Here is a 57671-nt window from a genome sequence, read left to right on the forward strand (position 1 = left end):
ACTGTAGCTGCTTTTCTGTGCTCACTTTTCCTCTCTCCCTGCTGTGTCCAATAATAGGTATAACAATACGGCTTTCTATCTCCCTCCTGCGCTACCATCAGATAATCCATGCCCTCGCCTTCTCTTCCTGTCTTCGGGTTATTGTCCCTGTCGAGATACATGCGCACCATACCGTATGAAGGACAGTCCTTCTCAAAGACAATTTTGAACAGGTAATTGTCGTCTCTTATGTTTGCTATCCGGATGGAACTCACATGACTTGACGGAGAAGAATATACCTCATGGAGATTATTCAAGTCTTCCGCTGATACGCCAAGTAAATTCATCTCTTCACTGATTAGTTCCGATGATTCTGCTCGTCCAATACTCAAGAAGATTACAATGACTGTAATCAGAGCGCCTATTATATACTTGTACATTTTATCTTCACCTCCTGATTTTTTATTTTGTTACAGTCGGACCTTCATTATAGCTTTCCTCTACATCCTGCGGACTCAGTTCCTTCTCCCAGATCCTGATCTCATCAATTATTCCGTCAAATAGACCTATCTTCGGCACATGAGTTCCGATGCACAGATATGTGTCAGCCAGTCCCCAGTCAAAGGCATATGTTTTCTTTGAAAGGATACTCTTGCCGTCTACATAGAAATTTTCCGTCGCACCAGGCCTGCCTTTGAAGGGCATTACTGTATAAACGAGATGGTACCATTTGCCTTCTTTCAGTTTGTAGCCTGTATTACTGTGACGCCATATAAGCACACCATTCCAGAGGCGAAGCAATAATCCACCCTGCCATTTAGCAAGGACAACAGTGAGTCCCTGAAGAGCAGGTTCATACAGCTTTATCCATGCCTCAACACTCAGGACACTTGGCCCTCTTTCACCTGCCCAGTTAATACTTTCAGGGCAAAAACCAGATGCCTGTTTCTCACGCTTAAGCTCTATGCCTTTTTCGCCTGGTGTTTTCACCTGAAAGTAATTCTGCATCTTGAGGCGGCTTTTCCACTTCCCCTCACTGACAAAGATATCTCCATCTTCAGACGGAGAGTTAAATGTCCATTTCTCAAGCAGATTAGAGGGTTCCCCGACCGCATATGAAACATCGGCAACCAACAGTAAAAATAATCCTATTACCAGTCCACCACATCCTAAACGCATGATTCTACTCACCTCCTTTTCCTTATTTAAGTAACAGTTACCTATAATTTAGCATATGAACAATTTCTTGTCAAGTTTTTTGTCAAGCACATTTAGAAATGTTCTATTTTAAGAAAATTAGTTATTTCCCTATGCAGAATTTTGAAAATATTCTATCCAGCACTTCATTATTCACTGTTTCTCCTGTTATTTGGCCAAGAGAGTCCAGAGCATTCTTCAGGTCAAGAGAGACAAACTCTTCGGTTAATTTTGTTCTTGTCATAGTATGAATAATATGGGCTAAACTCTTTTGCGCATTTAACAGCGATTCTTTATGTCTCATATTAACACATATAGCGGACTGAGGATTCTTAAACTTAGATAATGCTATATCAAACATCGTGTTCTTGAGCTCATCAATTCCAATTTCCTTCTTTGCGGATATTTTTAAAATTATCCCTTTAGGAACAAGTTTACGAATATCAGATATTTTTGTTTTAGATGGTAGATCTATTTTATTAAGCAGTACAATAGTATGCCTCCCTTTAACAAGTTCAAACAGTTTCTTATCATTGGAATTAATCGTGGTGTTTGCGTCTAACATTAAGAGTATAAGGTCAGCTTCTAAGAGTTTTTTCTTGCTTCTGGCAATGCCTATTCTTTCTACAATATTGCTTACAGGCTGTAAGCCGGCAGTGTCTATTAATATGAAGGAAAGCCCTTGTATATGAATCTGTCCCTCTACTGTGTCCCTTGTAGTCCCTGGAATCTCTGTTACTATGGCTCTCTCTTCCTCCACAAGTATATTCAAAAGACTGGATTTCCCGACATTTGGTTTGCCAACAATAACAGTCTTTACACCATGCCTGAAAATCTCTCCCTGATCAGCAGTATCAATTAAAGATTCAATCTTTTTCTGCATCTTCTTAACTGAAGATAATATTGTACTTCTGCTTATTGAGCTAACTTCATCCTCAGGGAAATTAAGCAATGCTTCTATACGCGCCAGTAAATCAAGTAATTCCATACGTAATTTTTTTATTTTAACAGATAATTTGCCTGATAGCTGCTGCGCTGCTAATTTCAATCCTTTTGACGACATGCTTCTTATCAAGTCTATCACTGACTCAGCTTGTGACAGGTCTATTCTACCGTTTAAAAACGCTCTTTTAGTAAATTCACCCGGCTGCGCTGTACGTGCACCGTGTCCTAATGCAAGCTCTAGAATAGATATTAAAATTAAAACCCCGCTATGACAATTAATCTCCACAACATCTTCTTTTGTGTATGAATAAGGCGACTTCATTATGGAAACCAGTACTTCATCAAGAACAGTTTTTCCCTTAATAATATATCCAAAATGAAGCGTATGAGATTTTTGCTTTTCTAGATTTATGTTTTTCTTTGGCTTGAATATTTTTGAGGCAATCTTTATTGCATCCGGTCCGCTTAGCCTTATAATCCCTATTCCACCCTCGCCAAGCGGAGTTGATATTGCTGCTATTGTGTCTGTGGTTATAATTCGGGACGGCATTATTTATGTTTCTTGCGGATCCAGATTTGCTGACCAATACTGAGGATATTGTTGGTTAACCAATACAGGACTAATCCAGAAGAAAAATTATAAAAAATGAACAGCATAAACACGGGCATAAAAAGCATCATCTTTGCCTGTTTTGGGTCCGCAGACTGGGCAGTAAATTTTTGCTGAAGAATTGTTGTTATACTCATTAAAATAGGAAGAATATTTAAAGGATATACTCCCGGTTTATCTATTAATGCTCCTAAGTAGAATACTGTGTCAGGTAAAGATAGGTCTGTAATCCATCCGGGAATAAAACAGGTTCCTTTTAACTCTATGGCATTTCTTAAAGTTGTAAAAAGCGCGAAGAAAAGAGGCATTTGTAACATCATTGGCAAACACCCGCCAAGCGGATTGACCTTGTTTTTTTTGTATAGTGCCATCGTCTCTTTATTTATTTTTTGGGCATTGTCCTTATACTTATTCTTCAGCGCACTGATTTGCGGTTGAAGTTCCTGCATGGCTCTCATTGACTTATGGCTTTTTATTGTGAGCGGAAACAGAACTATACTCATCAGAATTGTTAATAAAATAATTGCCACTCCATAGTTCCCGGTAATTTTGTGTAAGAACTTTAGAATATGAACGATTCTGAAAAGATTTCCAAAAAAACCAAAGTCAGCAAGCGCTTCTAAATTAACTTCTTGTTTTGCCAGCCTATCCACATTCTTCGGACCTAAATAGCAGTTAATACTGTAAGAAAAACTTTGATTAGGCCTAATATCTGGAATAACTGTTTCCACACAGTTTTGTAATATATTTAATTTGCTTTTCTTAATAACAACTTTTGATGCGGGTTCTACTGGAATTAGAGCATTCAAGAAGTATTTTGTAGATAATGCAGTCCACCATATTTTGCCAATATACGACTGTGTTAAATCTTTGTCTTTCTCTCCGCGGCCAAACGGCTTTTTTATCACCTTATCATTTATATAAGATACAGATTGTAATTCGACTCCTCCTCCCCTACCAGAACTTTGTTCCTCCATTAGCCTGAGACCTGTGCCGGTACTAATTAAAAAACCAGTTTGTTCAATATTCTTATCTGTATTATTTATCAATTCTAGAGTGATACCAATAAGATAACTATCATTTCTAAATAGAATCTTTTTAATTATAGTCGAGCCATCTTTCATATGAGAAACAAATCCAACATAGCCTTCTGGCTCTTTTCCAGAAAGCAAAAGCCCATTACTATCACATTGAAAATTATTAATAACAGACACTTCTCCTTTTACCTGAAAATACGTCTGGAGAGGATAGGTTTGAGTATAATAATTTGCAAATGATACAAGTTCAATATCTTGCGGTACCTTTAGCTTGTCCTGCCTTTTTTCTGATATTAATCCATTAATATACTCTATCTCCTCTTTTTGATATAAAAGGCGCTCCTTCTGCTCTTCTGAGGCAGCTTTGGCAAGTTGCCCGGAGAGTTGTTCTATTCTTTGATTATTCAGCGCAATTGCATTTGGTTTTACTTCAGCTTCCTTATATTCCTTTATCTTATAACTTTTAATTGTCCCGGAAGAGCCTCCTAAAACAATTTTTACTAAATCTGTTTCAACAATGACTTCTTTCTCCTTGACTAAAGGCTTTTTTTCTTCCTCTTTATACACATATTCTTCCTGCTTTTCCTTTCCAACTCTAACTGGAACAGTTCTAACTGGGACAGCTCGAGAAGAGATATTCTCTTCAACAGGTTTCTTTGGCAATTTGGAACTATAATAATGGTTAAATATCAGAAATACTGAAAGAGACAATACAACCGCCATTAATGTTCTTCTGTCCATAAACACTCCTATACTAGTGGATCATGCCCGCCTGCATGAAAAGGATGACATTTAACCAAACGAAGAAAACCTAACACACATCCCTTAAAAAATCCATATTTTAATACGGCAAGTTTTGTATATTCTGAACATGTTGGGAAAAATCTGCATGTAGACTGCTTCATAGGTGAAATATAGTTTTGGTAAAATCGTATAATAAAAACAGCTACTTTATTTAATATGTTCATTGCTTTGTTCATTAAGCCTGCCATATTTTTGCCTTTTTATACAGATTAAAGGCATTTATTTCAACATCATTATATTTGTACGTACTAGAGGAGAGAAACACTTCGAAAACGAGATCAATCCCTTTAACTATGTTGTGTTTATTCAATCTGAAGAACTCCCTTACTAATCTTTTAGCCCTGTTTCTTTGTACAGCTCTGCCTTTGAAGGCTTTTGGCACTCGCACAACAATTCCCAACCTGGTTCTTGATGCATCATTTGTTCTTATATAAAGATTAGCAAATGCTCCACAATGCCTTTTACCATTTGTGAACACAAGCTTGATCTGATTATATTTCTTAAGCTTTTCGTCTCTTGAAAAAGAAAAAATTTTCACAGGCAGGAAGTATCCTACTTTATACAGTCAATCTTGCTCTACCTTTACGTCTTCTTCTTTTGAGAACCAATCTTCCATTTTTAGTAGAATTTCTCTTACGAAAACCTAGTGCCCTATTTCTACTTAAATTAGACGGCTGATACGTTCTTTTAGACATAATAATTTATACTTTCATAAATGCTTATCATTTTAAAAATGAATCCTGATTATACAGAACGCCCTCTAACCTGTCAAGCAGAACGCTGGTACCGTTCTTTCTCGCTATATATACAGCCGCAATACTGCTGACGGTAAAGGCCTGCATCCTTGGAAAGAGATATGCTTTCTTTATATCCCTCTCTAAAATCCTTATAGAAAAAACTAATGCCAAACTCAGCTGCAACTGATTCACCAATGCTTTTAATTAAGTCGTGGTTTTGGTAGGGGCTTATGAGCATTGTTGTAGAAAAGGCATCAAATTTTCCTGATTTTGCAGTTTTCGCTGTCTCAGCTAATCTGATCCTATAACATATTAAGCATCTATTGTTTTCCCTAAATATAACCTGCCTCAGGAATTCTTCAATAGCATAGTCATCTTTTATAATCAGCTTTATCCCTTTTTCTTCAGTGTAATCTTTGAGGCAATTCAATCTCTTAGCATACTCTGTAAATGGATGAATATTCGGATTGTAAGAAAATGCCGATACCTGCATTCCCTGTTCTGAAAGTATTTTATATGGATACGTCAAACAAGGCGCACAACAGGTATGCAAGAGTAGTTTCATAATATCTATTGTAACAAGAAATACATGCCTGTCAATGCTCACATTTTGCTTGACAAAGAATAGCAACATGCTCACACTTCTTAAAGATAAGAGGAGAGTATGGATATGTCTGAAATTTTTAAGATTTTTACGAGCTTTGGCGCAGGGCTTCTATCTTTCTTCTCACCCTGTATATTGCCTCTTATTCCTGTATATATCTGTTTTATTACTGGTCTCTCAAGTGAAGAATTGGGTGATTCAAATAACAAAGACTTCAAAAAAAGAAAACTAATTCTAACAGAAACCATTTTATTTGTTCTTGGTTTTTCATTGATTTTTGTTCTTATGGGTGCTTCAGCCAGCCTTTTGGGCACATATCTTTTTTCTAAACAGAAAATCATAAGAATTATTGGAGGTATAGTAGTTATTCTATTTGGACTGCATATCAGCGGACTGTTTAATATAAAGTTCTTGCAGTATGAAAAAAAACTGCATCTTAACAGCAAGCCTGTAAACAAGTTCGGCTCTTTTTTAGTAGGCGCAGCTTTTGGTATTGGCTGGACACCATGTGTTGGTCCTATATTAGGCAGTATTCTTATGCTTGCAGCTAATGATGCTACTTTAAGTAAAGGCATTCTGCTATTGAGCTTTTATTCTCTGGGATTGGGCTTGCCATTCCTTTTACTCAGTATAGGGATAGGAAAGACACTGATTCTATTATCCAGGATAAAGAGACATTTCAGACTAATTTCAAGCATAAGCGGTGTATTGCTTAGTGCTATTGGAATATGGATTATAGTTGGGGCACTCAGCAATAATTATTAATTTTAATTTTTAATAAGGAGGAAGAAAAATGCAAAAAAAGACAATTAGTATTTTAATCACAGCCTCATTAACAATTTTTTCGTTTTTAGTAATAAACACAAGTGCTCAAACTCTATTATGGATCCATGATTATGACCAGGCATTAAAAGACGCTAAAAAATATAGCAGGCCAATTCTAATCAATTTTACAGGTTCAGACTGGTGCGGTTGGTGTATTAGATTAAAAGAAGAAGTATTCAGCAAACCTGCATTTAAAAATTATGCCAGCAACAACCTGATATTACTTGAATTAGACTTTCCCAGAAGAAAACCTCAACCACCAAAGATTAAAAAGCAGAATAACGACTTAGCGAAAAAATATAAAATAAGAGGATATCCCACTATAATATTAATTGACCACAAGGGTAACGTAATTGCAAGAACAGGTTATAGAAGAGGAGGCCCTGATAAATACATTGAACACTTAAAAGAATTAATATCACAAAAACCTAATTAAGAACGATAATTTTTATATAACGTCGTTACTAGCATATTATATCTTTTAGTTTGATTATATTATCTATAATAAAATCCGGTTCTGCTCTAATTATATCCTCTTTTTTGCTTACTCCATAAGTAACAGCGCAGGTGAGTATACCTGCATTTTTACCGGCTAATATATCTATATCCATATCACCGACCATTATAGATTTTTCCTCATTTATATGAAATCCCTGCATTGTTTTACATAAGTGGAATGGAGAAGGTTTTATGTACTCAACTTCATCTCCTCCTATGATATTCTCAAAATAATCATATATTGCCAACGACTTTAAATTAGATACAACTTCTTCATGATTTTTATTGCTTACAACAGCCTTTTTCTTATCTTTAAAATATTCAAGAACTTCTTTTACATTCGGATATAGAATGGAGTTATCCATAGAATGTTTTTTGTAGTATTCTCCAAACACAGAAACAGCTTCTTTTAGAAAATTTTGTCTATCTCCCAGTAACCTTTTTACTAAATGTTCTCTCCCTTCTCCGACATAAGAAGTTATCTCTTGGACGCTTTTTTTCATAAGCCCAAAATTCTCTAAAGTAAAATTGCCGGCATTGGCTATATCTTTCATTGAATCAACCAGCGTGCCGTCCAAATCAAACATAATAAGCTCTATATTCTTTTTCATATTTTCAAGAAGTCTTTTACCTCATTTACATCAAAAGTATGTCTGCATTTTGGTAAAGCATTGATAAACGATCTTCCATAATATCTGGTTTTAATCCTCGGGTCCAAGATTCCCACTACGCCTCTATCTGATTTAGTTCTTATTAGTCTTCCACATCCTTGTTTAAACATCATTATTGCCTGCGGTACCTGATACTCCATAAAAGAATTCTCATTTCTTGATTCCATAAGTTCCATTTTTGCTTCTGTTATAGGATCATCTGGAACAGAAAAAGGTAATTTTGTAATGATTACACATTCCAAAGATTTTCCCGGAACATCTATACCCTGCCAAAAAGTAGTTGTTCCCAATAAAACAGAATTCTTATTTTCTTTGAAATTTGCAAGTAACTCGTAACGAGGTTTATCTCCCTGCCTCAATAAATTTATATCTTTGTAACTTAAGATTAAATCATTAAATATAACATTTAACATTTTGTAACTGGTAAATAATATAAATATTCTTCCTTTCATAATATCTATTATCTTTTTGATGTGTTCAAGAACCTGCCCCTGGAATACTTCAAATTTATGGTTTGGGTCTTCCATCTTTTTTGGAAGATATAAAAGAACATTTTTCTCATAATTAAAAGGGGACCCTAGCAACAGTTCATCACAGTCTTTTATCCCGAGACGCTTCTTTATAAATCCAAAATCATTATTTGTAGATAATGTAGCAGAGGTAAGTATAATTGGTTTTATTTTGCTGAATAATTGCTTGTCTAACTCCTCTGCAATTTCTATCGGAGCAGCAAAAAGCGAATATTTTACGGCTCTTTTCCCCTTTGATATTTCAATCCAATAAACATAATCGTCCTTTGTGTGATTTAAAATAAACGACATGGCTTTTGATATATCAACACACCTTTTTGCATACGATTTTATTAAAATCTCATCTTCTTCGTCTTTTATATAATTTAATAATTCAGATAAAGAGCCTGCAAGACGTTTTAATGGTTCTTCCATGTAATTAAAAACGATACCTTTTGTCCTTATCCTCTTTGAGTCATTTTCCGTGCCGAACATTTGGCTTATCTCATGAAAAAAATCACGAGACGCTTGCTCTGACTCGGTCAAGTATTCCTTGATACTTTTTATCGTTTGTCTATTTAGATTCTTGAATTTGCTCAATAGTCCTTTGTTTGTTTTTGGATTATATATTGAATCAAACAGATATTTAATTTTTGAATTGCTTAGGTCTATGCCAAGGTAACTTGTTGCTACCTTTTCCAGTGTTTGAGCCTCATCAAATACCACAGCATGAAAATTTGGCAAAACCTGACCACCTGAGGCAAGATTAGTAAAAAATAGGGAATGGTTTGTTACTAAAATATTGGATTTTCTCTCCGTGTTTTTCGCTCTTTTATAGAAACAATCATCTTTAAAAGAACACTTTTTTCCCAAACATAAATCCGATTCTCTGCATACATTATTCCATACCCCGCTTTTGGGAATAAAATCTAAATCCGATTTGATCCCCGATTTGGTTTTAGAAGACCAGTCAAGTATTTTCGTCATCTCATTGAACTGAGTATCCGAATCAAGCAAATCGTATGCATATTTACTGTTCAGACGTCTTAAACACAAATAATTTTCAGAACCAAGACATAACGCGTAACTAAATTTTATCCCCAGCGATTTTTTCAAAAAGGGCAGATCTTTTGAACATAACTGATTCTGGAGTGTCTTTGTATAAGTTGAGATTATAACTTTATTATTATTTCCAGCGGCATAAATTATAAAAGGTATCAGATACGCAAGGCTTTTCCCTATCCCGGTGCCTGCTTCTACTACCAGGTGTTTGTTGAGTTTAATAGCATCGTCAATCGCTTCTGACATTTGAAGCTGCTGAGGTCTTAATTCGTAACCCCGCAATCTTTGAGAAATAATACCGCCACAGTCTAATGCGTTAATAACTTCCCTTCTCTATCTGCTGTTATATACTCCATACAAAAATTATCCTTGCCGATTAACGCCTGAGTTGCATAAATTGTTGAGACCATATTTGGTTCTGTGGGATCAATAATTGCAGTATCAAGCCCGGCATTGATCATCAGGCTTAAGAAAGTCCTGTTAATATGGTTCCTTTTAGGCAGGCCAAAGGATACATTGCTAAGACCGCATATAGTATGCGCTCCTTTTAATTCCTTCATTATAATGCTCACTGCCTGAAGCACATAACTTACCTGCTCAGGATTTGTGCTTATTGGCCTTATTAATGTATCAAAATAAACTCTGTCCAGAGATATGCCTTCAGACATTAATTTATCTCGCAACTTCCTTGCTACATCAACCCTTTTTTCAAGATTATCAGGCATTCCTGAATCATCCATAGTAAGAGCCACTACCTTGGTATTATATTTCTTAACCAATGGCAAAATACTATCAATTCTATTCTTTTCTCCTGTTATAGAATTAACAATAGGAACTTCGTTCTTATTCCTTTTAAGCGCAGCTTCAATAGCCTTAGGATTGGCACTATCAATGCACAATGGTTTATCTGTAACTTCCTGCACAATGTCCACAAGCCATTCAATGTCCCCTACTTCTCCTGATACACTGGTTCCCGCATTAACATCTATATAATCAGCACCTGCCTTATCCTGCATTCTGGCCTGCTCTTGAATATATGCCTTATCTCTTTCGCTGACAGCCTTGTTAATATGCTTTCTGCTTGTATTAATTCTTTCTCCAATAATTTCCATTTACGTTGTCTCCTTTTTTGTAATTAAAAAATTATATCATCAATGCATGTGCCCAGCAATATTTTTTCTGGATACTTTTACGTACTTATACCAGAGATGGATACTATCTGGGCAAAGACCTCTTCAAAATCTTTTGTCTTACATTTATAGTCGACTATATCTGAAAACGCCTTATCAGATGAATTAAACGCTATAGAATACCCGCTGGATTTAGCCAAGGGTATGTCTCCGGCGCTGTCCCCTACACTTATTACCTCATGTGGTTTGACACAGAATCTTTTCATTATCTGTCTTGAAATTTTACCTTTCTCCCCATGATTTATGTTTATTTTAACTCTGCCGGTTAGAATGCCTTTTCGGGAAACAATCTGGTTAGATAAAACATAATCAAACCTTAATTCTTTTTTTGCCCTTTCGGCCATATATTGAAGCCCCGTAGAAATAGCAGCTATCTTAAACCCTCTCTGTTTAAGTCGTTTTATACAGGATGGGACATTACTAGCGTAAGGGAGTTCCTGAAAAATTTCTCTGACTTTTTCTTCTGACAGCCCCTTCCAATGAGCCGCGTCAAGTTCACAGAATTTTCGGTAACTTAACTTGCCGGCCAGAAACTGTTTCTGATACTGGAAGGCAAGCGTATCCCATAATTCAAGCCTTTCATGGATATATCTCCACGAACTTATATGCTTAGTTATCGTCCCGTCAATATCAAATATTATAAGTTTATATTTCACAGTCAGCCGTTTGCTTTAACCTGCCCGCCAGCTGGCCGCAGGCCGCTTGTATATCCTTGCCTTTGGACTCGCGCCGGGTCACCTTTATCCTGCCTTGCACAAGCCTGGACATAAATATATCTATGTCTTTTTTAGAGGGAGGCTGGAATCCGAGACCGGGTACAGGACTACAGGGTATTAAATTCACCTTTGCCTTCAACCTTCTGGCTATGACCTCAAGCCCGTCCGCATCTTTTAAGGAATCATTCTTACCTTTTATTAAAACATACTCTAAGGTAAGTATCCGGCCTGTTTTTTTTATGAAATGTTCGCTGGCCTTAATGAGTTCTTTCAGGGGATAACGTCTGTTAACCGGGACAAGCGTATCCCGGAGATTGTCAGTTGCCGCGTGAAGGGATATAGATAAATTAATCTGCAGGCCCAGGTCTGTTAGCCGCCTTATACCTGGAATTACACCGCAGGTTGAAACAGTTATTCTTCTGGCACCGATATCCATGCCTGGCTTAGAATTCATTATCATAATCGCCTTCAGGACATTATCGCAGTTATTCAGGGGCTCACCCATACCCATAAAGACATAATTCGTTATTTTGTGTTTGAGCTTGTCTTTTAAGAACAATATCTGATTGATTATCTCTGAAGGACTAAGGTCTCTTATAAAACCGCCGTGGCCGCTGGCGCAAAAGACACACCCGAATTTACACCCGACCTGAGTGGAAAGACAGACTGTTTTTCTATCTCGGGCGCATATAAGTACAGTCTCTATAAAATTACCATCGCCGAGATTAAACAGAAATTTTTCAGTCCCGTCAGAGGAACTGAGTTTTCCTGAAAGACTTAATGCGCTTATATAATAATCCTGCTCCAGTCTGGACATAAAGGCCTGCGGCAGATTGCTCATTTTCTGAAAGTCACAGACCCCTTTTTTATAGAGCCAAAAAAATATCTGTCCGGCCCGATAACCAGGTTCCCTGATTTCAACAACGGCCTTTTTCATCTCCTCTAAGGTAAAATCTTTTATATCCCTTTTATCCATAATCCCTAGAGAAGGCGGCTGTCCACTGCGTTTCTTATGGCTCTTATATGTTCAGGGGTTGTACCGCAACATCCTCCTATGATATTTGCTCCAGCATTTATGAGTTCAGAAACCTTTTTTGCCATATCCAAAGGAGTCTCTTTAAAACAAGTTTTCCCATGTATTAGTTCAGGAACCCCAGCATTAGCGTGAACAAGAATTGGTTTAGAAGAATACTTTCTCATCTCTCGAACAATATCCACCATAGGTCCAATGCCATTACCACAATTCGTCCCTATAATATCCGCACCTGCCTTTTCTAATCCAAGCGCAGCCTCTTTTATACTTACACCCATCATTGTTCTATATCCCTTTATACCTTTATCAAATGTCATTGTACCAATAGCAGGAACAGCTGTGTTTTCCTTTACAACCTTTATAGCAATAGAAACTTCTTCAAGAGAAGTCATGGTTTCTACGCATATTGCATCTGCTCCGCCTTGTATTTGAGCAAGAATCTGTTCCTTAAATACATCATGCATTTCATCTTCTGTTACAGTTCCCAGCGGTTGCATAAATTCTCCTGTTGGACCAAGGGAGGCCACAACAATTCCTCCGTATTGCAGGGCAGCTTTCTTAGCCAGGCTAACACCTGCTTTGTTGAATTCGGCAACCTTTGCTTCTAAACCAAATTTTGCAAGTTTGAATCTGGATCCGCCGAATGTGTTCGTTAATATCATATCACTTCCGGCTTTTAAGTAAGCTGCTGCAATTGCTTTGACTTCTCCTGGATGAGTTATATTCCATTCTTCAGGGCACTCTCCCACTTTCAATCCTTTATTCTGAAGCATGGTGCCCATAGCACCATCAGAAACTAAAATTTCGCCTTTTTTAATACGGTCAAGTAGTAAACTCATAGCTCAATTCCTTCTCTCGCTTTTATTTTCTTATCATACGGATGTTTAATCTTCACACACCGCGTTACCAAATCAGCAAGCTCAATAATCTCTTTAACTGCTCCTCTGCCTGTTAGAATAAGTTCTGTATTTTGAGGCTTATTTTTAATAAGTTTCACAACTTCTTCTTTATCGAGTAAACCTTTCTTAACCAACAGATTTATTTCATCAAGTATCACTATATCATAATGCTTTTGTTCTATCTCATTAGCAATCTCATCTATGATTTTCCCAAAAAATTCTTTTGCTTCTCTTTTTTTCTCTTGTCCCAACTTTCCGCAAAATGCATAATCATGACCAAAACACTTAATATCAACTCCCAGCTTTTTCAGGACAACTTGCTCTCCTGAACTATCATCTTTTTTCAGGAACTGTATCATATAAACATTTAATCCTCTCCCTCTGGCGCGCACTGCCTGACCAACAGCTGATGTTGTCTTTCCTTTACCATCTCCGGTATATATATGAACAAGTCCCGTTTTTAACATATTAACCCCATTATAGAATATATTATCTTTACAGCAAAGATAAAGTTATCTAAAGTTTTCTCTCTGCACTCTGCAGAATTGTAGGAGCATTTGACTAAATCAATAAAAATTTGGTATGTTTTGTAATAAGGAATCAAGAAAAAACGGATTCCATATATTAATTGTTGGACAAAATAAGGAGGGAAAGAATTATGAGAATTCTGGGAATGACGATCGTTTGTTGTATGGTTGTATTTTTCTCCTGCACTGATGTGGCAACAGGAGACAATGCCCGCGAGGAGAAGGAAGCGAAAAACAGTCAAATCGGTGTTTATAATGAATGGGGGCGATTGCGTGAAGCCTTTATCGGACAGGAAGATCAAACAGTTGAACCGGAGTATGTCCCGGCATTGAAGTGGGTAAAAAGTGTGTGGGATATAGAAAATCTCCATAAATACGGTGGCCGTAAAACCAGTGACGTGCTTCCGGAATTGTCGAAACAGATACAACAGCAATTAAATACGATGGCGAGCATACTGAAAGCTGAGGGTGTGATTGTTCATCGCACCCAGCCCGTGCCATACCCGGAAGAGTTATCTTTTCTGGACAATATCCAGAAAGGGAACATGCTGTTCGGCGGAGCCGGCTACGTCCGGGTCATTGGCAATACTGTTTTGCTGATGAATTCATTCCGGTTACCCTTCCGTCGCAAACAGGTCTGGATGGTCAGGAGAGTACTGGAGCCTTTGTTGAAGGACAGAGATGTAAGATACTGTGCAAGTCCACCTCCGTCACCTCATCATCTTGAACATGATATCTATATTGAAAACGGTGACATCATGTTGGACGGGTTTAATGTTTATGTCGGTCTGTCCGGAAACGCTACCAGCGAAGAGGGGGCAGAGTGGTTACAGCAGTTTCTTGGTCAAGAATTCAAAGTTTACACAATCCCACTTAAATCCGATCTCTTCCACCTCGATTGGGTTTTATCGCTAAACAAGCCCGGTCTCATGACCTATTGTCCGGAAGCATTGATCGAGAAATTGCCGGAGCCTCTTCTCTCCTGGGATAAGATCGAGATAACCCTGGATGAGGCCCGCACTGCCGGAGCGAATAATCTCAGCATCAGTCCAGATACGATCATCGTTTCATCTCAACACGAGCGGATTGCCAAGGAGTATGAAAAAAAGGGCATGCGGGTCATTCGAATTTCGGTTCCGACGACTATCGTATATGGCAGCGGCCCGCGTTGTTTAACGGGAGTATTGAGCCGAGACCACTAAAGAAATGTGCTATGTCCAAACAAATCAGTTCACCTGACGGGGATTGGGCTGTCGCTTTATCCCTGCCAGTGAGTTCTAACGTTAGCGCAATGAAAGCGTAGAAGAACGGGTGTTTGTTGGTTTCTTTAGACCTATTATCGAATATATCTTTTTCATATCGATGCTGTTTCTTACTAATGAAGCTAGTTTATCGTACTCCTTTTCCTTATCGAACAAATCACTCTCGCCCACTTCCGGTAATTGCATCGACTCCCTCATGTTCTTTAGAAAAGCTCTTCTGAAATTATCATTATCAAAAATGCCGTGAATATATGTCCCCCAGACGTTTCCATCACAACTTTTTGTCCCGTCTTTTATGTTAACCCCTTTGCCAGACCTCTCGAATATCTCAAAAATTGGTTCTGCCTTATTGCCTAATAGTGTCTTGCCCATATGTATCTCATAACCATGTATTATGCTTGAGGAGAAAAGGTTATCATATGCTTTTATCTGATGAGTTTGTTTTTCTTTTTTTATTGTTGTAGTTATATCTAACAAACCCATTCCTTTTATGTTTGTTTTTTTAGTTTCAATATGATCCGGATCAATAATTTCTTTACCAAGCATTTGATAGCCGCCACATATACCAATTATAGAAACTCCCTTTCTGCTGTATTCTTTTATTTTTGATGTAAAACCACTCTTTCTCAGAACTGCTAAATCATCTATTGTATTTTTACTACCGGGAATTATGATAACGTCTGCATGTTTAAGCTCATCAGGCCGCTTAATATACTCAAGCTCCACACCGTGTTCCTTCTCCAGCATATCAAAATCTGTAAAATTGGAAATGTGCGGCAAATAAATAACCTTTATTCTTATATTATTTTTATCTTTCAAAGGAGAACTGCTTTTGTAAGGATCAATACATACAGAATCTTCTTCCTGAATCTTTATATCAGTAAAATAGGGAATAACACCCAGAACAGGTTTCTGTGTTCTTTTCTCCAAAAATGTTATTGCAGGTTCCAAAAGACTCCTGTCTCCACGAAACTTGTTTATTAAAAATCCCTTAACACGTTTTTTTTCTTTATTTGATAGAAGCGCTATAGTGCCAACAAGCCACGCGAAAACTCCACCCAGATTTATATCGCCGACAAGGATTACAGGCGCATCTATTTTTTCAGCAATACTCATATTCACAATATCATTTTTTCGTAGATTAATCTCTGCAGGAGAACCCGCTCCTTCTATTACAATTATATCGTTCTTTTCTGCAAGCCTGTTAAAGGCCTTTACCACTGTATCCATCAATTTTGGTTTATGCTTATGGTATTCAACACTATCCATATTTCCGACAGGTTTTCCCATAACAATAACCTGACATCCCACATCCGATGACGGTTTAAGTAAAACAGGATTCATGTCGACTGAGGGCTCTATTCCACAAGCTTCTGCCTGAACAACCTGAGCCCTTCCCATCTCCTTACCATTTTTGGTTACAAAGGAATTTAAAGCCATATTCTGCGCCTTAAATGGCGCTACTTTATAACCATCAGCCGTAAATATTCTGCACAGCGCAGCAGTAACTACACTTTTGCCCACATAAGAACCAGTTCCCTGAATCATTATTGTCTTTGCTTGCATAAGCCTCCCAATGTTCTACTGCAGAACTTTAGCTTTTTCTTCTTCTGAAACTACCAGTATGTATGGCTTAGAAGAAATAGGATTTTTTTCAACTACTACTGTCGTGTCGTAAACATCCTCAATAATCTGATACGTTAATACTTCCTGTGGTGTGCCAACTTTGTGAATAAGTCCATTGTTAAGAAGAATTAATCTATCGCAATATTCGCTTGCCAGATTAAGATCATGCAAAACCACAATGACAGTAAGTCCATTTTGCCTATTTAACCTTCTTATAAGATCTAAAACTCTAATTTGATGTGTTATATCCAAATGAGCAGTAGGTTCATCTAAAAGAAGTAGTCTCGGCTCCTGAGCAAGCGCGCGGGCAATAACTGCAAGCTGTCTCTCTCCACCGCTTAACTCTCCTATAAGCCTGTTCTTAAACCTGAGAGTATCCGTTAAAATCATCGCCTCTTCAGCAATCTCCTCATCGTGTTTACTTTCCAAAAACTGAAACTGCCTGCGGTAAGGAATCCTTCCCAGAAGAACGAATTCTTCTATGGTCATATTATATCCTATCTCCGAACTCTGAGATACAAAAGCTACTTGTTTTGCGAATTCTCTAAATCCAAATTTTAATATATCCTTCCCTTCAAAAAGAACCTCTCCACTCCGAAGCTTAAGTATTTTAGTCATTGCCTTAAGCAGAGTTGTTTTCCCTGAGCCGTTGGGGCCAATTATACCCCAGAGACCTCTCTTTTGTATTCTGAAATTAATCCGGCTAAGTATAAATTTTGAGTCATACCCGCAGGTTAGATCTTTTACCTCAAGCATTATTGCTTGCCCCCTAATACAACTTGTTTTTTGCTAAGAAAATAGACAAAAATTGCTCCACCGATAATTCCTGTAATCACTCCGACAGGAAGTTCCAAAGGAGCAATAATTGTTCTGGCAAGGGTGTCGCAAAGTATAAGAAATGCCCCGCCCGAAAGAGCAGACGTAATAAGAAGTATACGGTGATCTCCTCCAACAAACATACGCATAAAATGAGGCACAACCAATCCAACAAAGCCAATAACTCCCGCAACTGAAACCGCACAGCCTGTGAGTAAAGAGGCAAGTATAAACAGCAATCTCTTTGTCCTTTCTGTATTTATGCCTAAATGCAGAGCCTCTTCTTCCCCTAAAGCAAGCGCATTAAGCTCTGCACAAAATAAGTAAGATATGAATAAACCCAGGGCAGATATTAAAACCACTGTCTTTATAAGAGCCAGATTCGGTTCTTCTAAAGAGCCCATTATCCAGAAAATAATTCCATGAAGATCCTCCGTGCGAGATATAGCCATAATAAGCATAATTAGGGATGAGGAGATAAAACTTATCATTACTCCAGTAAGAAGAAGTCCCTGAATTTTTAATATGCCCTTTCTTGCGCTTAACGAGTAAACAGCAAGAATTACAACGATCGCTCCCAGAAATCCGCTTGCCGGGATGGATAAGATTCCTCCTATTCTATTCAGTTTTAGGACGATATTTAAACACACACCCAAAGCTGCTCCGCCAGAAATACCCAGTGTATATGGCTCTACCAGAGGATTGCGAAACATGCCCTGAAGAAGTACCCCTGCAATGCTCAGAGCGCTCCCCACTGCAAGACCCAGAATAATGCGGGGCAAACGTATGTCAAAAAGGATGCTGTATTCAGTAGTGCCTCTGCCTCCAAGAATTAAAGGTATGATTTTCTTAAAAGGTATACCAGCTGAGCCAACGCTCAATGAAAAAGCGCCTACTCCAAGAAGAATCCCGCATAAAATTAATATACAGATAAGCCAGCGAACTAATTTTCTATTCATTATTCATCCTTTGCGTGGATCAATCCAACTATTTCTTCCAACACCTCAACGAAACTTACTGGTGTAGGGCTGCAAACTTTATCGGAATCAACAATGTAAATTCTGTTGTTTTTTGCTGCGTTTAGAGTCTTGTACTTCTGCCACGTTTTTTTCTCCTGTTCACCTACAATGCCCATAGTCACAATAATTATCACGTCAGGATTTTGCTCAAGAACCTTTTCCCTGCTGTAAAGACCTGTTTTTGCCCCAGAAGTAATATTTATCCCACCGGCAAACTTTATGAAGTCATTAACGAAAGAATCGCTTGTTACTGTAAATAAAGGTTTTGCTCCTACTTGAACAAAGACTTTAGGTTTAGGTAAATCTTTCACCATCTCAGTGATAGAATTCACCTTTTTTCTAGATTGACTAAGAATTCCCTCTGCCTCATTTTCTTTGCCAACAATTCTTCCTAGTTCTAAGAACTGATCGCAAATTTGGGAGAAACTTCCTGCAATAGAAAAAGTGATTACCCTTATTCCCAGATTTTTTAATTTTTCTACTTGCTTATGATTAGTCAGAGAAGTAGCCAGAACTAAATCCGGCTTAAGAGCTATAACCTTTTCTAAACTTAATTTCGTTACTGTCCCAATCTTTTCTTTTTTCTGTGCTTTGGGAGGCTGCCTGCAATATATAGTGTTTGCCACCAGTCCATCTTCTACTCCCAAAAGATAAAGTTCTCTGGTCAAAGAAGGACCTAATGAAATTATTCGTTGAGGGAAATTATTCTCCGCATGGGTTACAGAGCCGACATACAAAAGAGCAAAAATTGTAAAAAAGCAATATAGCAATAATCCTAAATTTTTCAATCTATTTTTGGATACAAACACTTAGCATGCTCCCTTTCTCTTCTCATCCTTATATCTCCCCACATGGATGCAAAAGTATAGGTATTTGGAAGTATATTCTTCACTTTATTAGAGCACTTTTTTACATCTTCTTCTGTTGCATTTCTTCCATACAGACTATACGAGAGATACTTGTCAATTCTATATCTTAAATTTTTATTATATTTTGCAATATACTCTGCGATTTTTAAAATCTCTTCGCATTCAATCAATCCTGGGATGTAAATTGATTCCATTTCAATCTTTCCACAGTTATGAAATTTCTCAAAATTTTCAAGTGTTTTTTTATTGCTCACCCCAGCATACGTCTTATGAATTTCGTCATCCAGTGCTTTTATGCTTAATGTCACTTCATCAACCATATCAATTATTTTTTCATTTAAAAGTCCGCCGTTTGTGACAAGTTTGAGCCATATTCCTTCGTCTTTTAATCTCGCGAGTATTTCAACAATATTAGGGTCTATTGTTGGTTCATGCCCCCCAAGATATGCCTTTTTAGCATTATTATCTTTGAGAATTTCCACGACATCATCTAAATTTAGTTTTAATTTAGGTTTATCGGCCTCAGGATAAATTTTATCTAATTTTTTTATATCAGATGGAGAGAGGTGACTCTCCCACCCCCGCAATCTCACACAACCTTTGCATCTCCAATTACAGCCGAGAAAATTTAAGTATGCTGAATTATCTTTAAACTGCATAATATGATAGATATTTGTTATCATTTTTCTCTTCTATATTATTTTTTGGCTACAAGCCCTAAAAACCAGTTTTTTCCTCTCAATATTTTCTTGCCTTCTACAAACCTCACTGACTTCCTAAAAATAGGGCCGTCATAGACAAATGTATGATATTCTCCATCTTCTCCGCAGATGTCCACATTGCCCAAGTTCTCAATATCTTTCAAAAATTCCTTATCTAGGCTTCTTCCCAACCAATCTTCCCCCAGAAACTCAGAATTAATAGCAACAATAATTGACTTGAAACCAGTTTCTATAAATTCATCCATAATTTTCTTTCTTTTTTTCTTCCATAACGGAAATAGCGGTTTGATCTGCAATTCTTTACAAACTCTTTCTATCCAATCCCTATGCTCCTGAACATCAATATCTCCAAAAACACCAGCATGAACATCTCTATCTTTAAGAACAGTAATGGCTCTTTTGAATTCTTCCTCATAACTTTTCCCAACAGCCTTTTGAATGATAGGAATTCCGATTGCTTCTGCTTGCACTCTCAACAAATCTGAGCTAACTCCATGCGAACGAGAATGCTTGCCCTCTTCTGATATCATATTTAACAAATAAGAAACCTCTATATCTTTACTTTGCTTTGCCTCATAACAGGAAAGGCAACTATCTTTCCCTCCGCTCCATGAAACAAATGCTTTCACTTTATTCCTCTTCGTTTTGACAACCTGCCCTGCACAAAATTCCAAATTAAACCAGCAAAAAGGATCACAATACTACTAGAATAAGAACATAATGGACATACCCCTGCACAACCTCCAATTTTCCCTTTAGTAAGAAGATTTATTAAAATACACATATTTCTTCAACCATTTTTCCGAGATAAAATTGCTGCAGCGCCAAATGCCACTGTGAATTGAGGTATTGGAAAGACCTTAATATCTCTCATAAGCTCCTCTTGCATAGCTGATACCAGTCCTCTGTTTGCTCCCGGCCCTCCATCCAGATAGATTTCTTCTTCTAAATATAAACTTCCCGCAAGATCCGAGATTCGTCTAGCCACTGATTTATGAAGCCCGGCTATAATATCATGAGTATTTGTCTCCACAGACAAGAGAGACATTATCTCACTTTCGGCAAAAACAGTGCAAGTACTATTGATATGAGCCGGCGACTGACTAAGAAGCCCTAACTTGCCAAATTCCCGAACAGGAATATTCAGTATCTTTTCAGCCATTTCGAAGAATCGACCTGTTCCAGCCGCGCACTTATCGTTCATTTTAAAATCTATAACTTTTCCGTCAGAAGAGAGCTTAATAACTTTAACATCCTGTCCACCTATATTGATAACAGTCCTTGCTGTCTTATCACTCAGGATATAAGCTCCCGCGGCATTAGCAGAAATCTCATCTACTATTCTTCCTGCATTAGGAAAAAGACGTTTGCCATAGCCTGTTGCTGCTATACCTGCAAGGTCTTTTTCCCGGATTGAAAGAGATTCTAATCCTTCTTCTAAAAGCTTTTCGGAAATCTCAACATACTGTGGCATTGTGGGAAGCGCTTTTGCCCAGAGTAAATTGCATTTATCAATAAAAACAACCTTTATAGCTGCTGTTCCTAAGTCAATCCCAGCTGTTATCATATTTTTATGCGCTCCTTTCAACAGAGTGTTTCTCTGAAAGCTTCCAGCCTGATAAGAATATTTTGTCTGTCTTCGTGCGAATAATCCGTCTCTATTTTTATAAAGTGATACCCGTTTTCTTTAATCATTTTCTCAAAATAAAAACTTTCTATATCATATGGATGGCATCCTTTTAAAATATGATAGATTACACCTTTTATGTTATGGATGCGCATTGTATCCAGAATATTCTTTGCCCGTCTGTAGTTGTCTGCAAAACTTGGGCAGCTACAGGAAAGCTGGTATCTCTCTGCCAGCGTCTTGAGAATGCCATGCTCTGAATAATCATCACAAATCGTTGCGCCAGTCAAATTTCTCTCCGAAGTGCATAATTCATCTCCAGCAATGAACATTCCCGCTTCCTCAATCAATTCCGAAATTTTTAGATTGGGAAAGAAAACAGGTGAGCCGGTAAGAAATACATCCGGATTATTTTTCTTTTTGGGCACGTTGTAATTTTTGAGAACCTGTTTAACCTTTTCCGTCCACGATTCAACGTTGTCCAGCATAAAAGCATTCGCTATAATAATGCTCCATGTGCCTGAAATAGCCCCTCTCCGTCTTAATTCAATCAACTGCCCCAATACTTGCCACGCACTCATGTATTTTTTTATGGATGAGCTAAGTTGGCGGCGGTTAAGCCGCCTGCCTGCGTGAACTTCCAGCACTTTTTTTAGTTCATATACTTCTTGTATCCATCTTTCTCTACCTCTTTCACTTTCTTTGATATGCGGCAGTTCCATGATGTGTATGGAATTGGCTTTATCTCCTATTATTTCAGGCAGTTTGGCGTTCCAGTCGCAGGTGGTAGGTATAACTATTAAATCACAGAGTTTCTCCATGGATTCGTCAAGATAAAAGGAACTGAGACACGATTTTATAATAGGACATGTCAAAGACGGAACACGGCCTGAAGAAAGCCTTTGAATAGCCAACGATCCGCTGCACAGCCTGAATGGATGAAACCCCAATGCGTCAAAGAGTTCCAGAGGAACCTGTACGCAGTAAAGACCAGCAAGAGGCTTATTAAATCTCTCCTTAAATTTTTGTGGATAAATACCCAGGGAAAGTATCTCAAGAAAATATTCAAACTCCGAAGAGAAATCATCCCTTTCCCTGAGAGACATAAGTTCAATATCGTGCTCACACTGAATGTCTTTCTTTACCTTTCGCAGTAACCGCTCTTCCATATCTTTTCTGGAATAAGTTTCCCGATTCATAGAATTACTTTCCAAACAATTTGCCGACATATTTTCTTGACGAAGAAAAAACCTTCCACTTTAAAAATTTAACAGAGAGAGCATTATCCTGCGGACAGGCTTCCACACACTTAAAACACTCCATACAGTCCTGAGTAAGCACGTTCTCTTTTTCTTTCTCTAAATGTACCTGTCTTATATTCATAGGACATACCCGCTGGCAGTTGCCGCAGCCAATACAGGCATCCACTTTCTTTTTAAGCTTAACGAATCCAATGTTGTCAAAAAGGCTAATAAGAGCAAGCAGAGGACAGAACATACAAAAAAAACGATCCTTAAAAATCATTCCTATTAAAATACTCCCTGCCAGAACCATAGACAATACAGTCATGGTAATAGTTACTGGATTGGTAAGGTCAATTGCAAACTTGGAAAAATCTCCCACAAACAGAGGCATTAATGGCTTAGCCGGACATATCTGACAAAAGGGAAGTGTGAAATCTCCATGAAGACTAGCGTTCCCGATAAGGACAGGAACAACTATAAGATATACAAGAAATATATACTTAATTGGTTTTAATTTATCTCTTAATCTCCATGAAAATTGCGACTCTCTAATCGAAAGTTTCTTTCTTAACCAGGTAATCCAGTCCTGCAAAGTACCAAAGGGACATATCCATCCACACCAAGTCTTATTTAGCAGAATAGCCAGTATGAAAAACCCAAGAAACATCTTCAAAAATTTCAGACCATACATGCTAAAATAGAGATGGAAAGGCATTTCCATGCCACATTGAGAACGCTGAAGAACCATTAAATAGCAGGCTCCCAAGAATCTACCTATATAAGGACAGGAAAATACAGGAAGAAAATGCCCTAACTTCAGGTTTATGCCGAGATAAGCAGCGTAGGTTAACAGAAAAAAACTTATGATCTGAATCAAAAAACGCAGCCTGTAAACCCTCATACCTGGAACTTTCTCCTTCTTACAGCAATAATAATAAATGTAACAGCTATTGTTCCAGCGAAAATACTGCCACCAAGAATAAGATTTCTACTTCCAAATCTGGAACGATGGAATAAAAGCGTATATGAAGATTTATAAATTATATTTCCTTCCGTTTCCTCTGCTAATATTACAGTCTGTTTGTATGCCGTTAATCCTTTTTGCCTTAATTTTTTATCATCAGACGATATATAAACAAAATTCCCTTCGTCATTGGTCTCTACATCTATAGGATTTTTATTCTCATCAGCTATATGAATCTTTTTTTTACATAGATGGTTTTTATCAAATAAAGGTGTCAATTTAACATGGTTTCCTGTCTGGGGCCAGCATGAATGTTCCGGAGCAATACATATTTCAAACCGATCGCTAATCTCATCAGATAAAACAGGTTCTATCTCTTTCTCTTTGAATGGAGAATGTCCAAAGAGAAGGAAGGATGCCTTTGCAAGATAATTGCATTCTACTCCCTTAAAATTTCTTTTTCCCTTGACCAGGACTGTAACACAATTTGTTTTCAATGAATTGATTCTAACAAAGGATGTTTTTTTATCTTCTTCTATATCCGCTCCATAGAAGATATTTTCTCCATTCTCATTTTTCTTATTCAATGTATAAAATACTTTAATATCTTTCAGTCCTGAGACATCTCCCTTCCTATCAGGGAATCTTCCATAATAAATAGACAAAGGCTGTGTCACAGATCCATTCTTCTCTTTAATCTGCTTCCCATATTCAACCCAGAGATAATCATTTTTTGAAGAGAGAGTATAAGCGCTTGTATTGCCTATAAGAAAAAACAATAAGACAAAAATAATAATTGGAAGTAATTTCTTTTCCATTATTTCTTCCGCCAGACAACTTCAAGATCATAATAAGAAATTTGCTTATGGCATTTTGGACAGATTACTATTCTCTCTTCATTCATTTCTTCAGGGATATCCAGAAATGCATATTCAGTGCTGTAAGATGTATGAACGCACATTGGACATTTTAGTTTTTCTGTGGCGTATTTGCTGACAGTCCTTGCATGAGCTATATCCCCTATCTTTGGAGCGCTTAAAATACCAACCAATATTATCGCCAGTACAGCAACTATTGTTGGCAGTAAAAAACTAGGAACTCTTCTCCATACAGGATTTTCAAAACGCTGATATAATTTTTTAAAGAATTCTGTGGATTTGCTATCTCCCTGAAGCAGACGAATACCCGCTTTACAGCCAAAACCTGCTGTTCGCTCAGTCCATCTGACCTCTCCCTTAAATCGCATAGGTTTCTTTGCCTTATGAGTATATATTCTAAGATTTACCTTTTCCCCGATGTGGAGAAAGTTTCTCAACCGTATTCCTATACCGCGTTTGGAAAAATCCTGCAGAGTAGCAACCTCTTTACCCAATTCTACTCTAGTCTTTTCCAGAGAAAATCTTTTATGTCTTCTTTTATTTTCACTACCCATGATTATTAATCCGGTTCATGATGTCCATAGAGTTTATTTGCAACTGCTGGGTCAGTGCTATCCTCCCCAATCCAGCCTATATTAACTGATTCATAATCCCTGCCATACATAGTTCGCGAATAGGACATCCTCTCGCTGGTGATATGCCCATCACACCATACAACATTTGCCAAGCCGTTATGCCTGAAATGCATAGATGGAGAAAGTTGATTCCAACTAACACCACCTATAGTTTTGTAATATGGGGCGCCCAAATCATAATTTTCCACAATCGCTCCGCTTCTAATTCCTGCAGTATCAGATAAAATAACAGTTTCGGAAGGATTCTTTATGTCCGAATCTTTATGTTGTTTGTAGAACCACTGACTACTTCCTAGATTACCTCCAACAAACTGTTTATTGTATCCGTAACCTCCACTTGCAGGTTGATATGCTGTTTTACTAAACTGTTTAAAATTGGGGCATGTTTTAATTTCACCCATTTTTAGATAGGAATAGATAGGACTACCTGTAAAATCAAGCTCTCCTTCTGCTGTGTACTGTGCTCCTGTCCAGAATATTTGTGGTCCGTTTGGATAGGGATCTCCCTTACTCAAACCGCCGACATAGTTAGTACAATCAGAACAGAGCGGATAATATCCGTCATTATCATTTTTGTACATCTCTATTGCCAGAAAAATCTCTTTCAAGTTAGAGATACATACTGTCTGCCTTCCTTTTTCCCTTGCCTTTGAAAGCGCAGGAAGAAGGATTGATGAGAGCATGGCTATTATTGCTATCACAACCAAAAGCTCTAAAAGTGTAAACCCTTTTTTGTTCTTTCTTGTTACCATCTGTCTTTTCCCCTTTTTGTTAACTCATCCAAAAATAAAAAAGCCCAATCTTCGCAGATTGAGCTTTCCATTATAAAAACTTCCCCTTTCCACGAAGGTACTTACCTAAACAGGCAATGGTCCGGGCTTTCCCAAAATTTTCGGGAATTACCGTTGCGGGACAGCGCCCAGAATCTCACTGGGACTTCCTTTGCCTCTCCGGCTAAAAACTAATTTTCAAAAGAACGTTCTAAACTTGCTGAATTATAACACTATTAATTCATATGTCTATAACAGATTTGTGTTTTCTTAAAGAATAAGATTAAGCATTCCTCCTACTATCAATACAGCCGCAATCATAATTGCTGATGCTTTGAGCATATCTACAAATCCCAACTCCTTTACCAATGTACTGAAAGTAGCTATACATGGAAAATACATTGTCAAGACTATACTGGCTATTATCAGCTGCTTCAAATTAAGGGCTAAAGGCGCTAACATTCCAACAGCCACATCTTTACGCAGGAAACCAACTAATAGCGCTCCTATTGCCTCTTTTGGCAGTCCAAAAATTCCAGAAATAACAGGAGCAGTATATTTCCCCACGAATTGGATTATGCCCAATGTATAAAGTATGTTTACTATAAATACTCCCAAAAGCACAAAAGGGATCGCTTCTTTAATAAACCACTTCGTGCGAATCCATGTTTTTTTCAGCAGATGTGTTAGGTAAGGTCTTCGGTAAGGTGGTATTTCCATAAATATCTCCGGTGACGTTCCGCTTACCAGGTGAGCCATTAAGATTCCCAGTACCAGCCAGACCACAAAGAGTGTTCCGTAAACAACGCCTAGTCCATATACCATGTGCTTGCCCATCAGTCCCACCACCATGGCTTGCAAAGCCGCACATGGTACTGCAATAGATAACAGAGTCACCGCGATAAATCGCTCTCTTCTGGTAGCTAATATCCTGGTGGAGAGAATGCCGGGAACATTGCAGCCCAATCCCAGCATCATAGGTATTATTGCCAGACCATGTATACCTAAACGGTGCATCAGTCCGTCCACCAGAACAGCTAATCTGGGCAGATAGCCACAATCTTCTAAAACTGACAACATTACATAAAAAGCAAAAACATAAGGCAATACTGCTCCTATTGGAACAAACAGACCTGTAGTCAATAGTCCAAAGGACTGACCATAATCTATTTTACCCTCTATCAGCTTACCAATTAAGATATCGTGGATAATTCCATCAGATCCCAATATTGCAGACAATTTCAGTAATAATGGTGTCCATAATTTTTCAAAAACAGGTTCAAATACATAACCTATAAGTCCTTCCCCTATAAATCTTATAATTTTGAAAGTGAAGAATAATATCACTAGGGCTAGTGGAATTCCGAAGACAGGAATCGTTGAAATATCTCCTAATCTTTCCATGAAGGTATGGTCATGGTGACTTAATTCCTGAACTTGACCTATAATATCTCCTATAACATGCCATTTTTCTTTATCTTCGTAATCAAATTTAGAAAATTTTGCCTCTTTCAGTCTCTCAGTCAGTTTTTTGATTCCCTCGCCTGTAACTGCGCAGATAGGGACACAGGGAACACCTAACATCTCTTCCAGCTTTTGAAAATCAATGGTAATCCCTTTATGCTTGGTTTCATCCCAGAAGTTAAGCGCTATTATCATAGGTTTTTTCTTTTTTATTAATTGCATTGTGAGGTTAAGACTTTTTTCCAAATTGGTGGCATCAACAACATTAATAACTATATCTCCCCCCTTAAGCATTCTAACTGCAACTTCTTCTGCTTTATCACCAGCATCTAAGGAATAAGTTCCCGGCACATCTATTACCATCATCTCTTCTTCATCTATCCGCATTTTACCCTGTGTAAAATCAACTGTTGTACCTGGATAGTTGGAGATAATAACATTTGCACCCGTTAGTCTATTGAAAACTACACTCTTACCGGTGTTGGGATTTCCCATAAGCAATATTTTTTTCATGGTTGCTCTATCTCCACCCATATTTTCTGAGCCATACCAAAACCTACAGCAGCCCTGGTATTCCCATGGCTGACAATAACAGGTCCTCTCATTAATTGCCTGCTTACTTTCTTAATTGTTTTGCCAACTCTTAAACCAAGCGCATCAAGCCTGCAATTCATCCCGGCTCCACCGTCTATTTGAACTATTTTCCCATTTTGACCAGACCTCATATTAACTAAAGAAATCAGTCCATTCATTTTACTTCCTCCGAAACCCCTGCATCTTCAAAAGTTGCCATCTCATTCAATATCTTTATTCCAGCTTCTATTACACTGATTCCAAGTGCTGCTCCTGTGCCTTCGCCCAGTCTCATGTTCAAATCCAAAATTGGATTAAGATTCATTCTACTGAGCATGTACTGATGTCCTGCTTCCACAGATTTGTGCGCTGCAAAAATATAATCCTTTACCTGAGGGCATAGTTCGTATGCAATAAGAGCGCCCGCTGTAGATATTAGTCCATCAATTACAACAGGAGTATTTGATGCCGCTGCCCCGAGCACACAGCCGCATAATCCACCAATTTCAAATCCGCCAACCTTTGCTAATACATCAATAGGATCTTCAGGATTCGGCTTATTAATATCCAGTGCCTTTTTTATAACTCTAACTTTATTCTCAAATGCTTCATCTGAAATTCCTGTTCCGCGGCCCGTGACTTTCTCAACTTCAATCCCTGAAAAGGCTGCAATCACTGCGCTGCTTGGTGTAGTATTTCCTATTCCCATATCCCCTGTTCCCAATATGTCAATCCCGTGTTTTTTCCTTTCCATAAATACTTCTATCCCATTCTCTATAGATTTTACTGCTTCCTCTCTTGTCATTGCAGTACCTTTTGTCATATTCTTAGTGCCAAACCCCACCTTTTTATCCATGAAATTTCGGATTTCGGATTTCGGATTTCGGATTTCGGCAGCCACTCCCATATCAATGACAATTACCTTTGCTCCAACATGTCTTGCCAGAACATTAATACCTGCTCCTTCTCTTAAAAAATTATAGACCATTTGAGGCGTAACTTCCTGAGGGAACGCGCTAACCCCTTCCTCCACGACTCCATGATCTCCAGCCATTGTAAAAATCACCTTATTCCCGAATTCAGGTTTGAGACTTCCTGTGATTCCTACAATCTGTTTTGCAAACTCCTCTAATCTGCCCAGACTCCCTCTTGGCTTGGTAAGACTATCAAGCCTTCTCTGTGCTTCATCCATAAGCTTTGAATCTAATGGCTTAATTCTACTAATTACCTGTTTGATTTTGTCCATGATTTACTCCCCTATTTTATTAACAATTTTATACAGCACCCAAAAACTATTGACAATGCAGAACATGCATACATTATCCTTATAGAATCTTTTATATCTGAAGGTTCCAAGGACTTTTCAGCATCGCCTATACAGGGTTTTTCAACCAGTTTTCCCTCATAATAATTTGCCCCTCCAAGTCTCACTCCAATCGCTCCTGCAAATCCTGCTTCAGGAATACCGCTGTTTGGACTTGCATGCTTCTTCCTGTCCCTTAAAATTACCCTAATAGAATCCCTGAATCCCTTTCCTGAAATAAACGAAGCTATTGGGATTAACAGCATTGATATTCGCGCAGGTATAAAATTAGCTATATCATCCAGTTTAGCTGATGCCCATCCAATATCTATATATCTCTTGTTCTTGTAGCCAACCATTGAATCAAGTGTATTTGTTGCCTTGTACGCCATAGATAAAGGCGCTCCTCCAATAAATGCAAAGAAAACAGGGGAAATAATTCCATCTACTGTGTTCTCTGCCACAGTTTCCACACTGGCTCTTATAATTTCTCTCTCATTTAAGCCTTCAGTATCCCTTCCAACAATCCTTGCCAGATTCTCCCTTGCTAAAGACAAGTTATGAGTCTTTAGAGATGTATACACTCTGTTTGTTTCAATTGAGAGGTCTTTTACTGACAATGAGACAAAAATAAAATAAATACTTACTATTACTCCAAATATCCAATGCAAGCGCGCTGCAAGCCCTATCAATATAAAAACAAAAAAATATGTTCCAACTACAACCAGAAACACCAGAATTATTCCAGCAACTTTTTTATTAGTTATAACTTTTGTTATACCTTTTTCTAATATCTCTATTACCTTGCCTATTAAGACAATTGGATGAGGAAGCCATTCAGGATCCCCTATAATCAAATCCAGAATATATGCAAAAATTATTTGAATTGTAATGAAATATGTCATCCGAATATATTCCTAAGAGCCTTGATCAAGAGCTTATTCTCCGTCCTTTTCTTAACTGCCACTCTCACAAACGAGCTGTCCAGCCCCCTGAAATTGCCGCAATTTCTTACAACAATCTTGTCCTTTATGAGAAGTTCCTCTAACTCTTCAACCTTAAAACGAATACTAGACGTAAATAAAATAAAGTTTGTACATGAGTCAAATCCCTTTATGGATTTTATCTTTTTTAATTCGGAAGACAGAAAATTTCGTTCCTTAATCAAAATTCTTTTGCTTTTCTCAATATATGCTGAGTCAGCTAATAAATAAGAACCAGCAATTTGAGCAAACGTATTTACAGACCATGTCGGCTGGAAATTTTTTATCTTTGCGCTTAGGCGAGCAGATGCCACTCCGAAGCCAAGCCTTAATCCCGGAATCCCAAGAAACTTTGTCAATGACCTTATAACAAAAAGATTTTGCTGCCTTTGAGCTCTCGTAACTAAACTCTCTTCCTCAACCAAATCTATAAATGCCTCATCAATTACTACAAAGACATTATTCTGCTTGGCAAGATCCAGCACATTATAAAGTGTATTGCGGGATATTTTCTGACCTGTTGGATTGTTCGGATTACAGATAAAAAGGAGTTCTACATTTTTAATAATATTTTTCAGATTTTGTGCTTTTAATTTGAACTCTTCTTTTTCTTCTAATTTCATAAATTTGATATTACAGCCAACATTCGATAAGGCTCTTTCGTATTCTGAAAACGCAGGAATAATAATAGCTGCCTTTTTGGGACGCAGCAAGTAGCATATAAGGTATATTAGTTCTGTTGCGCCATTAGACGGGACCAAGCATGTTTTCTTGATGTTATACCTATCTGAGATCGCATTTATCAACTGGTTACAATCAGGATCGGGATACATGCGGATTTTATTAAAATCTTCTTTCATAATCCGCTTCAGTCCATCTGGAAAGCAAAGGGGATTTATATTTGCGCTAAAGTCAATTATTTCATCAAGCGCTATATTGTGCTTTTTACTAATTCGGTATAAGTTGCCGCCGTGCTGAGGTTTCAACTAGTTCTCCTCCCCCATTTACAAGTTTAGTAATATAAAAGGTGAACTTTGCCTTAAATCTTTTTTCTATTTTGCAAACAACTGTCTGCATATCAACCTGACCTGGGAAAAACAAAATACCAACAACTGTTCCACTATGGGCAGTATTAATTCCGCAAGCTCCTAATTCATCTGCAATTTTCATAAGATCCATAAGCTCTCTTTTATACAGAATTTTCTGATTGAATTCAGCACTCATTGTTGCGCCTTTTCCAAGCATATGTATGTCTTTTTTTCTGATTCCGTCTTTAACAAGCTCATAAGCCTCTCTTAACTCTAAAGCATTATTGAATTTCTTCAATATTTCATTACGTCTGGAATTAAACTCAAGAGTATTGACTCTTCCGCCTAAATCAATAATTAATATATCCATTTCAGGAGGAGGGCCAATATATTCCACTATAGAACCGCCTACATGATCAAAAACAACTATATCTTCAAACATCAAACCATCTGTTGGCTCAATAGAAACTGCTATTCTGGCAATTTCCAAAGGGGTTATATCTCTGCCTAAAGCCTTCGCTGTAGCAATGCAGGTTCCAATTATATCTGAGGTACTGCTGCTCATTCCCTTTTCCTGTGGAATTTCAGAATTGATATATATTTGCCCACCACATTTATGCATACCAAAATAATCCAGAACCTTTCTCATAGCCTCGCAGGATTTATACTTATCGTCCGGAGCCTTTATTCTGGAATTTGATTCATATATATTGATCTCAACATATGAATAGACATTTACAGGGCATGTTATAAGAAGATGCGTCCCGTCAAGCACACCCTGCCACAATTCTCCACATGAACCAGGAACTTTTACTACTGTCTTCATATATCACTTATAAAATAGCAATCTCACAGTCCTTTTTTAAAGATAACTCTATATGAGTATTTCGCCACTTTTCATCATTCTGCATTGGATAATCTTTGCGATAGTGGACACCTCTAGTCTCCTTCCTGATAAGGGCTGCTTTCTGAATAAGCCCTGCTACAAGAAGCATATTTTGAAATTCCCAATCCCTGATATCTGAAAATTCTTTCCCCATTACATATGAAGACCAAAAATTAATTTCTTTCTGAGCTGCCAAAAGACCTGCCCCATCTCTCTCAATGCCCACATACCTTGTCATTAAACTTTTCAGGGAAGCCTTGAGATCTCCTATATCCAGTTTTTTTGTGCCAATATGATCCAATACATTGCTTATATCCGGAGTTCTCTCAAATCGCTTTCCACAATCTATATCCTTGCCTGCAGATTGCCCTGCTCTATAACCAAAAACAAGCCCTTCAAGGAGAGAATTGCTCGCCAGTCTGTTAGCGCCATGAACTCCTGAAGAAGCTGTCTCTCCGCACGCATATAGATTTTGAATATTAGTTTTCCCATTTTCATCTATTTTAATTCCTCCTATCATATAATGAGCAGTAGGCCGAACAGGTATAAAATCCTTTTTAATATCTATGCCAAAAGAAGAACAAACCTCCATTATATTTGGGAAACGATTTTTTACTAATTTATTACTTAAGTGCGTAAGGTCTAAATAGACGCGTGTATCAGCCGTCTCTCTCATTTCTTTCAGAATTGATCTTGACGTCACGTCACGAGGAGCCAGCTCTCCATCCTTATGGTACTTAAACATAAATCTTTCACCATGCTTGTTTCTCAAGACTCCGCCTTCACCTCTAACTGCCTCAGAGATTAATGTGCGGGACAGACCTGCTACATATAAAGTAGTAGGATGAAACTGAACAAATTCCATATCTATAAGCTTAGCGCCTGCTCTATAAGCAAGCGCCATACCGCATCCTGTAGCAACAGGGGAATTTGTTGTCTCACGATAAACCTGCCCAATTCCACCTGTAGCTAATATTACTTTCTGCGCATAGACTATCTTTTTCTCATTATTTTTCACATTAACAACAGCACCAAAACAAGTTCGGTCTCTATGAAGTAAATCTATGACAAAAGCATACTCCAGAATCTTAATCTTAGTGTTCTGTTTGACTTTTGATATCAGCGCTCTTTCTAATTCCGCACCTGTAGCATCGCCTTTTGCATGAATCACTCTTCGTATGCTATGACCCGCTTCCCGGGTAAAAGAGAGCTGATCTCCCTGCCTGTCAAATTCTGTTCCCCATTGGATCAATTCCTTGATACGAGCGGGTCCTTCTTCTACTATTATCTTGACCGCCTTCTCGTTGCATAACCCGCACCCAACTCTTAATGTATCTTCTATATGCCCCTCAGGCGAATCATCCTTTGATAACGCCACAGCTATTCCGCCCTGAGCTTTTTGAGTGTTGCTTTCGCTGAGTTTATCCTTGGTTATTATAGTTACCTCTCCACATTTTGCCGCCTGAATAGCAGCAGAGAGTCCGGCTACCCCACTTCCAATAATTAAAATATCAGTTTTGATAGACGGCAGGTTTTTTGTGTTAAAGGAGGTGAGGAATTTATTCATAAGCCGCATTCTACATCGCTTATAAAACAGTGTCAAATAGGAAGATAATTACAGTTAAGCAGAAACAGCCTCACATGTGTAAATTCGGTAGTGCAAGTTCGCCTGAAATCCGGACGGAATGAGTCGAAAGACGTCTTTCATCACACCGAATTCTTTCGCCATTATATCACGTATATAAGCGATATCACTTGTGTTCAGAGCATACCTCTGGCCCAATTCATCCGAGGTCAACAGGAGCGAACGCGCAGGAATCGTATCCGTTACGCGCCAGCGGGAATCCGTCATGTGTCTTTGCAAGTCTTTAACCGTGGGATACCATTTGTTAGTACGCATGTGTCTATACAGCGCATTGAGGCAGACAGCTTCTTCCTCGTTGTCAAACGACGCAGTCTGATGCACAAAAAACTCACCTGCTTTTGCCTGACTGCGAAGATAGCACAATAAAGGCGACAAACCATCTTCCCCGAAATAGTGGAGAACGGACCGCATCATGAATAAAACCCGTCCATCTTTGGACGCAACATCACTGCGCCTGAACTTATCTACTGAGGTGCAGACAAAAGAAATGTTTTCCTTATTTGACAAAGCAAGTTGGGCATCTGAGCAGTCAATGTTCACAAGAGCTGTATCAGCGCCGATTCCCTGCGCTCTCAACTGAGACAGCAGAAAACCCGTTCCTCCCCCTAAGTCCACAACCACATCCGCCGGAGATTTTACCAGAATGTTTTTTATTGTTTTGACCAGAGGACTTGCAATCGCGGGGTCGGAGAAATAGCCGCTGTGCATCGCACCCCATCTCCGCCCATGAACGACCGTTTCCGTTCCGATTCCTTTTTTCTTATTATAAGATCGGGATAGTGCCATTCGGAATCCATTTAGCATATATCCTTTTAAAAGTCCCATCTTCGTACATCGATTGAAAAGCCTGTTTCCACAAATCTACCAAACTCTGAGGAGTAGTTTTGGAAATCGCAATATAAAAATGACCTGTACTGACGACGAAAACAGGCTCCAGATCATTGATGGAATATCCCGCTTGAATCGCAATTTCAGGGATTGTGATATCAGTAAAAATCGAAAGGTCAACTTCTCCTTCTACTAATTGACGAACATTTTCTGTTGGTAGTGGTGAACTAACAAGATTGGTAAAACCAGCATCTTTAAGGTCTTGCTCGGAAAACCATGCAGAACAGGTTGCGATTTTTGATACTTTTTTTGCATCATCCATGCTATCGATTTTGATTCCGGAACCTTTCTTTGCATAAAAAATTGTATTATTACTTCCAATAGGTCCGATCCATTGAAAAAGATTCTCTCGCAATTCTGTGCGTTTCATTGTAAAGAGAACCACGTTAGCCTCTTTTAAACATAAATCGTATCCTTCTTTCCATGGCAGAATGCGAATATTATCCGTAATATTCAATCTGTGAATAATTTCACGCACAACTTCCGTACCAAATCCCATTATCTCTCCATCTCTCTCAAATGTTAAAGGCGGATAATCTTCCGTTAATAACTGAAATTCATTCTCTTCAGACGATATATTCGGTTTGTTAATTGTATTGCAGCCGGATAAAACAATAGAAAATAACAGGATAACTAATAGAGCCCTAATTGATTTCATTCTCTTTCCCTCCCAAAATCCCTCGTTTTTATATTGATTCTTAAACAATAATTTATGCCCTGATATTACCATGGTTTATCTAATTCACAAACTTTTTCAATTCGCTAATAATTAACACCATTCCTTCTGTATCCAAACAGCAGTATTTCAACAGGTTCTTTCTTATTTCTTCTTTGTTGTTTGACTTACTTTTAATGTGGCTTTGAAAGAACTGCATACTTGCATTTTCCCCGGTTGCGATCTCCATTCCTTCGTAGCTTTCTCCCGTAATCGCCGGAAGGACTTTTTTCATAGAGGCGCTGCCTTGCTGAGATGGGTTATAGTAGCAAAAGTTTCTGAAAGGAATTAGCAGGTCTACTATTCCTGGAAGTATTTCATTGACCCAATTCTGATATTTGGGGAAATCTCTTGCCAGCTCACCTAAAACGCCTTTCTCAAATTGTTGATTATAAACAACAATACTGCTCTTAGTTCCAAGAACCTCTTTTAGATTTTTTAATAATGCAGGTCTCGGGTCTTCACTTCCTTCCGCAAGAAATTCAAAATGCTTTGTTTTGTTATCTTTCTGCTGAATATGAAGAGAATACTGAAACGGAATCTTCTGATATGGCCTTGAATTATCGTATTCGGGAACCGCAGGAGAAAAGGTCTCAAAATCCAGATAATAGAGAGGATAATTTAATGTATCAAGAAACTGCTTTATTCCTGAAGGCTGAACGTGGCATTCTCCTGTTTTCTCGCACTTCTTCTGTATCTCCTGCTTATCTGTAAGTCTAAAATCATCAGGAATATCCGCTATGCTGTGTACGCCGTTATTGAAGAGCTCAGCGCTTTTCCCCCCGCCTCCGCAGAGTGTGAAAATATTATTTTCAGGCAGAAATTCCCAGCATTCATCTTTTAGGTTGCAGGTATAATGAGAATCGCAGTGTCTGCCTATCAAAACCGAAGGGCATCTGCTCAATCTTACGGCATCGGACATCTTGTCAATTCTCTCCTGAATACCCTGCTGAGCTTCAGCAACCTCCATACTTATATCCTGAATGGAGAACAGTTCCCCAACATTAATATCGCCCTTTCTGACATATTGGTTATCAATAAAGCATAAATGGCATTTTGCGATCTTTAGTCCTGCCATTTCACAGCAATGTTTTTGAAAAGAAACATCGTGAACATTTTCTTCTTTAACCTTTGTTCCTGCTTTGACTTCAATAATATCAAAACTCCCGTCATCATTTGGCTTAAGAACGTCAATTCTTGAATAGCAATTATTAGCCATGATCCCTGCTTCAAAAAGCGGCGCATTATTTGACAGACTATCCTTTGTCAAATAAATATTCCGCATGAAATCATCCGTTGGGATATCAATACCTTCGGGAAATAATTGTTTAGCCAGAATACCAACTTCAGTTCCAGCATCCATTCTAAACTGAGCATCCTCAGCCGGCGCAGGAATCCTATCCTTCGCTTTGACAAGCATCCATAATAGCTTTGAACACTGAAGCCCTGCAAGGTATTTTGATTTGGTTAAAAGAGACACGCTGTTATCCTAAAATATCCTTCTGTCATTGCGAATGAAGCGATTTCCTTTTTACGTTTTATTTTTGTTCAAAAGACCAAACTCACCGAATGCCATACTTTTTGCTAATACTTTCGTATGTGAACTCAGCATTATATGAAAATTCTACTTGAGGTTTTTCCTTGAAGCATACTATGGTATTTGATGAACTTGGCTTAGAAATGTTGTAGGTTTGCCCACCTCTTGTTTTTGTTTTGGAATTAAAGTAGGCCATATTTCCATATGTATTTACCCTGCCACTGGTTGTATGTCTGGTTGGTGTCGTATAAGTGCTATTTGATGAATAACTTCCTGAATCAATTATCACAAAATATTTATACCCGTTATTCAATGTTAACTCTGCACTACGCATCAATGCGAAATCAGATGCTCTTTCTCTACTGGTATAACCATTGCCTCTGAACGATACTTTAAACATATTCTCATCTAATTGGGTTTCTGAATAGCCACCACCAAATCCAGATGGTTGATATACGGTAGCACAACCTTGAAGGAAAATTACACCAAGCAAGATTATCATTACGTTTTTCATTACTCCCCCTTTTTACAAAACATCAATTATTGAACAGTCACTTCTACTTTAATGTTGCCATAGCTCAAATTGCTTAAAATCTTTTATTTTGTTTTTAATTCAAATGTTTCTAATAGAAAAGTACACAACGTAATTGCAGCCCCAACAGCAAGTCGAGCGTGTCTTGAATTTAGTCCTTTCCTCTTTTCTTTCCCGTGTCCAGTTCCATATAAATTCCTTAATTCGGCTGTTTTGATGGCAACTTGTCCTAAGTTACTTAATAGTACTTTGATAACATCAACTCCTTTCTTTGCATCATCAATATCCGCTGGCGCAAGGTCAAGGACTTTCTGTGTCTCTTTCAAAAGCTTTGGTACATAATCATTTTTATTATACCTGATTCCCAATTCCGTTAAAATAGTTTTAAGTGTTGATTCAACCAATTCTTTTGCTGAGCCAATTGCTAAACTTGGGTCAGTGTCAATCGAGATTTTTATTCTCTCAATATATTCTTGAAAATGGGTTCTGTCTAATAAATTAGTTGCTGTTTCAAGTTGTTGATATTCGACTTGACCAATAGGAACAATTAAAGTTCCATTAAATTCATATCCGTCCCTTTTAAGAGTTCTGATTAGTTTTTCAAACCATTTTTTTCGATAATCTACATTCCAAACTCCCTCTTCATTTAGGTAAATTAATACATCAGCGTAGACACTCAATACTTTCTTTATATCTTTTGGATTTGTCCAGTCAATAGATACATAATATTCTTCTACAAGCCCTCTTCTTTGTCCAGAAGGTAATTTCCCTTCAGGTAATTGTGTTTGAGGAATATCGTAATTGTCAAAATGAAGTTCTATTTCTCGAAGGGTAGTGCCTACAAAGTACTCTTGGAATTCTCTTCTTGTTCTTTTACTTATTAAATTCATTTATCGTTTTTCACATTGACTACAACGTTCGTACACATTCATTATTCTCACACCACCAAATTGACGATATATAAAAATCTGCATTACTTGCGAAAACCTCCGGAGCCGCATAATTTCCGTATTTTTCCTGCGCGGCTTTCAAGCGTTTCTTCCACAATTAATTTTCTATTTTAATCTTGAGACAACCCAAGTATAAAATCTCTCTGTAAGTTTTAATATTTCCAGAGCTTCTTTCTGGGTAAAATCTCTATTTTCGTATTCAATTATATTCTTTTTAGCTAAAATCTTTCTTAAAGTTCCACATTTAGATTTAACTTCAGGCAGGTTCACAGAACTGGATAATAAATCAATTACTGAACGATGATCAGCATTTATTGAGCGAATGCCTGCGTAAAACACAAGCATCGTATCAGCAGAGGATATTGCGCAATGCACAGCATTCAAACCCACTGCATTTCCCTTTCCTCTCTCTTTAGCTTGAAGCATTGTATCATAGAATTCACTGGCCTTTTTAAGATAGGTTTTATATTCACTTCTTTGTATTCCTTTTGTATTGATCTTCTTGGCTGACATTTACAATAACTCCTCTAATGACCTGCCAAAGAGTAAATTATGAGACTTTAATATATTCTTTATCAAAGGAACTTTCTTTTTATATTTTGACTTAAGTTCTTCAACAGTCTGTAGGTAAGTAGAGACCGTGTTGCCAAATTTGTCCATAATCTTTTCATTTACCTTTTCAAAGTCTTTTTCAACAGCTTTTTTGTTTTCTGGATTCTTTACCACTATTAGAATATCTATGTCACTGATAGGCCGCTCTTTTTTTCTCTTTACACTGCCAAAAACTGCTATAGAAACTATGTTCTTTATTACAAGAGAGGAGATATTTCTTACCATAGCTTCATATACCTTCTCAGGGATTTTGCTTTCTTTTTCATATAAAGGTTTAAGTAAGTCTGAAATAATAAAATTTTCTTTATTTAAACTGTAGAGATAACTCTTCCCTACACTTCTTAGCAAAAGCACTCTTTCATTATTTAGCTCTCGAAGAGATTTATGGCAGGCTGCGGGACTCACTTTTATTTCTTGAGCAATCTGTCGTCCACTCCACTCCGCCTCTGTCTTGCAGAGAAAACGCAAGATTTTAACCTTTATCTCATTATTTAAAATCTTATCTAATGGGTCATGTACTCTCATAAACTTATTTCTCTTTTATGTTTTTCAATATAAACACATGTTTACAAAACTAAACATAATATATTATTTATATAGGTTGATGTCAAGAATTAAAAAAAGAGAAAACTGTGGATACTAACCTGCCACAGATATCTGCGTTATTTGCAGAAAACCTTCGGAGCTACATAATCTCCGTATTTTTCCTGCGCAGTTTTCAGCCGTTTCTTCTGCTCTTCAAGAATGCTAAAAAGAATGTTCGGGGTATCTGAGACCTTTGTTTTATATATCTCTGTGATTCTCTCAATCTTTTCCAGATTTTCGGGTATTCTCAAAGTAAACTGGTTTATATAGTCTTCTTCTGCGTAATCGATATCAAGAACTTGTTTGAATAACTTTTTAAGGTCCTCGTATTTCGGGATATAACCTGTTGGAGTTTTGATTGCATCTACATCATTATTAACCCGCAATTCCATCCATTTAATCCATACACGCTTATCCTGCATACCTGTCACATATTCAGCGGTTTTACTGTCTTTAAGAAAGTAATTTGCTGCAAAAATCGTTGGAGGAGAATCTACGGAATCTACAAATTTAAGATGATTTCTAATATATTTGCCAAGTGGGATAGAAACAAAATCAAGATTTGACATAGGACAGAACTGCCTGACGCCTTCCTTTCCTAATGTTGCGGATGTAGTCTCTGATTCCAGAGACGCACCCATTGTTATTACTCCATGGGCCCAATCAAAAGACTGCTGGACAGGAGACCAAGTGCTTGAATCTCTTCCGCCATAGATTATTCCTTTTGTTTGTGCTCCTCGGGCATCATCCAGTTTAGTATCCAGATTTTTAAGAGAACGAAGCGTAACTGTATATCTTGCATTTTTATGAGAATGTGTAATCTCATTGCCTTTTGAATCTTTTTTCTCTTTTAACCATTCCCCTGAATGGTTAATCCCTTTCTCAGGTATTTCTCTGCGGTCTCCAAGCCAAAAAGGAGTTTTATCTTCCGTTACAAGAACATTAGAGAAGATCACTTCATTAGGGGATGTTAAAACTTCCCATATTAAAGGATCATCCTTTGCATTAACATTCTGAATAATCCCAAATATTCCGCTCTCAACATTTACTGCATAGACTTTACCATTCCTCTGTCTTAAATATGCTATATCATCACCTACAATGCTCTCACCTCTCATCATAGCAGTAGATGTTTTTCCACAGGCGCTTGGATAAGCTCCGGTGAAATAGGTGACTCTTCCATCCGGACCATGCACCCCCATAACTAACATGTGTTCAGCAAGCCAATCCTCTCCTGATGCCTTGTGAATAGCAAGTCTTAGAGAGAGCTTTTTAAGTCCAACTGTGTTACCTGCGTATTGAGTATTTGTGCTGTATACAATGTTCTCCTCAAGATCTATATATACTCTGCGTTTGTCTACATCTTTGCTTACCATATCTTTCAGAGCACCAGCACTATGCATAATCCTGAAGAAATCCTCAGAATTGCCAATTCTTTCAAACTGCTTGTATCCTTTCCTGTAGAGAATATATTCTGAATGCGCAACATAACTGGAATCAGTTATCTGAACACATGGTATAGAGAATTCAGAATTGGTTGGCCCAAGACAGAAAAATAAAACCAGCATCTCCTTTCCAGCCATACTGTTTTTTAGATATTCATGGACTTCTCTTATCCCTTCTTCTCTGTCTATTGTGTTAAGAGTGGCTCCGAGCTCCATTCCTTCAGAAAGAAGATATTTAGTCTGCGCTTTATCCCGCGCCTGATCATTGTAACCGTCGTAATGAATTGTATGTCCCTGAATTGCAAGCTTTTTTTCCTCTCCGATTTCTAATGCCTTGTTCCTTATATATTGAGCATCCTCATCAGAATCATCGCCAATAAAAACCGAATCAGGATTACAAAGCTCTGCATACTTTCCAACAAAATCATGAAGTTTCGCATTATCCAATGCCATTAGCTTTCTATAACTTGTTTCTGTGCATTTTTTCTTAAGCAATTCCGTATATTTCTCTTGCATTATAACCCTTTCGCTTATTTTAAAATCCCCACCTTTTTAAAGATCTGATCAGTATTTTTTACAAAAAAGAATTTTATCTTTTTTCTTACATTTAAAGGAATATCATCAAGATCCTTTTTATTTTCCTGCGGCAGAATAACTGTCTTTATATTGCTTCTGTGAGCTGCCAGAACTTTGGATTTTATACCTCCTACCGGCAGGACGTTTCCCCTGAGCGTTATTTCTCCTGTCATGGCAATATCCTTCTTAACGGGTTTCTTAGTAAGTGCAGAAGCCAGAGAAACTGCCATTGCAACACCTGCGGAAGGACCATCCTTTGGGATGCCTCCTTCAGGAACGTGAATATGTATGTCAATGTTCTTATAGAAATTCTTTGCCAGACCAAGTTCTTTTGCTTTAGAGCGAATAAAACTGAGCGATGCCTGGCCGGACTCCTTCATAACATCTCCTAACTGACCTGTTAAAATAAGCTCTCCTTTTCCAGCCATTACAGCAACCTCTATTGATAATATCTCTCCTCCAACCTCTGTCCATGCAAGACCAGTGACAACTCCAATTTCTTCTTTTTCCTTTCCTTTATTATATCTGAATTTTTTATTTCCCAGAAAATCAGAAAGATTACATGGAAGTACTTTTATTTTTTTTGTCCTCTTTTTTTCAACAATCAGTTTTGCTGTTTTTCTACATATAGATGCAATCTCTCTCTCCAAATTCCTCACTCCAGCTTCGCGTGTATAGTGTCTCACTATACTGAGAATGGTTTTATCTGAAATTTCAAGCAAGTTACTATTCAACCCATTGGCTTTTAGCTGTTTTGTTATTAAAAACTGGTTTGCTATTTTTACCTGCTCTATCTCTGTATAGCCTGAAAAATTTATTACTTCAAAACGATCAAGTAGTGTAGAAGGGATATTATGAATAACATTTGCCGTTGCTATAAATAATACATTCGAAAGATCAAAATCCACTTCAAGATAGTGATCATTAAATTCATGATTCTGTTCAGGGTCTAGTACTTCAAGCAATGCCGAAGACGGATCCCCGCGAAAATCAACGCTCATTTTATCAACCTCATCAAGTAGAAAGACTGGATTTCTACTACCGACTTTTCGGAGTGATTGGATTATCTTCCCGGGCAGAGCTCCTATATATGTTCGTCTATGTCCTCTAATCTCCGCTTCATCTCTTACTCCGCCAAGGGAAACCCTTATGAACTTTCTTCCCAATGCGCGAGCAATGGATCTTCCCAGAGATGTTTTTCCAACACCAGGCGGTCCCACAAAACAAAGTATTGGGCCTTTAAGCTTCTTTACTAACTTTCTTACCGCCAGAAATTCCAGTATCCTTTCCTTAGCCTTTTCCAGTCCATAATGATCCTGGTTGAGAATTTCCTCACTCTTTTTTATGTTCAATTTATCCTGTGTTTCTTTGCTCCATGGAACCCCAATCAGCCAGTCCAGATAATTACGAATTACAGTTGCTTCTGGTGACATTGAATGCATCTTTGTCAGCTTTTCAAGCTCCTTATTCGCTTTCTCTTCAGCTTCTTTTGTCATCTTAGCTTCTTTTATTTTTACTTTAAGTTCAGAAAATTCGCCTCCCTCTTCTGAACCTTTTCCCAGCTCCTTTTCTATTGCTTTCATCTGCTCCTGCAGATAAAACTGCTTTTGTGTTTTACCAATCTGTTCTGTGACTCGCCCCTGTATCTTCTTTTCAACACCAAGAATCTCTACCTCTCCCATAAGTATTTCTATTATTTTTTTCAATCTGTCTTCATGCTGAAAGGATTCCAGAATTTGCTGTTTGGCTTCCATTTTAACTCTAACATGAGAGGCAATTACGTCTGCTAACCTACCAGGCTGATTGAGATCATTAATTGAGCTTAGAAACTCTCTGGGTATTTTAGGATTTAATTCTCCATACTTCTGAAATAATTTTATAACTGTTCTCATCAAGGCTTCTATTTCTGGCGTCTTTTCGGAGGGTTCTTTTATCTTTTCTGTTTTTACCTCAAATATTCCTCTTGTATTGACATATCTTATTATTTTTGCTCTATTTGTGCCTTCTATCAATACTTTAATAGACCCATCCGGATTTTTCACCACCTGCAGGATTTCTCCAATTGTTCCAACTTCGTATATATCTTCAGGGTTTGGATCCTCTGTATGAGCATTCTTTTGCGCTACTAATAAGACCTTCTTTGAACCTGCCATAGCTTTTTCTACAGCAAGAATAGACTTGCTTCTGGCAATCCATAACGGGACTATCATATATGGAAGCACAACAATATCTCTGATGGGAATAAGAGGAAATCTATCAGGCAATTTTTGTTTTCTTTCCGGTTATAATAATAGGCGGGATTTTTTTATTGATCACATCTCCAGATATAATACATTCTTCAACATCTTCTCTTGAAGGAATATCATACATAATCTCGAGCATAACATCTTCTATTACAGAACGCAGTCCTCTAGCACCTGTTCCAAGTTTAACAGCTTGCTCAGCAATAAGAGAAATTGCTTCTTTTGTAAAAGTTAATTTCACATTTTCCATTGAGAAAAACTTTTTAAATTGCTTTGTTAACGCATTCTTAGGTTTAATCAATATATCTATGAGAGCTGATTTATCCAATTTATTCAGAATCCCTATTATAGGCAGTCTGCCAACAAATTCAGGAATTAATCCAAATTTTATTAAATCTTCCGGCAGTAAGTTTTTCAACATATCCTGTTTCTCCGCTCTTGAACTGCCTCTAAACCCAATAGTTCCCTTTCCTGCCCTTGCCTGGACTATTTTATCCAAACTATTAAATGTGCCTCCGCAAATGAATAGTATATTGGATGTATTTACTTGAATATACTTCTGCTGAGGATGTTTCCTTCCTCCCTGCGGAGGAATGTTTGCAACACTGCCTTCGACTAATTTAAGCAAGGACTGCTGTACACCCTCTCCTGAAACGTCTCTGGTAATAGATATATTATCTGTGGTACGAGCAATTTTATCTATTTCATCTATGTAGATAATACCTCTTTCAGCTTTTTTTACATTAAAGTCTGCTGCATGGAGAAGCTTCAGAATTATGTTCTCAACATCTTCTCCAACATACCCTGCTTCAGTAAGAGTTGTTGCATCTGCAATGGCAAACGGAACATTGATGATTCTTGCCAAAGTCCTGGCAAGTAGAGTCTTTCCACATCCGGTAGGCCCAATAAGAAGAACATTGCTCTTCTCCAGTTCAACATCATCTAATTTAGCACTGGCTTTTATTCTTTTATAGTGATTATGAACCGCTACAGCCAGAATTTTTTTTGCTTTTTCCTGACCAATAATATATTGATCCAACGCCTTTTTTATATTTACCGGTTTTGGTATAGAAATTTCTCTTTCCTCATCATCACTACGATGTTTCTGTCCCTGTTTCAGTATATTATTGCAAAGAAGAATGCACTCGTCACAAATATAGGCATCTGTTCCTGCAACAAGCTTGCTCACTTCCATTTGCGCCTTGCCGCAAAAAGAACATTTCGGAAATTTTGAATCTTCCATCATTTAATGTCCTCTTCGTCTCTCTTGACCTCAGACTTAGCTATTTTAGTCACATATATTTCTACGGAGGTAAGATCCTTAATACCAAGTACATCACCCACATAGTTTTTTATAGACTCTTGCAGCTTACTGGTAGAGGATGGAATATCTACATCTGATTTTAATATCACCTTACTCTTTATTTGCAAACCGTTTTTAGTTATATAAACCTTTGGAATAAGATCTTTTATTTCCTTAATTTCCAATCCTCGTCTTCTTACGAACCCTTCTATGGCGCTAAACGCAACCTTTACTTTTCCGTTAGAATTCTCAAACGAAAACGCCTGCTCTTTCCTCAGCCTGAAACACGAGACACAAATCTGAATTATACTTAAAAGCACAAATAGTGCCCCTGTACAACCAATGGCCATCTTTATATCCTTGTCCGCATAAAATTCTCCAAGTGCTTTATAACCATCTTCAATAAAAACCTGTGGCGAGATATAAAACATAACAAGAAGCAACCCGACAATTAAAAGCACAAGAATCGAAAATGCCGCAATTAGTCTAGTGCCTATTCCCTGATCACTCATTTCTTCTCCTTTACTTTGTCCTGTTTGACAGATTCTTTTTTCTCTTTAGGGAAATGAATACCTCCCACATTAATATTGACCTTTGACACGGCAAGTCCGCTCATTTTCTCAACCTGCTTCTTCACATTTTGCTGAATCTGCAGAGCCACTTCAGGAATCTGCACCCCGTACTTAACAACAATAGCCAGTGTAATGTTAACCTCTTTTTCCCCAATCTCTACCTTCACACCTTTGTCCGCGCCTTTTTTACCAAATATCTCCGTAATCCCTCCAACAATACCCTCGTTCATACAGGTAACGCCCGGAATCTCTGTAGCCGCCATACCTGCAATGACTGCTACTACTTCATTGTTTATCCTGACTGTTCCCAAACTATTCTTTACTCCACGTTCTTCTTCCATAACATCTCCCTTCATTTTTGTTCTTTTTTTAATAAATTTTCCACAAAATCAGTGGATATGACTCCTTTTTGAAAAGCAGTGTCGCTAAAAACCAGTTTATGAAAATCAATGGTTGTTTTTATGCCATTTATTACATATTCATCCAATGCCCTCTGCATTCTTTCAATGGCCTGACTTCTATCCTCTGCCAGCACAATTAATTTACTTATTAGTGAATCGTAAAATGGCTGTACAGAGTAGCTATTATACACGTAACTATCCACTCTTATTCCTGGACCACCCGGGGAATGATAACCTGTAATTACACCTGGTGATGGTAAAAATCCATTTTTAACATCTTCAGCATTTATTCTGCATTCTATTGCCCATCCACGTCGCTGTATGCTGTCCTGCGTATATTGCAATTTTTCTCCAGCAGCTATTTTTATCTGTTCCTTTACAATATCAACACCAGTTACAAGCTCTGTTACTGGATGCTCTACCTGCAGCCTTGTATTCATTTCCATAAAGTAGAATCTTCCATTTTTGCCAAGCAAAAACTCCATAGTCCCAGCATTTGTGTAATTTACCTGTTTTGCTCCTGTTACAGCCATATCTCCCATTTTTGCTCTTAATTCATCTGTTACTGCTGGAGCTGGAGACTCTTCTACTAATTTCTGATGTCTGCGCTGGACTGTACAGTCTCTCTCTCCAAGATGTATAATATTTCCAAAGTTATCGCCTAATATCTGAAATTCTACATGTTTTGGCTCTTCCAGATACTTTTCAATATATATATCTGAATTTCCAAATGCTGCATTTGCTTCTGCCTGTGCAATCATAAGCAGGCTCACCAGCTTACCATCATTATGGGCTATTCTCATGCCCTTGCCGCCACCTCCAGCAGAAGCTTTTATCATTACAGGATATCCTATTTTCTTTGCCACTTCCACTGCTTCTTCTTTGTCTTTTATAATCCCATCGCTCCCTGGCATAATTGGTAATCCTGCCTTTTTCATAGTCTTTAATGCTTCTGACTTATTGCCCATCAAGCGTATTATTTCCGGCGATGGGCCTATGAACTTTATCTGACATGATTTGCATATCTCAGCAAAATGCGCATTTTCTGCAAGAAATCCATATCCAGGATGTATTGCTTCAACATCTGCTATTTCAGCAGCACTGATTATACTCGGGATATTTAGATAACTATCCTTCGAAGATGCAGGACCTATGCATATTGCCTCGTCTGCATACTGTACATGCAGAGAATCCCCATCTACATCAGAATAAACAGCAACAGTCTTTATACCAAGCTCCTTACACGCCCTTATAATCCTGACAGCTATTTCGCCTCTATTTGCAATGAGTATTTTAGAAAACATATACTTAAAATCCCTATTCTGGTTTTACTAGAAACAAAGTCTGTCCAAACTCTACAGGCTGGCCATTATTAACAAGTATCTTTACTATCCGTCCGTTAACATCAGCCTTTATTTCATTCATCAACTTCATTGCTTCAATTATACATACAACTGTATCTTCAGTCACCTTTGAATCAATATCGACAAATGGGTCTACATCTGGAGCTGGTGCTTTATAAAATGTCCCTACCATTGGAGTTTTAATCTCAACAAGCCCTTCATTTTTCTCTTCAACTTTGCCTATATCTGGTCCAATTGATTCTGCAACTGATATATGCGGTTGTGCTGCTATATGCCTTACTTCAGGTTCTGAGTGCCGCTTAAGCCTGATCTTTGCATCCTCTCTCTCTATTTCAAGTTCTTCTATATCCGCCTCTTGAAATATCGCAATAATTTCCTTTAACTCTTTAATATTCATTATTCGCCTCCTTACCTCTGGATTATATTGTTTCAACCAATATTTGTCAAAATAAAAGGGCTAAACTCTTTCCATATAGTTTCGAGTTCTTGTGTCAATTTTTAGCATATCCCCCTGGTTTATAAAAACAGGAACTTGTATAACAGCCCCTGTCTCAAGAGTTGCAGGCTTAGATCCACCTGAAGCTGTGTCTCCCTTTTTGCTGGGCGATGTGTCGGTAACTTTTAAGTTTACAAAGTTTGGCATTTCCACATTAACAAGTTTGTCTTCACAGTAGATGCCTGTTAACTCGCATTCCTCTTTGAGAAATTCCGCATTCTCGCCTATGATTATCCTGCTTATTGGCATTTGTTCGTATGTATTAAGATCCATAAAATAGTAATCGTCTCCTGAATTATAAATATACTGCAGCTTCTTTTCCTCAATACGAACATCCTCTACGCTCTCTCCAGCTCTGAAGGTCTTATCTGTCACTGCGCCTGTCTTAAAATTTTTAAATTTTGTCCGCACAAACGCTCCGCCCTTACCCGGCTTCACATGCTGAAAATAAATGACAGTAAACAACTCCCCATTCATTTTTATCACATTGCCGTTTTTAATATTATTTATTGATATCATATTCTTCTCCCGTCTAAATCTCTATTATTTCTTTTGATGACTTTGTTATAATTCTATATCCATCTTCTGTTACCAACACCATGTCTTCTATCCTGATGCCGCCCCATCCCGGGATGTATATGCCAGGCTCAATTGTAAAAATCATACATGGCTGTAATACTTCATTACTCCCAGCTGATACAGCAGGAAGCTCGTGTACATCCAATCCAACACCATGACCAGTGCTATGTCCAAAGTATTCGCTATATCCTTTATCAGCTATATAATCACGCGCTGCTTTATCTATACAGGATGCTTTTATTCCCGGTCTTATACTCTGAATAGCAATTTTCTGCGCTTCTAAAACAATGTTGTAGATTTCTTTTTGTTTTACTGTTGCTTTCCCGAAAAATATGGTTCTTGTCATATCTGAGTTATAACCTGAACACACACACCCAAAGTCCAAAAGAACAATGCCATTTTTTAATAAATCCTGCGATGGCGCCCCATGAGGAAGTGATGTTCTCTCTCCTGAAAGCACTATTGTATCAAACCCCACACAAGATGACCATTTTCTTTTTGCTGTGTACTCAATCTCTTCTGCAATATCTACTTCCCTCATACCATGTTTTACAAAACCTGAAATATGTTTAAACACTTCATCACTGATTCTTGTTGCCTTTTCTATTGAAGCGATCTCTTCTCCATATTTAATAGCCCTCAATCTTTCCACTACATTCAATGTTGGCACAAGACGATTCTGTGGTAATGATTTTTTTATCTCTTTATGCTGTTTAAAGGTTATGGAATCTGACTCAAAAGCAATCTCTTCATTTTTATATTTCTTCAATACATCTCGTAACAACAAGTGTAAAGCCCCTTCTCTTTTAATGACTTTTGTATTTTTTGCCTCCTTCTGCGCCTGTTCCATATACCGAAAATCAACAATAAGACAAACCAATGTTGGAGTAATGAGTACCACACCTTCAGAGCCGGTAAAGCCTGTTAAATAAAGACAATTCCGTATGTTTGTAACAATAAAAAATTTGAGTCCTGACTTACCCAACTCCTTTCTTAGCTTTTTAATACGCTCTTTGTACATGTTACTCACGCTCTTTTTCCATCTGCTCTGCCTTTAGCAGCAAATTACCCGCTTCCTCATTCCTGCCCATAAGCCTATATATATATGCAAGATTTTTTAAATAGAACGGCTTTGTCGGATACAATTCTACGGTTTTTTCGAATTCTTTAATGCCTTCTTCTATCATTACACTGTTTCCTTTGCCTCTCATAATAAGAAGTTTTCCCAAAGCAAAGTGATAATGCGGCATATATTTATTGTGCGCTATTGCTTTTCTATAGTAATCTGTTGCTCCATCAAATCTGCCTTCCTGCTCTAATGTTTTCCCCAATAGAGAGTAGTATTGACCATTGGTTTTATCAAACCGAATTGCTGTCTCAAGTTCTTCTTCAGCAAGTCCAAGATTCTTATTGCGTAAATAATCAATTGCTCTGTCCTTATGTATCTCTGCAATTGATGGTCTGACTAAAATAACAGATATTACCCATACAACTAAAACCAAAAACATAGAAAATACTATTTTCATGCCTCTGCATCCCGAAAGCTTTCGGGATGCATCTGTGCCTTTCTTGCTTTTTGTCTTCATGGCCTCTATCATTCCTATAAACAGCCATACATTCATTGATATTCCCGGCACATAGAAACCAAAATCAACCAGACTATGGATCAAAAAAGCACCACATCCCATATACATACCAATACTTAGCGCCTTTGTATACGCAATGCGAAACGTTTTCTGCCAATTCCTAAAAAACATAATCCATACCAATAAAAAACCCAACACACCTAGCGTTCCTATCTCAGTCCAGAGCTGCAGAAAACTATTGTGTGCAAGCTGCACTTCTCTTGCCTGAGGAATCTTGTACTTTGTATAAATACTTCCAAACGTACCTATACCACTGCCAAATGGAAAGTCTCTAACCATACTGGGACATGCTTTCCAGTAATTTAACCTTACTTTAAATGAACCTAACGTGTCATAAACCATATGAGTTTTGTCAATAATTTTCAGGAACATCGCAGAGAATATAATCAGCCCAACTATTACTGATATTGAAACTATATAAAACATCTTCTTATGCCTGAATTTCCTATACATCAAAATCAGAATTGATACTAAGACCAATATTAAAAAAATCCCCCATCCTCCCTTGGAATATGTAAGATAAAGGCATAAAATAACGCTTACTGCTGCCATACTAAGCAACAACTTAGAAAAAGACTTAGAAATAAAAAATAACGCGATAGAAAGAGGCAGGACTAATAAGAGATATCCTGCTAGAGCGTTGGGATAAACAAAAGTTGAAAAAGCATGATTAACACTTAATCTGGAAGAAAAGTCCGGATGAAATTGCATATTCTGCTGAAGAATCCAGCTTCTTGTCTCCTCTAATCCCCAGAAATACTGATATATACCATAGAGAGAAACAATGGTCGTTGCTATTACCAGACATGCTGCGATTATAAAAACCTGCTTCCTTTCCTTAATAGTATTTACAACTAAAAAACACAATAAGATATTTGGAATAATAATATAGGTTTGCTTTAAGCTGGCATTAAGATTAACTGAGTATATACAGGACAAAATAATGAAAAAAGCAAAACTTAATATTGGAATATATAAGGATGTTTTAACCAGACTAAATTTACCCAGCCAGACACACTTGGTAAGCCAAACTGCTAAAATTAGTAAAATAGTAAGCTGACATACAGTATTCGACCAGGGATAGCTTATTCCGGAGACCAATGGCCTAAATAGAACGAGAAATGCCAGAAATCCTGTGCTGAGCCAGAGGGCTATTTCCTCAATTTTATTTCTATTCATTTATAGATTTCAATATTTCCCTTTTATCTTTTCTTATCCTGTCAAGAATTCCGTTAACAAATCCTCCACTATTCTCTGTACTATATTTCTTGGCCAGTTCCACTGCTTCATCAATGGATACGACATCAGGAATATCATCTCTAAAGAGTATCTCATATATAGCCATTTTTATTATGCTTTTATCTATAACTGCTACTCTGCTTATCTCCCAGTGCTCCAGATACTTCTCAAGAAGTTTATCGATTATCTCTCTATTTGCAAGTACTCCTCTAAATAAATCTTCTGCAAAATCTCTTGTATCTGATCCATATTGTTCAACATCAAGACCCGTCGGGTCAAGCTTGATAATATTTTCTATAGCCCGCTTTATATTCTTATCACTAGAAAACTCGGTTCTATATAACAATGTCAGAACAAGTTCCCTTCCTTTTCTCCTACTTCCCATTTACTTTCCTATCTCATCAAACAGATTCACCATTTCAATTGCTGAGAGAGCAGCGTCCCTGCCCTTGTTTCCGGATTTTGTTCCTGCTCTTTCAATTGCCTGCTCCAATGTATCGCAGGTAATTACACCATATATCACAGGCACTCCTGTAGAGAGAGAGACTTGACCTATTCCCTTTGTTACCTGTGAGCTTATATAGTCAAAATGAGGTGTGCCTCCGCGAATCAATGCGCCAATACAAATAACACTGTCATACTTCTTGCTTTTCGCCATCTTATCTGCTGCATACGGAATCTCAAATGATCCAGGCACCCAGGTAATAGCTATCTCTTTATCCTTAGCGCCGTGACGCTTGAGTGTGTCTATGCATGCATCCAGCATCTTTGATGTAATGAACTCATTGAACCTTGATACAACAACACCAAACTTTTTTCCTTCAACAACCAGTTTCCCTTCATACACTTTCATTTTTACCCCTCCCTTTTTTTTATTGTTAAAAACTAACTACATGCAACAAAAACATAAAATCCGAATACCGAAATCCTAAACAAATTTTAAATCCTAATTTTCAAAATTCAAAACATTGTTTTGAACATTTGCATTTTGGTCATTTGATATTGTTTCGTATTTCGTGCTTTGTGCTTCGAATTTAATCCTTTTTGTCATTTTATATATGTCTCAGTATATGCCCCAATTTTTTTTTCTTTGTCTTGAGATATTTTTTATTATACTTCGTTGGCTCAATCTCAATAGAAATCCTCTCTGTAACCTTCAGTCCATAGCCTTGCAATCCAATAATCTTCTTCGGATTATTTGTTAAGAGACGTATAGTTTTCAGTCCTAAATCCGCCAGTATCTGAGCTCCAATTCCATAATCTCTTAAATCCGGATGAAATCCGAGTTCTACATTTGCTTCAACTGTATCTAATCCCTTATCTTGAAGGCTGTACGCACGCAATTTATTTGCAAGGCCAATCCCCCTGCCCTCTTGAGACATATAAAGAAGGACTCCCTCATCTTGCTTTTGGATTTTTGTTAATGATTGAGATAACTGCTCCCCGCAATCACATCTTAAAGATCCTAATATATCTCCTGTTAAGCATTGTGAGTGCACTCTTACAAGCACATTCTTTTTATTTTTAATATCTCCCTTTACAAGTGCGATATGGACTGAGTGATCTATCGTACTCTCATAAGCAATAAGCCTAAATTGCCCATATCTGGTTGGTAGTTTCGTCTCCACAATCCTTCTGATTAATTTCCCAAATTTTCTCTTATATTTAATCAGGTCAGCTATTGTACATATCTTCAAATCGTATTGTCTTGCAAATTTCCTAAGATCAGGAACTCTTGACATGGTTCCGTCTTCATTCATTATTTCGCAAATCACACCGGCGGGATATAATCCAGCCAGCTCTGCTAGGTCCAAAGATGCCTCCGTATGCCCGGCTCTTTCCAACACACCTCCAGCCTTAGCTTTTAAAGGGAAAATATGTCCAGGCCTTGTTAAATCATCCGGCTTTGTCTTGAAGTCTATAAGTCTTTTTATAGTCAATGCTCTATCATGAGCCGATATACCTGTTGTTATGCCTTTTTTTGCATCAACTGATACTGTAAAAGCCGTATCCAGCCGGTCGGAACTATCAGGCACCATAGCGTCAATTTTTAACTCTTTCAGGCGTTTTTCTGTCATAGGAACACAAATTAGGCCCCTGCCATGCTTTGCCATAAAATTAATTCCGTCTGAAGTTATCTTCTCTGCTGCTATAACTAGATCTCCTTCGTTTTCCCTATTCTCATCATCTACTACAATAACAAATTTCCCTTCTTTAATATCCTTTATTACCTGCAGTATTGTATTGAACTTATATTTTTCCATATTTAGGTTATCCCTTTATCTTCTAAAAAATTCATATCTATCTTTTTAGTCTTCTCTTTTATAAGTTTTGCAACATGCTTTCCCAATATATCCACCTCTAAATTAACTACATTCCCTCTTTTCTTATTGCCCAATGTCGTAGTACTGATGGTATGTGGAATAAGTGCGGCTTTGAAACTCCTTTTATAAACTCCAGCAACTGTCAAACTTACCCCATCAATAGCTATGGAACCCTTCTCAACAATATAGGTCATAATCTCATCATTTGTTTCTACTTCAAGAATTCCCCCAGAGCCAAGAACTGTGGATATAATAGTTCCTGTATTATCAATATGTCCCAGAACAAAATGCCCGCTTAATTGATCTCCAACACGTAGAGGTCTCTCAATATTAACTCTGTCTCCCATACGCAATAAATCAAGATTCGTCCTCTGTAAAGTTTCATTAATTACATCCACTGAGAAATCTCTCTTCTCTATTTTTGTAATAGTTAAACAAACCCCATTAACCGCAATACTATCTCCTATGTTTGAGCTCTCTATGCTTTTCGATGCAATGGTAAATTCCCGCGTCTGAGCACTCTTTTTTATTCTAAGAATACTACCTATTTCCTGAATTATTCCTGTAAACATAATATTACCAGTCCGGTATCACCAGTTCGGATATCCTTCTATCATTATATCATCTTTAAACCTTCTGACTCTAACATCTTTTAGGGAAACTGCATTTTTTATCTTACTTACTCCCCTGCTCACAAAAGGAACTAATGCCGTCTTTCCCCCTATTATTTTGGGACAAATAAAAGCATAAATTCTGTCTATTGCTCCATTCTCTATAAATGATGATATCACTCTTGAGCCCCCTTCAACAAGGATGCTTGCAATGCCTTTTTTACCTAATCTAACAAGCAGGTCATAAATATCAACCACTTTATTTTTATCCATTTTGCAACACATTATTTCAATCCCCATTTGTTTCAGTTTTGCTACATTGGAGTTAGGAGCTTTTTCTGTAACTGCAACGATAGTAACTGCTTCTCTAGTATCCAAAATTCTTGATTTTATAGGAATCCTTGCGCTACTGTCCAATATTATCCTTATTGGCATTCTATCTGTAATACCGCCGTGTCTTGGTGTAAGACGAGGATTATCCTTAATAACAGTACCTACTCCAACAAGAACTGCATCAGAGATACTTCTTAACCTGTGCACAAACCTTCTGGATTTATCATTGCTTATCCATTTTGAATCACCTGTTCTTGTGGCAATTTTACCATCAATGCTCATTGCATATTTAACTGTAACAAATGGCAGTTTAGTTGTTATATATTTGATATAAACCTTGTTAAGTTCCTTTGCTTCTTTTTCCATAACTCCGCACACAACCTGAATATTGGCACTTTCTAGTGCTCGCATACCACTGCCTTTTACTAATGGATTCGGATCTATCATCCCCATTACTACTCGGCTCAATCCATTTTTAATAATAGCCGGCACACACGGAGGTGTTTTTTTATTGGTATGCACACATGGTTCCAAATTCACATACAATGTTCCATGCCTTACCTTTTTACCAGCATCTTCAATAGCACAAACCTCTGCATGATTCGCTCCAGCACGCACATGATATCCTCTTCCGGCAATCTGTCCATTTTTAACAATAAGTGCTCCTACCATCGGATTAGGAGATGTATACCCCTCTCCTTTCTTTGCCAAGGCTAAAACCAGTTTCATAAATTTTATATCTTCGTTAATCATTTAATTCCTACAGCTAAACCAAAAAAAATCCCGAACTTCTTCGGGATTAAACTAGCTCAAACTCTATCTTCTTCCATCCAGACTATACTGTCGGCCACGGTCTCTCACCGTATCAATCCTGTCCCTGCACAATTACAGAAACCAGAACTTGCGGGCTTTCTTCAACAACAAAAAGATTTACCGCCGGTAGGGATTCTCACCCTGCCCCGAAGACATGTTTATAATAGCAAATTCAGTTCCTAAATGTCAATCAATTTAAAAATGTGGTAATTTTTTCTTGAGTTATAGCCTGAAAAAGTGTTAAATATAACTGCCTTTAATACTGAAAGGATATGGAAGGGACATGGTCAGAGAGAAAAACTGGAGAAAGATACTACTTGGATTAGGTCTTGATAATAAGGATGGTCATAAGCGGTTTACAAAAGGCTATAATTTCTATCTGGTAGGCGGTTCTGAAGACACGCATAAGACAATGCAGGAAAAATCAATAAAGTTTAATGAACAGCTTAAAAAACGCGGAAAGACTTTAGACGACATAAATAAAAAAGAGTTTTATGAGATTGCTGATAAAATAGGCTTATAGATGCCTGATGACAAGAACAAAAAATCAAAGTTTTGAATAATCGAATAACATTTCGCTATACAAATAACTCTGCAGTTATGATCAGTTGTAAGAGAAATTTCAATAAACATACTATTCGATTACATAACATGTTTAAAAATGCCCCTGAATATGTTCTTGATGCAATACTTAAGATATACACTCGCCTCACAAGAAAAAGCACACGTGCCGCGTGCAGGAAAGTAATAAGGAATTTTATAGCCCAAAACCAGCATAGAATAGTATGCAAATCAAAAACTTGCGGAATCTTGCCAGATCCAGTTGGCAAGGTGTTTAATCTTGGAGAAATTTACAACAACCTAAATAGCGAATATTTCAGCGGTAATCTGGATATTCATATCACGTGGTCACGTAAACCTAATAAACGACTTATGGGAACATGGAAAGATACAGGATCAGAAAAAAATCTTATAAGAATTAATCGGCTTCTCGATACCAAAAAAGTTCCCCCGTACTACATTAACTATTTAGTTTATCACGAAATGCTGCATGAGGTATTTAAACAAAAAATGGTTAATGGCAGGATACAAAGACATCCAAAAGAACTTAGAAAAACTGAAAGGAATTTCCCTTTATATAAAAAAGCATGTGCATGGCAAAAGGACCATCTTTTAAATTTCATAAAACAGATATCAGGAGGTTATATATGGCAATAAAATTTAAATTTTGCGGTGGTGTTGGAACAGTAAGCGGTTCCATGCATTTAGCAACTACCGATAAATCTGCAGTTCTCATAGACTGCGGCCTTTTTCACGGACACAGGGATGAGTATTATGCTGTAAATTCCACGTTCCCTATTAATCCATCGGATCTGGATTGTTGTATAATATCGCATGCCCACATCGATCACTGCGGAAATTTTCCAACACTTGTAAATAAAGGGTTCAGAAAAAAGGCATATTTGACTCCTTCCACAATGGAGCTCTGCCAGTATATGCTGCCGGATAGCGGGCATATTCAGGAGGAAGATATAAAATATGTGAATAAAATAAACCTGCGAAGAGGACGCCCGCCAAGAGAAGCGCTTTACACAAGATATGACGCTGAAAATTCTTTGAGGTATCTTTACGCTCTTGATTATCACAAAAAACAGAGAGTGACAGAGGATATGGAGCTTACATTCTTTGATGCAGGTCATATCCTGGGCTCTTCTATACCGACAGTTGATATTTCTGCTAATGGCAAAAT

The 57671-nt window shown here is 37.7% G+C and carries 62 protein-coding genes and 2 riboswitches (1 of these 64 running past the window's edge); of the genes, 6 read left to right on the forward strand and 56 right to left on the reverse strand.

What is annotated here, in order from left to right; translation table 11 throughout:
* From KKC91_09700 to KKC91_09735, 8 genes are all read right to left on the reverse strand, one after another.
* A partial coding sequence (locus KKC91_09700; GenBank protein ID MBU0478824.1) for a hypothetical protein occupies positions 1-419 on the reverse strand: 419 nt, incomplete at its 3' end.
* 22 nt (positions 420-441) lie between these two features.
* Positions 442-1158 carry a LamG domain-containing protein gene (locus KKC91_09705; protein ID MBU0478825.1) on the reverse strand — a complete coding sequence of 239 codons (717 nt, stop codon included), beginning with the start codon at positions 1156-1158 and terminating at the stop codon, positions 442-444.
* Positions 1159-1279: 121 nt separating this feature from the next.
* Positions 1280-2671, reverse strand: coding sequence for a tRNA uridine-5-carboxymethylaminomethyl(34) synthesis GTPase MnmE (gene mnmE, locus KKC91_09710; GenBank protein ID MBU0478826.1), 1392 nt, complete (start codon positions 2669-2671; stop codon positions 1280-1282).
* Entirely contained in the window at positions 2671-4509 is a 1839-nt protein-coding gene (yidC, locus tag KKC91_09715; protein ID MBU0478827.1) for a membrane protein insertase YidC, read from the reverse strand. Before yidC ends, mnmE begins: the two co-directional genes overlap by 1 nt.
* An 8-nt stretch (positions 4510-4517) precedes the next feature.
* Entirely contained in the window at positions 4518-4748 is a 231-nt protein-coding gene (gene yidD, locus KKC91_09720; GenBank protein ID MBU0478828.1) for a membrane protein insertion efficiency factor YidD, read from the reverse strand.
* Positions 4748-5110, reverse strand: coding sequence for a ribonuclease P protein component (rnpA, locus tag KKC91_09725; GenBank protein ID MBU0478829.1), 363 nt, complete (start codon positions 5108-5110; stop codon positions 4748-4750). Before rnpA ends, yidD begins: the two co-directional genes overlap by 1 nt.
* A gap of 19 nt (positions 5111-5129) precedes the next feature.
* On the reverse strand, positions 5130-5267 hold the full coding sequence (gene rpmH, locus KKC91_09730) for a 50S ribosomal protein L34 (GenBank protein ID MBU0478830.1): 138 nt from the start codon (positions 5265-5267) through the stop codon (positions 5130-5132).
* Between the two features lie 73 nt (positions 5268-5340).
* Complete coding sequence (locus KKC91_09735; GenBank protein MBU0478831.1) at positions 5341-5874, reverse strand: epoxyqueuosine reductase QueH; 534 nt, start codon at positions 5872-5874, stop codon at positions 5341-5343.
* Between the two features lie 105 nt (positions 5875-5979).
* Between KKC91_09735 and KKC91_09740 the strand changes: the two genes are divergently transcribed.
* Together KKC91_09740 and KKC91_09745 are read left to right on the forward strand one after the other, a co-directional pair.
* Positions 5980-6678 carry a cytochrome c biogenesis protein CcdA gene (locus KKC91_09740; protein ID MBU0478832.1) on the forward strand — a complete coding sequence of 233 codons (699 nt, stop codon included), beginning with the start codon at positions 5980-5982 and terminating at the stop codon, positions 6676-6678.
* A gap of 28 nt (positions 6679-6706) precedes the next feature.
* Entirely contained in the window at positions 6707-7174 is a 468-nt protein-coding gene (locus KKC91_09745; protein MBU0478833.1) for a thioredoxin family protein, read from the forward strand.
* Positions 7175-7202: 28 nt separating this feature from the next.
* On the opposite strand, the gene KKC91_09750 is transcribed toward KKC91_09745, so the two are convergent.
* The 7 genes from KKC91_09750 to KKC91_09780 form a co-directional block, all read right to left on the reverse strand.
* The gene (locus KKC91_09750; protein ID MBU0478834.1) at positions 7203-7847 is read right to left on the reverse strand and encodes an HAD-IA family hydrolase; all 645 of its coding nucleotides are present in this window, start codon (positions 7845-7847) and stop codon (positions 7203-7205) included.
* Entirely contained in the window at positions 7844-9724 is a 1881-nt protein-coding gene (locus tag KKC91_09755) for a DEAD/DEAH box helicase (protein MBU0478835.1), read from the reverse strand. Before KKC91_09755 ends, KKC91_09750 begins: the two co-directional genes overlap by 4 nt.
* A gap of 62 nt (positions 9725-9786) precedes the next feature.
* On the reverse strand, positions 9787-10590 hold the full coding sequence (locus KKC91_09760) for a dihydropteroate synthase (protein MBU0478836.1): 804 nt from the start codon (positions 10588-10590) through the stop codon (positions 9787-9789).
* Between the two features lie 77 nt (positions 10591-10667).
* The gene (locus KKC91_09765) at positions 10668-11324 is read right to left on the reverse strand and encodes an HAD family phosphatase (GenBank protein MBU0478837.1); all 657 of its coding nucleotides are present in this window, start codon (positions 11322-11324) and stop codon (positions 10668-10670) included.
* Positions 11314-12360 carry a 23S rRNA (adenine(2503)-C(2))-methyltransferase RlmN gene (gene rlmN, locus KKC91_09770; protein MBU0478838.1) on the reverse strand — a complete coding sequence of 349 codons (1047 nt, stop codon included), beginning with the start codon at positions 12358-12360 and terminating at the stop codon, positions 11314-11316. The genes KKC91_09765 and rlmN overlap by 11 nt, the downstream gene beginning before the upstream one ends.
* Before the next feature lie 5 nt (positions 12361-12365).
* The gene (locus KKC91_09775) at positions 12366-13256 is read right to left on the reverse strand and encodes a homocysteine S-methyltransferase family protein (protein MBU0478839.1); all 891 of its coding nucleotides are present in this window, start codon (positions 13254-13256) and stop codon (positions 12366-12368) included.
* Entirely contained in the window at positions 13253-13783 is a 531-nt protein-coding gene (locus KKC91_09780; protein MBU0478840.1) for a cob(I)yrinic acid a,c-diamide adenosyltransferase, read from the reverse strand. The genes KKC91_09775 and KKC91_09780 overlap by 4 nt, the downstream gene beginning before the upstream one ends.
* A 191-nt stretch (positions 13784-13974) precedes the next feature.
* On the opposite strand from KKC91_09780, the gene KKC91_09785 reads away from it, so the two are divergent.
* Complete coding sequence (locus KKC91_09785) at positions 13975-15045, forward strand: hypothetical protein (protein ID MBU0478841.1); 1071 nt, start codon at positions 13975-13977, stop codon at positions 15043-15045.
* Between the two features lie 81 nt (positions 15046-15126).
* Here KKC91_09785 and KKC91_09790 read toward each other — a convergent pair whose 3' ends face one another.
* The 41 genes from KKC91_09790 to ribD form a co-directional block, all read right to left on the reverse strand.
* Positions 15127-16671 carry a cobyric acid synthase gene (locus KKC91_09790; GenBank protein ID MBU0478842.1) on the reverse strand — a complete coding sequence of 515 codons (1545 nt, stop codon included), beginning with the start codon at positions 16669-16671 and terminating at the stop codon, positions 15127-15129.
* A 15-nt stretch (positions 16672-16686) separates the two neighbouring features.
* The gene (locus tag KKC91_09795; GenBank protein ID MBU0478843.1) at positions 16687-17487 is read right to left on the reverse strand and encodes an ABC transporter ATP-binding protein; all 801 of its coding nucleotides are present in this window, start codon (positions 17485-17487) and stop codon (positions 16687-16689) included.
* Positions 17487-18506: an iron ABC transporter permease gene (locus KKC91_09800; protein MBU0478844.1), complete on the reverse strand. Its 1020-nt coding sequence runs from the start codon at positions 18504-18506 to the stop codon at positions 17487-17489. The genes KKC91_09795 and KKC91_09800 overlap by 1 nt, the downstream gene beginning before the upstream one ends.
* Positions 18506-19375, reverse strand: coding sequence for an ABC transporter substrate-binding protein (locus tag KKC91_09805; GenBank protein MBU0478845.1), 870 nt, complete (start codon positions 19373-19375; stop codon positions 18506-18508). Before KKC91_09805 ends, KKC91_09800 begins: the two co-directional genes overlap by 1 nt.
* Positions 19351-20094 carry a radical SAM protein gene (locus KKC91_09810; protein MBU0478846.1) on the reverse strand — a complete coding sequence of 248 codons (744 nt, stop codon included), beginning with the start codon at positions 20092-20094 and terminating at the stop codon, positions 19351-19353. The genes KKC91_09805 and KKC91_09810 overlap by 25 nt, the downstream gene beginning before the upstream one ends.
* Before the next feature lie 38 nt (positions 20095-20132).
* Positions 20133-20831, reverse strand: a complete 699-nt coding sequence (locus tag KKC91_09815; protein MBU0478847.1) for a diphthine--ammonia ligase — start codon at positions 20829-20831, stop codon at positions 20133-20135.
* Positions 20832-20947: 116 nt separating this feature from the next.
* A complete protein-coding gene (locus KKC91_09820) occupies positions 20948-21724 on the reverse strand; it encodes a hypothetical protein (protein MBU0478848.1) in 777 nt (258 codons plus the stop codon).
* 17 nt (positions 21725-21741) lie between these two features.
* On the reverse strand, positions 21742-22983 hold the full coding sequence (locus KKC91_09825; GenBank protein ID MBU0478849.1) for a 2-hydroxyacyl-CoA dehydratase family protein: 1242 nt from the start codon (positions 22981-22983) through the stop codon (positions 21742-21744).
* Positions 22984-22987: 4 nt separating this feature from the next.
* Positions 22988-23929 (reverse strand): 4Fe-4S binding protein, encoded by a 942-nt coding sequence (locus tag KKC91_09830; protein MBU0478850.1) that lies wholly within the window; start codon positions 23927-23929, stop codon positions 22988-22990.
* A complete protein-coding gene (locus KKC91_09835; GenBank protein ID MBU0478851.1) occupies positions 23926-24810 on the reverse strand; it encodes a hypothetical protein in 885 nt (294 codons plus the stop codon). The genes KKC91_09830 and KKC91_09835 overlap by 4 nt, the downstream gene beginning before the upstream one ends.
* On the reverse strand, positions 24810-25424 hold the full coding sequence (locus KKC91_09840) for a PilZ domain-containing protein (protein MBU0478852.1): 615 nt from the start codon (positions 25422-25424) through the stop codon (positions 24810-24812). Before KKC91_09840 ends, KKC91_09835 begins: the two co-directional genes overlap by 1 nt.
* 5 nt (positions 25425-25429) lie before the next feature.
* Complete coding sequence (locus KKC91_09845; GenBank protein MBU0478853.1) at positions 25430-26257, reverse strand: prepilin-type N-terminal cleavage/methylation domain-containing protein; 828 nt, start codon at positions 26255-26257, stop codon at positions 25430-25432.
* 94 nt (positions 26258-26351) lie between these two features.
* Positions 26352-26486, reverse strand: a riboswitch (cobalamin riboswitch).
* A gap of 59 nt (positions 26487-26545) precedes the next feature.
* Positions 26546-28252 carry a ferrous iron transporter B gene (locus KKC91_09850; protein MBU0478854.1) on the reverse strand — a complete coding sequence of 569 codons (1707 nt, stop codon included), beginning with the start codon at positions 28250-28252 and terminating at the stop codon, positions 26546-26548.
* Positions 28249-28491, reverse strand: coding sequence for a ferrous iron transport protein A (locus tag KKC91_09855; GenBank protein ID MBU0478855.1), 243 nt, complete (start codon positions 28489-28491; stop codon positions 28249-28251). Before KKC91_09855 ends, KKC91_09850 begins: the two co-directional genes overlap by 4 nt.
* Entirely contained in the window at positions 28488-29558 is a 1071-nt protein-coding gene (gene cobT, locus KKC91_09860; GenBank protein MBU0478856.1) for a nicotinate-nucleotide--dimethylbenzimidazole phosphoribosyltransferase, read from the reverse strand. The genes KKC91_09855 and cobT overlap by 4 nt, the downstream gene beginning before the upstream one ends.
* A gap of 11 nt (positions 29559-29569) precedes the next feature.
* Positions 29570-30508 carry an adenosylcobinamide-phosphate synthase CbiB gene (gene cbiB, locus KKC91_09865; GenBank protein MBU0478857.1) on the reverse strand — a complete coding sequence of 313 codons (939 nt, stop codon included), beginning with the start codon at positions 30506-30508 and terminating at the stop codon, positions 29570-29572.
* Between the two features lie 8 nt (positions 30509-30516).
* Positions 30517-31584, reverse strand: coding sequence for a threonine-phosphate decarboxylase CobD (gene cobD / locus KKC91_09870; GenBank protein ID MBU0478858.1), 1068 nt, complete (start codon positions 31582-31584; stop codon positions 30517-30519).
* Positions 31547-32452, reverse strand: a complete 906-nt coding sequence (locus tag KKC91_09875) for a GHMP kinase (GenBank protein ID MBU0478859.1) — start codon at positions 32450-32452, stop codon at positions 31547-31549. The genes cobD and KKC91_09875 overlap by 38 nt, the downstream gene beginning before the upstream one ends.
* Before the next feature lie 7 nt (positions 32453-32459).
* Complete coding sequence (gene nadB / locus KKC91_09880) at positions 32460-34088, reverse strand: L-aspartate oxidase (protein MBU0478860.1); 1629 nt, start codon at positions 34086-34088, stop codon at positions 32460-32462.
* Between the two features lie 45 nt (positions 34089-34133).
* Entirely contained in the window at positions 34134-34943 is an 810-nt protein-coding gene (locus KKC91_09885) for a class I SAM-dependent methyltransferase (protein MBU0478861.1), read from the reverse strand.
* The gene (locus tag KKC91_09890) at positions 34921-35775 is read right to left on the reverse strand and encodes a transporter substrate-binding domain-containing protein (protein MBU0478862.1); all 855 of its coding nucleotides are present in this window, start codon (positions 35773-35775) and stop codon (positions 34921-34923) included. Before KKC91_09890 ends, KKC91_09885 begins: the two co-directional genes overlap by 23 nt.
* A 7-nt stretch (positions 35776-35782) precedes the next feature.
* The gene (locus KKC91_09895) at positions 35783-37240 is read right to left on the reverse strand and encodes a DUF2779 domain-containing protein (GenBank protein MBU0478863.1); all 1458 of its coding nucleotides are present in this window, start codon (positions 37238-37240) and stop codon (positions 35783-35785) included.
* Between the two features lie 82 nt (positions 37241-37322).
* Positions 37323-37811, reverse strand: a complete 489-nt coding sequence (locus tag KKC91_09900; GenBank protein MBU0478864.1) for a hypothetical protein — start codon at positions 37809-37811, stop codon at positions 37323-37325.
* A gap of 83 nt (positions 37812-37894) precedes the next feature.
* Positions 37895-38719, reverse strand: a complete 825-nt coding sequence (locus KKC91_09905; GenBank protein MBU0478865.1) for an abortive infection family protein — start codon at positions 38717-38719, stop codon at positions 37895-37897.
* Positions 38720-38884: 165 nt separating this feature from the next.
* Positions 38885-39292: a hypothetical protein gene (locus KKC91_09910; protein MBU0478866.1), complete on the reverse strand. Its 408-nt coding sequence runs from the start codon at positions 39290-39292 to the stop codon at positions 38885-38887.
* Complete coding sequence (locus KKC91_09915) at positions 39293-39916, reverse strand: nucleotidyltransferase domain-containing protein (GenBank protein ID MBU0478867.1); 624 nt, start codon at positions 39914-39916, stop codon at positions 39293-39295.
* A gap of 137 nt (positions 39917-40053) precedes the next feature.
* Positions 40054-41937 (reverse strand): phosphoenolpyruvate carboxykinase (GTP), encoded by a 1884-nt coding sequence (locus KKC91_09920; GenBank protein MBU0478868.1) that lies wholly within the window; start codon positions 41935-41937, stop codon positions 40054-40056.
* Positions 41938-41951: 14 nt separating this feature from the next.
* Positions 41952-44207 carry an endopeptidase La gene (gene lon / locus KKC91_09925; protein ID MBU0478869.1) on the reverse strand — a complete coding sequence of 752 codons (2256 nt, stop codon included), beginning with the start codon at positions 44205-44207 and terminating at the stop codon, positions 41952-41954.
* A 46-nt stretch (positions 44208-44253) separates the two neighbouring features.
* Positions 44254-45486: an ATP-dependent Clp protease ATP-binding subunit ClpX gene (gene clpX, locus KKC91_09930; protein ID MBU0478870.1), complete on the reverse strand. Its 1233-nt coding sequence runs from the start codon at positions 45484-45486 to the stop codon at positions 44254-44256.
* Positions 45483-46055, reverse strand: coding sequence for an alkaline shock response membrane anchor protein AmaP (gene amaP / locus KKC91_09935; GenBank protein ID MBU0478871.1), 573 nt, complete (start codon positions 46053-46055; stop codon positions 45483-45485). Before amaP ends, clpX begins: the two co-directional genes overlap by 4 nt.
* Positions 46052-46456, reverse strand: a complete 405-nt coding sequence (locus KKC91_09940) for an Asp23/Gls24 family envelope stress response protein (GenBank protein MBU0478872.1) — start codon at positions 46454-46456, stop codon at positions 46052-46054. Before KKC91_09940 ends, amaP begins: the two co-directional genes overlap by 4 nt.
* 11 nt (positions 46457-46467) lie before the next feature.
* Positions 46468-47820 carry an acetyl-CoA carboxylase biotin carboxylase subunit gene (accC, locus tag KKC91_09945; GenBank protein ID MBU0478873.1) on the reverse strand — a complete coding sequence of 451 codons (1353 nt, stop codon included), beginning with the start codon at positions 47818-47820 and terminating at the stop codon, positions 46468-46470.
* A 13-nt stretch (positions 47821-47833) separates the two neighbouring features.
* Positions 47834-48277, reverse strand: coding sequence for an acetyl-CoA carboxylase biotin carboxyl carrier protein (gene accB, locus KKC91_09950; protein MBU0478874.1), 444 nt, complete (start codon positions 48275-48277; stop codon positions 47834-47836).
* A 60-nt stretch (positions 48278-48337) separates the two neighbouring features.
* Positions 48338-48895, reverse strand: coding sequence for an elongation factor P (gene efp / locus KKC91_09955; GenBank protein MBU0478875.1), 558 nt, complete (start codon positions 48893-48895; stop codon positions 48338-48340).
* A gap of 13 nt (positions 48896-48908) precedes the next feature.
* Complete coding sequence (locus KKC91_09960) at positions 48909-49985, reverse strand: Xaa-Pro peptidase family protein (GenBank protein ID MBU0478876.1); 1077 nt, start codon at positions 49983-49985, stop codon at positions 48909-48911.
* The gene (locus KKC91_09965; GenBank protein MBU0478877.1) at positions 49978-51780 is read right to left on the reverse strand and encodes an O-antigen ligase family protein; all 1803 of its coding nucleotides are present in this window, start codon (positions 51778-51780) and stop codon (positions 49978-49980) included. Before KKC91_09965 ends, KKC91_09960 begins: the two co-directional genes overlap by 8 nt.
* A complete protein-coding gene (nusB, locus tag KKC91_09970) occupies positions 51773-52225 on the reverse strand; it encodes a transcription antitermination factor NusB (protein ID MBU0478878.1) in 453 nt (150 codons plus the stop codon). The genes KKC91_09965 and nusB overlap by 8 nt, the downstream gene beginning before the upstream one ends.
* Entirely contained in the window at positions 52226-52693 is a 468-nt protein-coding gene (gene ribE / locus KKC91_09975) for a 6,7-dimethyl-8-ribityllumazine synthase (GenBank protein ID MBU0478879.1), read from the reverse strand.
* A gap of 199 nt (positions 52694-52892) precedes the next feature.
* Entirely contained in the window at positions 52893-54104 is a 1212-nt protein-coding gene (locus KKC91_09980; protein MBU0478880.1) for a bifunctional 3,4-dihydroxy-2-butanone-4-phosphate synthase/GTP cyclohydrolase II, read from the reverse strand.
* 2 nt (positions 54105-54106) lie between these two features.
* Entirely contained in the window at positions 54107-54736 is a 630-nt protein-coding gene (locus KKC91_09985) for a riboflavin synthase (protein MBU0478881.1), read from the reverse strand.
* Between the two features lie 18 nt (positions 54737-54754).
* The gene (ribD, locus tag KKC91_09990) at positions 54755-55861 is read right to left on the reverse strand and encodes a bifunctional diaminohydroxyphosphoribosylaminopyrimidine deaminase/5-amino-6-(5-phosphoribosylamino)uracil reductase RibD (GenBank protein ID MBU0478882.1); all 1107 of its coding nucleotides are present in this window, start codon (positions 55859-55861) and stop codon (positions 54755-54757) included.
* 61 nt (positions 55862-55922) lie between these two features.
* A riboswitch (FMN riboswitch) is annotated at positions 55923-56079 on the reverse strand.
* 125 nt (positions 56080-56204) lie between these two features.
* Between ribD and KKC91_09995 the strand changes: the two genes are divergently transcribed.
* The 3 genes from KKC91_09995 to KKC91_10005 form a co-directional block, all read left to right on the forward strand.
* Complete coding sequence (locus KKC91_09995; GenBank protein ID MBU0478883.1) at positions 56205-56444, forward strand: hypothetical protein; 240 nt, start codon at positions 56205-56207, stop codon at positions 56442-56444.
* A gap of 77 nt (positions 56445-56521) precedes the next feature.
* Positions 56522-57139, forward strand: a complete 618-nt coding sequence (locus tag KKC91_10000; protein MBU0478884.1) for a hypothetical protein — start codon at positions 56522-56524, stop codon at positions 57137-57139.
* Positions 57130-57671 carry the start of an MBL fold metallo-hydrolase gene (locus tag KKC91_10005; GenBank protein ID MBU0478885.1) on the forward strand. Its footprint extends 841 nt past the window's final position, so 542 of the gene's 1383 nt are visible here — the first part of the coding sequence; it begins with the start codon at positions 57130-57132; its stop codon lies off the right edge, out of view. Before KKC91_10000 ends, KKC91_10005 begins: the two co-directional genes overlap by 10 nt.

This window comes from bacterium, from assembly GCA_018812485.1.
In the GTDB taxonomy this organism is placed as follows: Bacteria; JAHJDO01; JAHJDO01; order JAHJDO01; family JAHJDO01; genus JAHJDO01.

What these genes read in the sequence shown, in the direction of transcription:
- KKC91_09705 (MBU0478825.1), bottom strand. Translation starts at nt 1,158, where the DNA reads ATGCGTTTAGGATGTGGTGGACTGGTAATAGGATTATTTTTACTGTTG.
- mnmE (MBU0478826.1), bottom strand. Translation starts at nt 2,671, where the DNA reads ATGCCGTCCCGAATTATAACCACAGACACAATAGCAGCAATATCAACT.
- yidC (MBU0478827.1), bottom strand. Translation starts at nt 4,509, where the DNA reads ATGGACAGAAGAACATTAATGGCGGTTGTATTGTCTCTTTCAGTATTT.
- yidD (MBU0478828.1), bottom strand. Translation starts at nt 4,748, where the DNA reads ATGAACAAAGCAATGAACATATTAAATAAAGTAGCTGTTTTTATTATA.
- rpmH (MBU0478830.1), bottom strand. Translation starts at nt 5,267, where the DNA reads ATGTCTAAAAGAACGTATCAGCCGTCTAATTTAAGTAGAAATAGGGCA.
- KKC91_09735 (MBU0478831.1), bottom strand. Translation starts at nt 5,874, where the DNA reads ATGAAACTACTCTTGCATACCTGTTGTGCGCCTTGTTTGACGTATCCA.
- KKC91_09740 (MBU0478832.1), top strand. Translation starts at nt 5,980, where the DNA reads ATGTCTGAAATTTTTAAGATTTTTACGAGCTTTGGCGCAGGGCTTCTA.
- KKC91_09745 (MBU0478833.1), top strand. Translation starts at nt 6,707, where the DNA reads ATGCAAAAAAAGACAATTAGTATTTTAATCACAGCCTCATTAACAATT.
- KKC91_09750 (MBU0478834.1), bottom strand. Translation starts at nt 7,847, where the DNA reads ATGAAAAAGAATATAGAGCTTATTATGTTTGATTTGGACGGCACGCTG.
- KKC91_09755 (MBU0478835.1), bottom strand. Translation starts at nt 9,724, where the DNA reads ATGTCAGAAGCGATTGACGATGCTATTAAACTCAACAAACACCTGGTA.
- KKC91_09760 (MBU0478836.1), bottom strand. Translation starts at nt 10,590, where the DNA reads ATGGAAATTATTGGAGAAAGAATTAATACAAGCAGAAAGCATATTAAC.
- rlmN (MBU0478838.1), bottom strand. Translation starts at nt 12,360, where the DNA reads ATGGATAAAAGGGATATAAAAGATTTTACCTTAGAGGAGATGAAAAAG.
- KKC91_09775 (MBU0478839.1), bottom strand. Translation starts at nt 13,256, where the DNA reads ATGAGTTTACTACTTGACCGTATTAAAAAAGGCGAAATTTTAGTTTCT.
- KKC91_09780 (MBU0478840.1), bottom strand. Translation starts at nt 13,783, where the DNA reads ATGTTAAAAACGGGACTTGTTCATATATATACCGGAGATGGTAAAGGA.
- KKC91_09785 (MBU0478841.1), top strand. Translation starts at nt 13,975, where the DNA reads ATGAGAATTCTGGGAATGACGATCGTTTGTTGTATGGTTGTATTTTTC.
- KKC91_09790 (MBU0478842.1), bottom strand. Translation starts at nt 16,671, where the DNA reads ATGCAAGCAAAGACAATAATGATTCAGGGAACTGGTTCTTATGTGGGC.
- KKC91_09795 (MBU0478843.1), bottom strand. Translation starts at nt 17,487, where the DNA reads ATGCTTGAGGTAAAAGATCTAACCTGCGGGTATGACTCAAAATTTATA.
- KKC91_09800 (MBU0478844.1), bottom strand. Translation starts at nt 18,506, where the DNA reads ATGAATAGAAAATTAGTTCGCTGGCTTATCTGTATATTAATTTTATGC.
- KKC91_09810 (MBU0478846.1), bottom strand. Translation starts at nt 20,094, where the DNA reads ATGCAGTTTAAAGATAATTCAGCATACTTAAATTTTCTCGGCTGTAAT.
- KKC91_09820 (MBU0478848.1), bottom strand. Translation starts at nt 21,724, where the DNA reads ATGATAACAGCTGGGATTGACTTAGGAACAGCAGCTATAAAGGTTGTT.
- KKC91_09825 (MBU0478849.1), bottom strand. Translation starts at nt 22,983, where the DNA reads ATGAATCGGGAAACTTATTCCAGAAAAGATATGGAAGAGCGGTTACTG.
- KKC91_09830 (MBU0478850.1), bottom strand. Translation starts at nt 23,929, where the DNA reads ATGAGGGTTTACAGGCTGCGTTTTTTGATTCAGATCATAAGTTTTTTT.
- KKC91_09835 (MBU0478851.1), bottom strand. Translation starts at nt 24,810, where the DNA reads ATGGAAAAGAAATTACTTCCAATTATTATTTTTGTCTTATTGTTTTTT.
- KKC91_09840 (MBU0478852.1), bottom strand. Translation starts at nt 25,424, where the DNA reads ATGGGTAGTGAAAATAAAAGAAGACATAAAAGATTTTCTCTGGAAAAG.
- KKC91_09845 (MBU0478853.1), bottom strand. Translation starts at nt 26,257, where the DNA reads ATGGTAACAAGAAAGAACAAAAAAGGGTTTACACTTTTAGAGCTTTTG.
- KKC91_09850 (MBU0478854.1), bottom strand. Translation starts at nt 28,252, where the DNA reads ATGAAAAAAATATTGCTTATGGGAAATCCCAACACCGGTAAGAGTGTA.
- KKC91_09855 (MBU0478855.1), bottom strand. Translation starts at nt 28,491, where the DNA reads ATGAATGGACTGATTTCTTTAGTTAATATGAGGTCTGGTCAAAATGGG.
- cobT (MBU0478856.1), bottom strand. Translation starts at nt 29,558, where the DNA reads ATGGACAAAATCAAACAGGTAATTAGTAGAATTAAGCCATTAGATTCA.
- KKC91_09875 (MBU0478859.1), bottom strand. Translation starts at nt 32,452, where the DNA reads ATGAAGACAGTAGTAAAAGTTCCTGGTTCATGTGGAGAATTGTGGCAG.
- nadB (MBU0478860.1), bottom strand. Translation starts at nt 34,088, where the DNA reads ATGCGGCTTATGAATAAATTCCTCACCTCCTTTAACACAAAAAACCTG.
- KKC91_09885 (MBU0478861.1), bottom strand. Translation starts at nt 34,943, where the DNA reads ATGGCACTATCCCGATCTTATAATAAGAAAAAAGGAATCGGAACGGAA.
- KKC91_09890 (MBU0478862.1), bottom strand. Translation starts at nt 35,775, where the DNA reads ATGGTAATATCAGGGCATAAATTATTGTTTAAGAATCAATATAAAAAC.
- KKC91_09900 (MBU0478864.1), bottom strand. Translation starts at nt 37,811, where the DNA reads ATGAAAAACGTAATGATAATCTTGCTTGGTGTAATTTTCCTTCAAGGT.
- KKC91_09905 (MBU0478865.1), bottom strand. Translation starts at nt 38,719, where the DNA reads ATGAATTTAATAAGTAAAAGAACAAGAAGAGAATTCCAAGAGTACTTT.
- KKC91_09910 (MBU0478866.1), bottom strand. Translation starts at nt 39,292, where the DNA reads ATGTCAGCCAAGAAGATCAATACAAAAGGAATACAAAGAAGTGAATAT.
- KKC91_09915 (MBU0478867.1), bottom strand. Translation starts at nt 39,916, where the DNA reads ATGAGAGTACATGACCCATTAGATAAGATTTTAAATAATGAGATAAAG.
- KKC91_09920 (MBU0478868.1), bottom strand. Translation starts at nt 41,937, where the DNA reads ATGCAAGAGAAATATACGGAATTGCTTAAGAAAAAATGCACAGAAACA.
- lon (MBU0478869.1), bottom strand. Translation starts at nt 44,207, where the DNA reads ATGATAGTCCCGTTATGGATTGCCAGAAGCAAGTCTATTCTTGCTGTA.
- clpX (MBU0478870.1), bottom strand. Translation starts at nt 45,486, where the DNA reads ATGATGGAAGATTCAAAATTTCCGAAATGTTCTTTTTGCGGCAAGGCG.
- amaP (MBU0478871.1), bottom strand. Translation starts at nt 46,055, where the DNA reads ATGAGTGATCAGGGAATAGGCACTAGACTAATTGCGGCATTTTCGATT.
- KKC91_09940 (MBU0478872.1), bottom strand. Translation starts at nt 46,456, where the DNA reads ATGGAAGAAGAACGTGGAGTAAAGAATAGTTTGGGAACAGTCAGGATA.
- accC (MBU0478873.1), bottom strand. Translation starts at nt 47,820, where the DNA reads ATGTTTTCTAAAATACTCATTGCAAATAGAGGCGAAATAGCTGTCAGG.
- accB (MBU0478874.1), bottom strand. Translation starts at nt 48,277, where the DNA reads ATGAATATTAAAGAGTTAAAGGAAATTATTGCGATATTTCAAGAGGCG.
- efp (MBU0478875.1), bottom strand. Translation starts at nt 48,895, where the DNA reads ATGATATCAATAAATAATATTAAAAACGGCAATGTGATAAAAATGAAT.
- KKC91_09965 (MBU0478877.1), bottom strand. Translation starts at nt 51,780, where the DNA reads ATGAATAGAAATAAAATTGAGGAAATAGCCCTCTGGCTCAGCACAGGA.
- nusB (MBU0478878.1), bottom strand. Translation starts at nt 52,225, where the DNA reads ATGGGAAGTAGGAGAAAAGGAAGGGAACTTGTTCTGACATTGTTATAT.
- ribE (MBU0478879.1), bottom strand. Translation starts at nt 52,693, where the DNA reads ATGAAAGTGTATGAAGGGAAACTGGTTGTTGAAGGAAAAAAGTTTGGT.
- KKC91_09980 (MBU0478880.1), bottom strand. Translation starts at nt 54,104, where the DNA reads ATGGAAAAATATAAGTTCAATACAATACTGCAGGTAATAAAGGATATT.
- KKC91_09985 (MBU0478881.1), bottom strand. Translation starts at nt 54,736, where the DNA reads ATGTTTACAGGAATAATTCAGGAAATAGGTAGTATTCTTAGAATAAAA.
- ribD (MBU0478882.1), bottom strand. Translation starts at nt 55,861, where the DNA reads ATGATTAACGAAGATATAAAATTTATGAAACTGGTTTTAGCCTTGGCA.
- KKC91_09995 (MBU0478883.1), top strand. Translation starts at nt 56,205, where the DNA reads ATGGTCAGAGAGAAAAACTGGAGAAAGATACTACTTGGATTAGGTCTT.
- KKC91_10000 (MBU0478884.1), top strand. Translation starts at nt 56,522, where the DNA reads ATGATCAGTTGTAAGAGAAATTTCAATAAACATACTATTCGATTACAT.